Annotated in this window: 68 protein-coding genes, 2 tRNA genes, 3 rRNA genes and 1 pseudogene (2 of these 74 only partly in view); 67 read left to right on the top strand and 7 right to left on the bottom strand. The window is 41.6% G+C overall.

Annotation, left to right across the window (positions count from 1 at the left end; translation table 11 throughout):
• Nucleotides 1-517: pseudogene (gene gerD, locus NSQ09_RS06410) on the bottom strand (spore germination lipoprotein GerD) (it extends 42 nt beyond the left edge of the window).
• A 109-nt stretch (nt 518-626) separates the two neighbouring features.
• Between gerD and kbaA the strand changes: the two are divergent.
• Complete coding sequence (kbaA, locus tag NSQ09_RS06415) at nt 627-1,223, top strand: KinB-signaling pathway activation protein (protein WP_004399693.1); 597 nt, start codon at nt 627-629, stop codon at nt 1,221-1,223.
• On the opposite strand, the gene pdaB is transcribed toward kbaA, so the two are convergent.
• Nucleotides 1,224-1,988, bottom strand: coding sequence for a polysaccharide deacetylase family sporulation protein PdaB (pdaB, locus tag NSQ09_RS06420; RefSeq protein ID WP_144453679.1), 765 nt, complete (start codon nt 1,986-1,988; stop codon nt 1,224-1,226).
• 351 nt (nt 1,989-2,339) lie between these two features.
• On the opposite strand from pdaB, the gene NSQ09_RS06425 reads away from it, so the two are divergent.
• The 5 genes from NSQ09_RS06425 to NSQ09_RS06445 all read left to right on the top strand — a co-directional run bounded on the left by NSQ09_RS06425 (nt 2,340) and on the right by NSQ09_RS06445 (nt 7,353).
• Nucleotides 2,340-3,889: ribosomal RNA gene (locus NSQ09_RS06425) — 16S ribosomal RNA — on the top strand.
• 170 nt (nt 3,890-4,059) lie between these two features.
• A 23S ribosomal RNA gene (locus NSQ09_RS06430) occupies nt 4,060-6,987 on the top strand.
• Between the two features lie 55 nt (nt 6,988-7,042).
• Nucleotides 7,043-7,158: ribosomal RNA gene (rrf, locus tag NSQ09_RS06435) — 5S ribosomal RNA — on the top strand.
• Together the 16S, 23S and 5S rRNA genes with 2 tRNA genes alongside form the textbook arrangement of a ribosomal RNA operon.
• Nucleotides 7,159-7,203: 45 nt before the next feature.
• A tRNA-Asn gene (locus NSQ09_RS06440) sits at nt 7,204-7,278 on the top strand.
• A 2-nt stretch (nt 7,279-7,280) separates the two neighbouring features.
• Nucleotides 7,281-7,353 (top strand) — tRNA-Thr (locus tag NSQ09_RS06445).
• A gap of 106 nt (nt 7,354-7,459) precedes the next feature.
• Here the strand turns inward: NSQ09_RS06445 and NSQ09_RS06450 are convergent.
• The 4 genes from NSQ09_RS06450 to NSQ09_RS06465 form a co-directional block, all read right to left on the bottom strand.
• Nucleotides 7,460-8,644 carry a tyrosine-type recombinase/integrase gene (locus NSQ09_RS06450; protein WP_014112362.1) on the bottom strand — a complete coding sequence of 395 codons (1,185 nt, stop codon included), beginning with the start codon at nt 8,642-8,644 and terminating at the stop codon, nt 7,460-7,462.
• Nucleotides 8,631-9,164 carry an ImmA/IrrE family metallo-endopeptidase gene (locus NSQ09_RS06455; protein ID WP_341030652.1) on the bottom strand — a complete coding sequence of 178 codons (534 nt, stop codon included), beginning with the start codon at nt 9,162-9,164 and terminating at the stop codon, nt 8,631-8,633. Before NSQ09_RS06455 ends, NSQ09_RS06450 begins: the two co-directional genes overlap by 14 nt.
• Before the next feature lie 80 nt (nt 9,165-9,244).
• Entirely contained in the window at nt 9,245-9,850 is a 606-nt protein-coding gene (locus NSQ09_RS06460) for a hypothetical protein (RefSeq protein WP_341030653.1), read from the bottom strand.
• Nucleotides 9,851-10,080: 230 nt separating this feature from the next.
• Nucleotides 10,081-10,410 carry a helix-turn-helix domain-containing protein gene (locus NSQ09_RS06465; protein WP_017696738.1) on the bottom strand — a complete coding sequence of 110 codons (330 nt, stop codon included), beginning with the start codon at nt 10,408-10,410 and terminating at the stop codon, nt 10,081-10,083.
• Between the two features lie 160 nt (nt 10,411-10,570).
• On the opposite strand from NSQ09_RS06465, the gene NSQ09_RS06470 reads away from it, so the two are divergent.
• From NSQ09_RS06470 to ltrA, 46 genes are all read left to right on the top strand, one after another.
• Nucleotides 10,571-10,804, top strand: a complete 234-nt coding sequence (locus NSQ09_RS06470) for a helix-turn-helix domain-containing protein (protein WP_341030654.1) — start codon at nt 10,571-10,573, stop codon at nt 10,802-10,804.
• Nucleotides 10,805-10,816: 12 nt separating this feature from the next.
• Nucleotides 10,817-11,008 (top strand): helix-turn-helix domain-containing protein, encoded by a 192-nt coding sequence (locus tag NSQ09_RS06475; RefSeq protein WP_341030655.1) that lies wholly within the window; start codon nt 10,817-10,819, stop codon nt 11,006-11,008.
• Nucleotides 11,009-11,072: 64 nt separating this feature from the next.
• Nucleotides 11,073-11,606 carry a helix-turn-helix transcriptional regulator gene (locus NSQ09_RS06480; RefSeq protein WP_341030657.1) on the top strand — a complete coding sequence of 178 codons (534 nt, stop codon included), beginning with the start codon at nt 11,073-11,075 and terminating at the stop codon, nt 11,604-11,606.
• Complete coding sequence (locus tag NSQ09_RS06485; RefSeq protein WP_019712778.1) at nt 11,596-11,856, top strand: hypothetical protein; 261 nt, start codon at nt 11,596-11,598, stop codon at nt 11,854-11,856. Before NSQ09_RS06480 ends, NSQ09_RS06485 begins: the two co-directional genes overlap by 11 nt.
• Nucleotides 11,857-12,021: a hypothetical protein gene (locus NSQ09_RS06490; protein ID WP_014112369.1), complete on the top strand. Its 165-nt coding sequence runs from the start codon at nt 11,857-11,859 to the stop codon at nt 12,019-12,021.
• Nucleotides 12,022-12,440: 419 nt separating this feature from the next.
• Nucleotides 12,441-12,626 carry a hypothetical protein gene (locus NSQ09_RS06495; protein ID WP_017696744.1) on the top strand — a complete coding sequence of 62 codons (186 nt, stop codon included), beginning with the start codon at nt 12,441-12,443 and terminating at the stop codon, nt 12,624-12,626.
• Nucleotides 12,623-14,596, top strand: coding sequence for an AAA family ATPase (locus tag NSQ09_RS06500; RefSeq protein WP_341030660.1), 1,974 nt, complete (start codon nt 12,623-12,625; stop codon nt 14,594-14,596). Before NSQ09_RS06495 ends, NSQ09_RS06500 begins: the two co-directional genes overlap by 4 nt.
• Nucleotides 14,596-14,820 carry a hypothetical protein gene (locus tag NSQ09_RS06505; RefSeq protein WP_341030661.1) on the top strand — a complete coding sequence of 75 codons (225 nt, stop codon included), beginning with the start codon at nt 14,596-14,598 and terminating at the stop codon, nt 14,818-14,820. Before NSQ09_RS06500 ends, NSQ09_RS06505 begins: the two co-directional genes overlap by 1 nt.
• On the top strand, nt 14,813-15,751 hold the full coding sequence (locus NSQ09_RS06510; RefSeq protein WP_326331007.1) for a recombinase RecT: 939 nt from the start codon (nt 14,813-14,815) through the stop codon (nt 15,749-15,751). The genes NSQ09_RS06505 and NSQ09_RS06510 overlap by 8 nt, the downstream gene beginning before the upstream one ends.
• Entirely contained in the window at nt 15,748-16,449 is a 702-nt protein-coding gene (locus NSQ09_RS06515) for an MBL fold metallo-hydrolase (protein WP_341030662.1), read from the top strand. Before NSQ09_RS06510 ends, NSQ09_RS06515 begins: the two co-directional genes overlap by 4 nt.
• 204 nt (nt 16,450-16,653) lie before the next feature.
• Nucleotides 16,654-17,412 (top strand): hypothetical protein, encoded by a 759-nt coding sequence (locus NSQ09_RS06520; protein WP_341030664.1) that lies wholly within the window; start codon nt 16,654-16,656, stop codon nt 17,410-17,412.
• 13 nt (nt 17,413-17,425) lie between these two features.
• Nucleotides 17,426-17,707, top strand: a complete 282-nt coding sequence (locus NSQ09_RS06525) for a replicative helicase loader/inhibitor (protein ID WP_341030665.1) — start codon at nt 17,426-17,428, stop codon at nt 17,705-17,707.
• A complete protein-coding gene (gene dnaB / locus NSQ09_RS06530) occupies nt 17,682-18,980 on the top strand; it encodes a replicative DNA helicase (RefSeq protein WP_341030666.1) in 1,299 nt (432 codons plus the stop codon). Before NSQ09_RS06525 ends, dnaB begins: the two co-directional genes overlap by 26 nt.
• Nucleotides 18,981-18,998: 18 nt before the next feature.
• Nucleotides 18,999-19,193, top strand: a complete 195-nt coding sequence (locus NSQ09_RS06535; protein WP_010330158.1) for a Fur-regulated basic protein FbpA — start codon at nt 18,999-19,001, stop codon at nt 19,191-19,193.
• Nucleotides 19,194-19,293: 100 nt separating this feature from the next.
• Nucleotides 19,294-19,749 carry a RusA family crossover junction endodeoxyribonuclease gene (locus tag NSQ09_RS06540; protein ID WP_341030667.1) on the top strand — a complete coding sequence of 152 codons (456 nt, stop codon included), beginning with the start codon at nt 19,294-19,296 and terminating at the stop codon, nt 19,747-19,749.
• Nucleotides 19,722-20,411: a hypothetical protein gene (locus NSQ09_RS06545; RefSeq protein ID WP_341030668.1), complete on the top strand. Its 690-nt coding sequence runs from the start codon at nt 19,722-19,724 to the stop codon at nt 20,409-20,411. The genes NSQ09_RS06540 and NSQ09_RS06545 overlap by 28 nt, the downstream gene beginning before the upstream one ends.
• A gap of 126 nt (nt 20,412-20,537) precedes the next feature.
• The gene (locus tag NSQ09_RS06550) at nt 20,538-20,765 is read left to right on the top strand and encodes a hypothetical protein (protein WP_341030670.1); all 228 of its coding nucleotides are present in this window, start codon (nt 20,538-20,540) and stop codon (nt 20,763-20,765) included.
• Between the two features lie 24 nt (nt 20,766-20,789).
• Nucleotides 20,790-20,993 carry an XtrA/YqaO family protein gene (locus tag NSQ09_RS06555; protein ID WP_014112378.1) on the top strand — a complete coding sequence of 68 codons (204 nt, stop codon included), beginning with the start codon at nt 20,790-20,792 and terminating at the stop codon, nt 20,991-20,993.
• A gap of 44 nt (nt 20,994-21,037) precedes the next feature.
• The gene (locus NSQ09_RS06560; protein WP_341030672.1) at nt 21,038-21,325 is read left to right on the top strand and encodes a hypothetical protein; all 288 of its coding nucleotides are present in this window, start codon (nt 21,038-21,040) and stop codon (nt 21,323-21,325) included.
• Nucleotides 21,319-21,561 carry a hypothetical protein gene (locus NSQ09_RS06565; RefSeq protein WP_341030674.1) on the top strand — a complete coding sequence of 81 codons (243 nt, stop codon included), beginning with the start codon at nt 21,319-21,321 and terminating at the stop codon, nt 21,559-21,561. The genes NSQ09_RS06560 and NSQ09_RS06565 overlap by 7 nt, the downstream gene beginning before the upstream one ends.
• A gap of 82 nt (nt 21,562-21,643) precedes the next feature.
• A complete protein-coding gene (locus tag NSQ09_RS06570; protein WP_272515800.1) occupies nt 21,644-22,423 on the top strand; it encodes a putative phage abortive infection protein in 780 nt (259 codons plus the stop codon).
• Nucleotides 22,424-22,496: 73 nt separating this feature from the next.
• A complete protein-coding gene (locus NSQ09_RS06575; protein ID WP_272515799.1) occupies nt 22,497-22,883 on the top strand; it encodes an ArpU family phage packaging/lysis transcriptional regulator in 387 nt (128 codons plus the stop codon).
• A 54-nt stretch (nt 22,884-22,937) separates the two neighbouring features.
• Complete coding sequence (locus NSQ09_RS06580; protein ID WP_341030677.1) at nt 22,938-23,675, top strand: hypothetical protein; 738 nt, start codon at nt 22,938-22,940, stop codon at nt 23,673-23,675.
• Nucleotides 23,676-24,152: 477 nt separating this feature from the next.
• Nucleotides 24,153-24,320 (top strand): hypothetical protein, encoded by a 168-nt coding sequence (locus NSQ09_RS06585; RefSeq protein ID WP_341030679.1) that lies wholly within the window; start codon nt 24,153-24,155, stop codon nt 24,318-24,320.
• 139 nt (nt 24,321-24,459) lie between these two features.
• Nucleotides 24,460-25,281 carry a hypothetical protein gene (locus NSQ09_RS06590; RefSeq protein ID WP_272515796.1) on the top strand — a complete coding sequence of 274 codons (822 nt, stop codon included), beginning with the start codon at nt 24,460-24,462 and terminating at the stop codon, nt 25,279-25,281.
• A 49-nt stretch (nt 25,282-25,330) separates the two neighbouring features.
• Nucleotides 25,331-25,852: a ParB N-terminal domain-containing protein gene (locus NSQ09_RS06595; RefSeq protein ID WP_272515795.1), complete on the top strand. Its 522-nt coding sequence runs from the start codon at nt 25,331-25,333 to the stop codon at nt 25,850-25,852.
• Between the two features lie 10 nt (nt 25,853-25,862).
• A complete protein-coding gene (locus NSQ09_RS06600) occupies nt 25,863-26,882 on the top strand; it encodes a DNA cytosine methyltransferase (protein WP_326247381.1) in 1,020 nt (339 codons plus the stop codon).
• Nucleotides 26,883-26,937: 55 nt separating this feature from the next.
• Nucleotides 26,938-27,705 (top strand): DUF4145 domain-containing protein, encoded by a 768-nt coding sequence (locus NSQ09_RS06605; protein WP_272515793.1) that lies wholly within the window; start codon nt 26,938-26,940, stop codon nt 27,703-27,705.
• 149 nt (nt 27,706-27,854) lie between these two features.
• On the top strand, nt 27,855-28,103 hold the full coding sequence (locus NSQ09_RS06610) for a hypothetical protein (RefSeq protein WP_019713103.1): 249 nt from the start codon (nt 27,855-27,857) through the stop codon (nt 28,101-28,103).
• Between the two features lie 128 nt (nt 28,104-28,231).
• Nucleotides 28,232-28,762: a YfbU family protein gene (locus NSQ09_RS06615; protein ID WP_341030684.1), complete on the top strand. Its 531-nt coding sequence runs from the start codon at nt 28,232-28,234 to the stop codon at nt 28,760-28,762.
• A gap of 84 nt (nt 28,763-28,846) precedes the next feature.
• On the top strand, nt 28,847-29,737 hold the full coding sequence (gene terS, locus NSQ09_RS06620; protein ID WP_341030685.1) for a phage terminase small subunit: 891 nt from the start codon (nt 28,847-28,849) through the stop codon (nt 29,735-29,737).
• Complete coding sequence (locus NSQ09_RS06625; RefSeq protein WP_179189317.1) at nt 29,734-31,053, top strand: PBSX family phage terminase large subunit; 1,320 nt, start codon at nt 29,734-29,736, stop codon at nt 31,051-31,053. The genes terS and NSQ09_RS06625 overlap by 4 nt, the downstream gene beginning before the upstream one ends.
• On the top strand, nt 31,046-32,578 hold the full coding sequence (locus NSQ09_RS06630) for a phage portal protein (protein WP_086352725.1): 1,533 nt from the start codon (nt 31,046-31,048) through the stop codon (nt 32,576-32,578). The genes NSQ09_RS06625 and NSQ09_RS06630 overlap by 8 nt, the downstream gene beginning before the upstream one ends.
• Complete coding sequence (locus NSQ09_RS06635; RefSeq protein ID WP_341030687.1) at nt 32,575-33,492, top strand: phage head morphogenesis protein; 918 nt, start codon at nt 32,575-32,577, stop codon at nt 33,490-33,492. The genes NSQ09_RS06630 and NSQ09_RS06635 overlap by 4 nt, the downstream gene beginning before the upstream one ends.
• Nucleotides 33,493-33,532: 40 nt before the next feature.
• A complete protein-coding gene (locus NSQ09_RS06640; RefSeq protein ID WP_289859349.1) occupies nt 33,533-34,159 on the top strand; it encodes a hypothetical protein in 627 nt (208 codons plus the stop codon).
• A 4-nt stretch (nt 34,160-34,163) separates the two neighbouring features.
• Nucleotides 34,164-35,135, top strand: coding sequence for an XkdF-like putative serine protease domain-containing protein (locus NSQ09_RS06645; RefSeq protein ID WP_341030689.1), 972 nt, complete (start codon nt 34,164-34,166; stop codon nt 35,133-35,135).
• Nucleotides 35,136-35,166: 31 nt separating this feature from the next.
• The gene (locus NSQ09_RS06650) at nt 35,167-36,102 is read left to right on the top strand and encodes a phage major capsid protein (protein ID WP_272515787.1); all 936 of its coding nucleotides are present in this window, start codon (nt 35,167-35,169) and stop codon (nt 36,100-36,102) included.
• Nucleotides 36,103-36,112: 10 nt separating this feature from the next.
• Nucleotides 36,113-36,430: a YqbF domain-containing protein gene (locus tag NSQ09_RS06655; protein ID WP_341030694.1), complete on the top strand. Its 318-nt coding sequence runs from the start codon at nt 36,113-36,115 to the stop codon at nt 36,428-36,430.
• Between the two features lie 5 nt (nt 36,431-36,435).
• Nucleotides 36,436-36,828, top strand: coding sequence for a protein YqbG (yqbG, locus tag NSQ09_RS06660; RefSeq protein ID WP_341030696.1), 393 nt, complete (start codon nt 36,436-36,438; stop codon nt 36,826-36,828).
• Complete coding sequence (locus NSQ09_RS06665) at nt 36,825-37,187, top strand: YqbH/XkdH family protein (RefSeq protein WP_341030697.1); 363 nt, start codon at nt 36,825-36,827, stop codon at nt 37,185-37,187. The genes yqbG and NSQ09_RS06665 overlap by 4 nt, the downstream gene beginning before the upstream one ends.
• On the top strand, nt 37,184-37,684 hold the full coding sequence (locus NSQ09_RS06670) for an HK97 gp10 family phage protein (protein ID WP_341030698.1): 501 nt from the start codon (nt 37,184-37,186) through the stop codon (nt 37,682-37,684). Before NSQ09_RS06665 ends, NSQ09_RS06670 begins: the two co-directional genes overlap by 4 nt.
• A gap of 12 nt (nt 37,685-37,696) precedes the next feature.
• The gene (locus NSQ09_RS06675; RefSeq protein WP_341030700.1) at nt 37,697-38,134 is read left to right on the top strand and encodes a phage tail terminator family protein; all 438 of its coding nucleotides are present in this window, start codon (nt 37,697-37,699) and stop codon (nt 38,132-38,134) included.
• Entirely contained in the window at nt 38,131-38,322 is a 192-nt protein-coding gene (locus NSQ09_RS06680; RefSeq protein WP_341030701.1) for a hypothetical protein, read from the top strand. The genes NSQ09_RS06675 and NSQ09_RS06680 overlap by 4 nt, the downstream gene beginning before the upstream one ends.
• Nucleotides 38,323-39,723 (top strand): phage tail sheath family protein, encoded by a 1,401-nt coding sequence (locus tag NSQ09_RS06685; RefSeq protein ID WP_186453314.1) that lies wholly within the window; start codon nt 38,323-38,325, stop codon nt 39,721-39,723. It begins immediately after the preceding gene.
• A 1-nt stretch (nt 39,724) separates the two neighbouring features.
• Nucleotides 39,725-40,168 carry a phage tail tube protein gene (locus NSQ09_RS06690; RefSeq protein WP_014112406.1) on the top strand — a complete coding sequence of 148 codons (444 nt, stop codon included), beginning with the start codon at nt 39,725-39,727 and terminating at the stop codon, nt 40,166-40,168.
• An 851-nt stretch (nt 40,169-41,019) separates the two neighbouring features.
• Entirely contained in the window at nt 41,020-42,723 is a 1,704-nt protein-coding gene (ltrA, locus tag NSQ09_RS06695) for a group II intron reverse transcriptase/maturase (RefSeq protein ID WP_065118570.1), read from the top strand.
• A gap of 76 nt (nt 42,724-42,799) precedes the next feature.
• Here ltrA and NSQ09_RS06700 read toward each other — a convergent pair whose 3' ends face one another.
• Nucleotides 42,800-42,886, bottom strand: a complete 87-nt coding sequence (locus NSQ09_RS06700; protein ID WP_341032495.1) for a putative holin-like toxin — start codon at nt 42,884-42,886, stop codon at nt 42,800-42,802.
• A gap of 159 nt (nt 42,887-43,045) precedes the next feature.
• Here NSQ09_RS06700 and NSQ09_RS06705 point away from each other — a divergent pair, with 159 nt between their 5' ends.
• The 15 genes from NSQ09_RS06705 to xepA form a co-directional block, all read left to right on the top strand.
• Nucleotides 43,046-43,495, top strand: a complete 450-nt coding sequence (locus tag NSQ09_RS06705; protein WP_341030705.1) for a phage tail assembly chaperone — start codon at nt 43,046-43,048, stop codon at nt 43,493-43,495.
• 41 nt (nt 43,496-43,536) lie between these two features.
• The gene (locus NSQ09_RS06710) at nt 43,537-43,674 is read left to right on the top strand and encodes a hypothetical protein (RefSeq protein WP_014112408.1); all 138 of its coding nucleotides are present in this window, start codon (nt 43,537-43,539) and stop codon (nt 43,672-43,674) included.
• Nucleotides 43,675-43,676: 2 nt separating this feature from the next.
• Complete coding sequence (locus NSQ09_RS06715) at nt 43,677-49,022, top strand: phage tail tape measure protein (RefSeq protein WP_341030706.1); 5,346 nt, start codon at nt 43,677-43,679, stop codon at nt 49,020-49,022.
• The gene (locus NSQ09_RS06720) at nt 49,015-49,674 is read left to right on the top strand and encodes a LysM peptidoglycan-binding domain-containing protein (RefSeq protein WP_003229936.1); all 660 of its coding nucleotides are present in this window, start codon (nt 49,015-49,017) and stop codon (nt 49,672-49,674) included. The genes NSQ09_RS06715 and NSQ09_RS06720 overlap by 8 nt, the downstream gene beginning before the upstream one ends.
• 307 nt (nt 49,675-49,981) lie before the next feature.
• On the top strand, nt 49,982-50,359 hold the full coding sequence (gene emrC, locus NSQ09_RS06725) for a multidrug efflux transporter outer membrane subunit EmrC (RefSeq protein ID WP_131227020.1): 378 nt from the start codon (nt 49,982-49,984) through the stop codon (nt 50,357-50,359).
• A gap of 96 nt (nt 50,360-50,455) precedes the next feature.
• Nucleotides 50,456-51,436 (top strand): XkdQ/YqbQ family protein, encoded by a 981-nt coding sequence (locus NSQ09_RS06730; protein ID WP_131227021.1) that lies wholly within the window; start codon nt 50,456-50,458, stop codon nt 51,434-51,436.
• Nucleotides 51,433-51,699: a DUF2577 family protein gene (locus NSQ09_RS06735; protein ID WP_131227022.1), complete on the top strand. Its 267-nt coding sequence runs from the start codon at nt 51,433-51,435 to the stop codon at nt 51,697-51,699. Before NSQ09_RS06730 ends, NSQ09_RS06735 begins: the two co-directional genes overlap by 4 nt.
• Nucleotides 51,700-51,711: 12 nt before the next feature.
• The gene (locus NSQ09_RS06740; protein ID WP_131227023.1) at nt 51,712-52,137 is read left to right on the top strand and encodes a DUF2634 domain-containing protein; all 426 of its coding nucleotides are present in this window, start codon (nt 51,712-51,714) and stop codon (nt 52,135-52,137) included.
• Entirely contained in the window at nt 52,130-53,176 is a 1,047-nt protein-coding gene (locus NSQ09_RS06745; RefSeq protein ID WP_341030709.1) for a baseplate J/gp47 family protein, read from the top strand. The genes NSQ09_RS06740 and NSQ09_RS06745 overlap by 8 nt, the downstream gene beginning before the upstream one ends.
• Nucleotides 53,160-53,738 carry a YmfQ family protein gene (locus tag NSQ09_RS06750; RefSeq protein ID WP_131227024.1) on the top strand — a complete coding sequence of 193 codons (579 nt, stop codon included), beginning with the start codon at nt 53,160-53,162 and terminating at the stop codon, nt 53,736-53,738. Before NSQ09_RS06745 ends, NSQ09_RS06750 begins: the two co-directional genes overlap by 17 nt.
• On the top strand, nt 53,735-54,007 hold the full coding sequence (locus tag NSQ09_RS06755) for a hypothetical protein (RefSeq protein ID WP_131227025.1): 273 nt from the start codon (nt 53,735-53,737) through the stop codon (nt 54,005-54,007). The genes NSQ09_RS06750 and NSQ09_RS06755 overlap by 4 nt, the downstream gene beginning before the upstream one ends.
• Nucleotides 54,008-54,010: 3 nt before the next feature.
• Nucleotides 54,011-55,762, top strand: coding sequence for a terminase (locus NSQ09_RS06760; RefSeq protein ID WP_341030711.1), 1,752 nt, complete (start codon nt 54,011-54,013; stop codon nt 55,760-55,762).
• Nucleotides 55,763-55,773: 11 nt separating this feature from the next.
• The gene (locus tag NSQ09_RS06765; protein WP_131227027.1) at nt 55,774-56,103 is read left to right on the top strand and encodes an XkdW family protein; all 330 of its coding nucleotides are present in this window, start codon (nt 55,774-55,776) and stop codon (nt 56,101-56,103) included.
• On the top strand, nt 56,100-56,264 hold the full coding sequence (locus tag NSQ09_RS06770) for an XkdX family protein (protein WP_131227028.1): 165 nt from the start codon (nt 56,100-56,102) through the stop codon (nt 56,262-56,264). Before NSQ09_RS06765 ends, NSQ09_RS06770 begins: the two co-directional genes overlap by 4 nt.
• A 91-nt stretch (nt 56,265-56,355) precedes the next feature.
• Nucleotides 56,356-56,434 carry the beginning of a phage-like element PBSX protein XepA gene (gene xepA / locus NSQ09_RS06775; RefSeq protein ID WP_131227029.1) on the top strand. The gene runs 815 nt beyond the window's last position, so the window shows 79 of its 894 coding nt (coding positions 1-79); its start codon is at nt 56,356-56,358; its stop codon lies beyond the right edge, outside the window.

Genomic DNA, 56,434 nt, shown 5'->3' on the forward strand with positions numbered 1-56,434 from the left:
CTCATCTTCGAACTGCTTTTTGTAAAGCGGACTAGAAAGTGTTTCGTTAATAACCTCTTCTAAATAACTGCGGAATTCTTGGCTTTTTGCCAGCTGGCTGTACTTTTTATCCATGCCGGGATCCTGCATCACGCTCATCAGCATCTTCTGGTAATCTGGATCCTTCATCAGCTTTTTAATCACTTTTTCATGCTCTGTCTGAAGAGTTTTGGCAAAGCCCTCAGCAAAATCAGTGTCTTCAAAGATGTTTTTCCAAAATTCTTCACCTTTTTTTGATGTGAGTGTTTTTTTCTATTGTTCCTTTAATTGCATCTTGGTCAATCACCAGCGCTTCATTCATGGCATCATCATTTAATAATTCCTTAATAGCTTTCTTTCCATCATCAGTTTTTAATATATCAACAACCATTTTTTTGGTCTGATCATAGTCCATATCCGCTGCTTGGTCTTTTGGAGCGCAAGCTGTTACAGATAATAACAAAAAACAGCTCATCAATAGCGTTTTGGCTTTTGACATGCTTAAGCTCCTTTCACATACTTGTCTTACCTTTAATATGATTCATCTGTTTGGAATTATACATAACAAAATATCGCTGTTCGCGATTTTTGAGGGGATGAATAAAGAAATGAAAAGCCGTGGTTTAGTTCGTTTTTTCTTTTCTATTTTAGCTGTCGGAGCGCTTATCACGAGTATTGTGGGTTTTGCTTTAAAATGGGGAGAATATAGAGGGCTGTTTCTTACATTTGAAGCGGGGCAGATTTTCTCTGTTTTATTTTGGTTTATCGGTGTAGGCATGATTTTCAGTGTGATCAGCCAAATGGGTTTTTTCGTGTTTTTAACAGTTCATCGGTTTGCGCTTGAGATATTAAGGTCCTCCTCTTTGTGGAATTTGCTGCAGTTGTTTTTCATCCTGTTTGTTGCTTTTGATTTAATGTACGTGCGTTTTTTATTTTTTGGAGAGAGCGGAGAATCGCTGGCTGGCTATGCGTGGTTACCGGTGTTTTTATTGATCTTTGGAGTGATTACAGCTTATATAAAGCAAAAGCAGTCCTCTAAGAAAACATTTGTGTCATCGTTGTTTTTGATGGTTGTGATTACCGCATTAGAATGGTTCCCTGCATTAAGAGTAAATGATGAGGACTGGCTTTATTTAATGCTTTTTCCGTTAATGGCATGTAATGCCTTCCAATTGCTGATGCTGCCGAAGTTTGCAGCAAAGTAATTACTTTACCTCTGCGGATTTGGCATCAGAATTTGCGATGAGGTCACTCACGGTTACATTTTTTAATCCTTTTTCTTTCAGCTGATGGATGATATCAGGTAATGCTTCTTCTGTTTGTTTTGCCGAATCGGAGGCATGTAAAAGAATAATGTCTCCACCGGAAACTTGCTTGGTCACATTGTCGATGATTTTTTCAACTCCGGGATTTGTCCAGTCTTGAGAGTTCACACTGTAATGAACGACTGTATAATTGTATTGCTTTGCGACCTTTAGAACATTCTTATTGAATTGGCCGGTAGGGGGTCTTAATAGCTGTATGTCTTTGACCCCTAACTTTTCAAAGGCTGTTTGCGCACGGTTCATGTCCTTTTTTATTTCGCTGCTCTCTAAATTGGCATAGTTTTTATAAGCGTAGCCCATGCTCCCAATTTGATGTCCATCCTTTACGATACGGGCCACTGTGTCGGGATGGCGTTCTGCCCAAGAAGCGGAAAGAAAAAACGTTGCATTTTTAATCCCGTTTGCTTTCAGAGTATTAAGTATCGGTTCTGCTCTCTCATCACCCCAGCTGATATCGAAAGTAAGTGCAATATCTTTAGAGTCTGTTTCTCCTTTATAAATGGCTTTAGGTCCGGTGTCAGTTGAAAACACGGGAAGCGGGACAGCTCTTTGGATATAAAAAAAGCTGGCAGCTGCAAATGCGGCTATAAGTATAATAATTAATTGTTTCACCCGTTTAATGTGCCACACATAGAAGTGATTCACTGATGATGCCTCCTTATCTTGTCCATCATTCTTGTTTTACATCTTATGAGCATGGACAATTGAATATAACCGATAAAATGTCTCTTCACATACAGCCTAAATTGGGTGTTGACCTTTTGATAATATCCGTGATATATTATTATTCGTCGCTGATAAACAGCTGACATCAACTAAAAGCTTCATTAAGTACTTTGAAAAAAGTTGTTGACTTAAAAGAAGCTAAATGTTATATTAATAAAGCTGCTTCGTTAAGCGGCGGTAATGATCTTTGAAAACTAAACAAGACAAAACGTACCTGTTAATTCAGTTTTTAAAAATCGCACAGCGATGTGCGTAGTCAGTCAAACTACTTTATCGGAGAGTTTGATCCTGGCTCAGGACGAACGCTGGCGGCGTGCCTAATACATGCAAGTCGAGCGGACAGATGGGAGCTTGCTCCCTGATGTTAGCGGCGGACGGGTGAGTAACACGTGGGTAACCTGCCTGTAAGACTGGGATAACTCCGGGAAACCGGGGCTAATACCGGATGGTTGTTTGAACCGCATGGTTCAAACATAAAAGGTGGCTTCGGCTACCACTTACAGATGGACCCGCGGCGCATTAGCTAGTTGGTGAGGTAATGGCTCACCAAGGCAACGATGCGTAGCCGACCTGAGAGGGTGATCGGCCACACTGGGACTGAGACACGGCCCAGACTCCTACGGGAGGCAGCAGTAGGGAATCTTCCGCAATGGACGAAAGTCTGACGGAGCAACGCCGCGTGAGTGATGAAGGTTTTCGGATCGTAAAGCTCTGTTGTTAGGGAAGAACAAGTACCGTTCGAATAGGGCGGTACCTTGACGGTACCTAACCAGAAAGCCACGGCTAACTACGTGCCAGCAGCCGCGGTAATACGTAGGTGGCAAGCGTTGTCCGGAATTATTGGGCGTAAAGGGCTCGCAGGCGGTTTCTTAAGTCTGATGTGAAAGCCCCCGGCTCAACCGGGGAGGGTCATTGGAAACTGGGGAACTTGAGTGCAGAAGAGGAGAGTGGAATTCCACGTGTAGCGGTGAAATGCGTAGAGATGTGGAGGAACACCAGTGGCGAAGGCGACTCTCTGGTCTGTAACTGACGCTGAGGAGCGAAAGCGTGGGGAGCGAACAGGATTAGATACCCTGGTAGTCCACGCCGTAAACGATGAGTGCTAAGTGTTAGGGGGTTTCCGCCCCTTAGTGCTGCAGCTAACGCATTAAGCACTCCGCCTGGGGAGTACGGTCGCAAGACTGAAACTCAAAGGAATTGACGGGGGCCCGCACAAGCGGTGGAGCATGTGGTTTAATTCGAAGCAACGCGAAGAACCTTACCAGGTCTTGACATCCTCTGACAATCCTAGAGATAGGACGTCCCCTTCGGGGGCAGAGTGACAGGTGGTGCATGGTTGTCGTCAGCTCGTGTCGTGAGATGTTGGGTTAAGTCCCGCAACGAGCGCAACCCTTGATCTTAGTTGCCAGCATTCAGTTGGGCACTCTAAGGTGACTGCCGGTGACAAACCGGAGGAAGGTGGGGATGACGTCAAATCATCATGCCCCTTATGACCTGGGCTACACACGTGCTACAATGGACAGAACAAAGGGCAGCGAAACCGCGAGGTTAAGCCAATCCCACAAATCTGTTCTCAGTTCGGATCGCAGTCTGCAACTCGACTGCGTGAAGCTGGAATCGCTAGTAATCGCGGATCAGCATGCCGCGGTGAATACGTTCCCGGGCCTTGTACACACCGCCCGTCACACCACGAGAGTTTGTAACACCCGAAGTCGGTGAGGTAACCTTTTAGGAGCCAGCCGCCGAAGGTGGGACAGATGATTGGGGTGAAGTCGTAACAAGGTAGCCGTATCGGAAGGTGCGGCTGGATCACCTCCTTTCTAAGGATATTATACGGAATATAAGACCTTGGGTCTTATAAACAGAACGTTCCCTGTCTTGTTTAGTTTTGAAGGATCATTCCTTCGAAACGTGTTCTTTGAAAACTAGATAACAGTAGACATCACATTCAATTAGTAACACAAGATATCACATAGTGATTCTTTTTAACGGTTAAGTTAGAAAGGGCGCACGGTGGATGCCTTGGCACTAGGAGCCGATGAAGGACGGGACGAACACCGATATGCTTCGGGGAGCTGTAAGCAAGCTTTGATCCGGAGATTTCCGAATGGGGAAACCCACCACTCGTAATGGAGTGGTATCCATATCTGAATTCATAGGATATGAGAAGGCAGACCCGGGGAACTGAAACATCTAAGTACCCGGAGGAAGAGAAAGCAAATGCGATTCCCTGAGTAGCGGCGAGCGAAACGGGATTAGCCCAAACCAAGAGGCTTGCCTCTTGGGGTTGTAGGACACTCTGTACGGAGTTACAAAGGAACGAGGTAGATGAAGAGGTCTGGAAAGGCCCGCCATAGGAGGTAACAGCCCTGTAGTCAAAACTTCGTTCTCTCCTGAGTGGATCCTGAGTACGGCGGAACACGTGAAATTCCGTCGGAATCCGGGAGGACCATCTCCCAAGGCTAAATACTCCCTAGTGACCGATAGTGAACCAGTACCGTGAGGGAAAGGTGAAAAGCACCCCGGAAGGGGAGTGAAAGAGATCCTGAAACCGTGTGCCTACAAGTAGTCAGAGCCCGTTAACGGGTGATGGCGTGCCTTTTGTAGAATGAACCGGCGAGTTACGATCCCGTGCAAGGTTAAGCAGAAGATGCGGAGCCGCAGCGAAAGCGAGTCTGAATAGGGCGCATGAGTACGTGGTCGTAGACCCGAAACCAGGTGATCTACCCATGTCCAGGGTGAAGTTCAGGTAACACTGAATGGAGGCCCGAACCCACGCACGTTGAAAAGTGCGGGGATGAGGTGTGGGTAGGGGTGAAATGCCAATCGAACCTGGAGATAGCTGGTTCTCTCCGAAATAGCTTTAGGGCTAGCCTCAAGGTAAGAGTCTTGGAGGTAGAGCACTGATTGGACTAGGGGCCCCTACCGGGTTACCGAATTCAGTCAAACTCCGAATGCCAATGACTTATCCTTGGGAGTCAGACTGCGAGTGATAAGATCCGTAGTCGAAAGGGAAACAGCCCAGACCGCCAGCTAAGGTCCCAAAGTATACGTTAAGTGGAAAAGGATGTGGAGTTGCTTAGACAACCAGGATGTTGGCTTAGAAGCAGCCACCATTTAAAGAGTGCGTAATAGCTCACTGGTCGAGTGACTCTGCGCCGAAAATGTACCGGGGCTAAACGTATCACCGAAGCTGCGGACTGTTCTTCGAACAGTGGTAGGAGAGCGTTCTAAGGGCTGTGAAGCCAGACCGGAAGGACTGGTGGAGCGCTTAGAAGTGAGAATGCCGGTATGAGTAGCGAAAGAGGGGTGAGAATCCCCTCCACCGAATGCCTAAGGTTTCCTGAGGAAGGCTCGTCCGCTCAGGGTTAGTCGGGACCTAAGCCGAGGCCGAAAGGCGTAGGCGATGGACAACAGGTTGATATTCCTGTACCACCTCCTCACCATTTGAGCAATGGGGGGACGCAGGAGGATAGGGTAAGCGCGGTATTGGATATCCGCGTCCAAGCAGTTAGGCTGGGAAATAGGCAAATCCGTTTCCCATAAGGCTGAGCTGTGATGGCGAGCGAAATATAGTAGCGAAGTTCCTGATTCCACACTGCCAAGAAAAGCCTCTAGCGAGGTGAGAGGTGCCCGTACCGCAAACCGACACAGGTAGGCGAGGAGAGAATCCTAAGGTGATCGAGAGAACTCTCGTTAAGGAACTCGGCAAAATGACCCCGTAACTTCGGGAGAAGGGGTGCTCTGTTAGGGTGCAAGCCCGAGAGAGCCGCAGTGAATAGGCCCAGGCGACTGTTTAGCAAAAACACAGGTCTCTGCGAAGCCGTAAGGCGAAGTATAGGGGCTGACGCCTGCCCGGTGCTGGAAGGTTAAGAGGAGCGCTTAGCGTAAGCGAAGGTGCGAATTGAAGCCCCAGTAAACGGCGGCCGTAACTATAACGGTCCTAAGGTAGCGAAATTCCTTGTCGGGTAAGTTCCGACCCGCACGAAAGGCGCAACGATCTGGGCACTGTCTCAACGAGAGACTCGGTGAAATTATAGTACCTGTGAAGATGCAGGTTACCCGCGACAGGACGGAAAGACCCCGTGGAGCTTTACTGCAGCCTGATATTGAATGTTGGTACAGCTTGTACAGGATAGGTAGGAGCCTTGGAAACCGGAGCGCCAGCTTCGGTGGAGGCATCGGTGGGATACTACCCTGGCTGTATTGACCTTCTAACCCGCCGCCCTTATCGGGCGGGGAGACAGTGTCAGGTGGGCAGTTTGACTGGGGCGGTCGCCTCCTAAAAGGTAACGGAGGCGCCCAAAGGTTCCCTCAGAATGGTTGGAAATCATTCGCAGAGTGTAAAGGCACAAGGGAGCTTGACTGCGAGACCTACAAGTCGAGCAGGGACGAAAGTCGGGCTTAGTGATCCGGTGGTTCCGCATGGAAGGGCCATCGCTCAACGGATAAAAGCTACCCCGGGGATAACAGGCTTATCTCCCCCAAGAGTCCACATCGACGGGGAGGTTTGGCACCTCGATGTCGGCTCATCGCATCCTGGGGCTGTAGTCGGTCCCAAGGGTTGGGCTGTTCGCCCATTAAAGCGGTACGCGAGCTGGGTTCAGAACGTCGTGAGACAGTTCGGTCCCTATCCGTCGCGGGCGCAGGAAATTTGAGAGGAGCTGTCCTTAGTACGAGAGGACCGGGATGGACGCACCGCTGGTGTACCAGTTGTTCTGCCAAGGGCATCGCTGGGTAGCTATGTGCGGACGGGATAAGTGCTGAAAGCATCTAAGCATGAAGCCCCCCTCAAGATGAGATTTCCCATTCCGCAAGGAAGTAAGATCCCTGAAAGATGATCAGGTTGATAGGTCTGAGGTGGAAGTGTGGCGACACATGGAGCTGACAGATACTAATCGATCGAGGACTTAACCATATTTTTGAATGATGTCACACCTGTTATCTAGTTTTGAGAGAACACTCTCAATTTGTTTGGTGGCGATAGCGAAGAGGTCACACCCGTTCCCATACCGAACACGGAAGTTAAGCTCTTCAGCGCCGATGGTAGTCGGGGGTTTCCCCCTGTGAGAGTAGGACGCCGCCAAGCAGATTTGTTAATTCTACCATGTTTGTTTATGAAGCTTTATATTATTCCGCAGTAGCTCAGTGGTAGAGCTATCGGCTGTTAACCGATCGGTCGTAGGTTCGAATCCTACCTGCGGAGCCATTGCTTCCATAGCTCAGCAGGTAGAGCACTTCCATGGTAAGGAAGAGGTCAGCGGTTCGAGCCCGCTTGGAAGCTTATCTAAAATACGTTGATCTTATGCAGTTTCCGCGAAATATGGAACTGTTATTTTTTTTGTCTAAAATATGTGGGTGTCATACGGGTGGCAAATTAGAGAATTTCTCTAAAATGTCCCCGTTTTTAATATATTATTGATTGCATCAGCAACTAAAATATCTGATTCACGGTTAGCGTGAGTGTAAATATTCAATGTGGTTTGGACGTTAGCATGGCCAAGCCTCTGAGAAATAGCTTTAATGTTTAATCCAGGTACCTTCCCAATTTGATTTATCAACATTGTTGCGTGTGAGTGCCTCATATCATGAAGACGTCCTGGCTTGATGTTGTGCCTCTTAGTGAATCTCTGCCACCAGGTATTAGGTGAGGTTGGATACTGCGGTTGTCCCATATCCCCACCAAATAATAAAAGCTTATCTGTTCCTCTCCACAGTTCACCCAACAGTAATTTATTCTTCTTGATCTCCCGTAACAAAATAGCTGCTTCTTGCATTATATCCGGCGGCATCGTAACTTTACGGAAAGAGTTACTTTTAGGATCTTTAAACCGATAACCTTTCTTCTTTGTATATTGTAAAGACTCATCAATTCTGACTTCATTAGTATCAAAAAATAAATCTGTTTCATCGATTGCTAATAGTTCTCCTCTACGAAATCCACCTGTAAAAGCAAATTTAATCATAACTCTGTTCCTCAATGGAGCGTGTTCATCTAATAGCATAAAGATTTCCTTTATTTCTTCTTCAGTATAAATTTCATATTCATTGTATTTTTGTTTTGGCCGCTTTACATTCTCTGCAGGGTTTTCTTTTATAATCTTCCACTCAGCTGCTCTTCCTAAGATATCTCTAATGATTCGATATCTTGCATGAATGCTTGACGTTGAGACATCATTTTCTCGTTGGTATTCTTCTAAGAAATTTAATATGTGAATCGGCTGTATCTCGTCTAAGTACATGTCTCCAAAATAGGGCTGTATTTCTTTCCCCATAATATATTCATAAGTTTCACGAGTTTTATCATCGAGATGATCCAGGGCATACTTTTTCTCCCAGTCCTCTATGAACATATTGAATGTTCGTTTGTGTGGTGTGATATAAGCGCCGGCTTCAACTTCTGTTTTGAATTTATACCATTCACTCTCCAGGTAATTGCGCAGCTTTTTAGTGGTTTTTAATAAAGCTGGATCCTCTATTCTAATTGTTTTGACCTTTCTTTTACGCTTGCTCTTTGTACCGATATCAACAACTAATCGAAATGACTTTTCGCCTCTTTTTTCAATTGTTGGCATATAAAATTTTCTCCCTTTCTTTATTCTTTTGAATCATGAATGATTGGTACTTAAAGCTGAATAACTTACGGAAGTACATATCCAATCTTTTTTCCGCAAAAGGATGAGTAACCTGAAAAAGATCAGATATGAGGTTTATTGATTCCCGCTTGGTTGCCGGTAATTTGATGTTTTTCAGCATAAAGCTTGGTACAGCAAAGTGATACATAAATGCATTTGCTTGATTCTCCTGTAATTCTCTGAAAAGTGGGGGTAATTTATATTGAACACCCACATGATTTATGTGATGACACAGCTCGTGGGAAAAGTCTTCCCATTGCTTCTTTTTGGATATTCGTGAATCAAGAATAATGCAAGCCATGCCCAACAACTTTACTGCGGCTGAAGATCGATTCTTATAATGAACTATTATTTTTAACCTATCAGCGATTAGTTCTAAGTCCCATGCACCGGGAGCAGTAATACCGATGCCAGTGTAAATTGTCCGTATTCTTTCCTCAAGAAGTGATAAATGATACAAGGTAAAGCCTCCTACTAACGAAATGCAAACTTATGTTCGGTTTTGTTTTCTAAAGAAAAGCCCCAAAATAGGGCTTGGTTTTAATGCTCTAAGTTAATTTTTAAATCAAGATCGTCACCTAAAGCATTTGCGTCCTCATCACTCGGAGCAGAGGTTCTCAGCCGAATGGAATCTAAATCTTTTATATCCTCTTCGTTATCAAAAATATAAAAGATGGATCCACTATCATTTACTTTTCCCACATACTCTCCAAGAAAATCGTCACTTTCGTCAGAAGATGGCTCATTAATTTGTACCCCAGTGCTTGTTGCTAATTTTGCATTATCTGGGCCGAAATAAACTACTTTATCTGATGTATTTTTTGTTTCAAGTTGAACCTCAATAAAAGGTGTTTTTTCGTTGGCAACAGCGGCAATTACTTGTTTCACAGTTAATTGCATCGGGCCAGTCTTTGCAGTGGTTTCTTTATTGCTGATGGCCATTACTTTGGCCGTACCGCCATCAATTTCATAAACATTCCCAACCTTTTCAGGACCGTTAACAGAGATGTCTTGGCTTTCTGATGCGTTGGTATCAGTTGCACTGTTTGTACCTTCAGAAGATGTAGAAGACTCTTCACTATTTTTGCAGGCTGCGAGCAATATCAGCGAAGTGATTAATAGTAAAGTCCCCAATTTTTTAAACAATTTTAGTTCCCCTTTTTACTCCAGTTAAGTTTTCTTTATCTTTCATTTAACTCAATGAATGTTAAACAGTTTGTTTTACAGTGTGCACCTATCATAAACCCTTGATATATCTATGTTTTTAGGGGGTGCAAAAAGTTTTATTTAACACTTAGACTTCTTTTTGTTAAACAAATGTTTAACAAATGTTTTACCAGAAGAAGAATTAAAGAATTAAGAATAAAGAATAGCTGCTACTGTTCATCGAACCCTTTTTTCAAAAGATAATCCAAAAGTTCTTTTGCTTGTTCTTTAGTGATTTTTCCATCACGACCAGCAATTAAGGTTTCGGGATCATTTAAAAGTTCATCTATTTGAGAGTCGTTTGAATTTCCCTTTAACAGATAGTCTGTCGTGACATCCAAGACTTCAGCTAACTTGATTATTTCTGAATCAGTAATAGGTCGAGTTCCTTTTTCTATACGGTTCATAACAGCATAATTTAGGTCTACACGGCGGGCTAGTTCCCTTTGGGACCAACCTTTTCTTTCTCTTAATAAAACTATCCGATCACCTATATTCATTGTTTTCACCACTTTCTAAGTAAGACAAATGATAACATGTTTCCGTTATGGAAATAAAAAAAGTTTCTAAATTGTAAACAAAACTCATTGACATTTCTGTTTTAGAACTGTATTATGTGGTTACAAAGTTTCTGAAACAGAAACGAAAGGAGTGAAAGATATGCAGAAACTTGATTTAGTTTTTATCAAGAATAGAAGAATCGAATTGAAAATTTCTCAACGAGATATGGCAATAAAGCTAGGATTTAAAACTGGTTCAAGTTATTTAAAGTACGAGCAAGGTGTTTATGCATTTAAAGCAGAGCAATTGCCAACCTTAGCGCAACATTTAAAATGCAAAATCACAGATTTTTTTGTTGAAAACGTTTCTGATTTAGAAACAAACAGTGCTTAGGAGGATTTCATTATGAGCAACAAACCATTAAACCCTCAGGAAGCTGCTAGTGTACTGAGGGTTCATAAAGAAACCATCTATACCATGGTTAGAAATAAGGAAATTCCACATTTCAGAATTGGAAAGAAAATATTTTTCCGACCAGAAACCCTAAATGCTTGGATAAGCCAATTAGAACAGAACAGTGTTGATGATTCTGCTTAATATCTTTTAACTAAAGTTTACCAATCCGTAGTTAAAAATTTGGTAGAAAAAGGAGAGGTTTAAAGTGAAATTTGGTAGAGCACCGAAAGCACTAAAAAGCGCTCGTAAAGAGGCGGAACTTACCCAACAGCAGTTATCTATGGACGATGAATTATTTCTTTCACGTGAATCTGTATCTCACCAGGAATGCGGCCGCCACAAAGTTCAACCGGAGGTGGCCCAGTACTTTGCTGAGAAACATAATGACCCGCGGCCTGCCCTTGAAGCTGCTTCTGATTATACAGGGTGGGGACCTTTAATCTTGGATGGGGAAAGTGCTGATTTGCACAGGGTGAACCTTCTTGTTCAATCCAAGATACAAATGACAGAAGCCTTGGACGCCTTACAAAATTCAGTCGAACATATTTCAGTCAATCCCAAAACATTGTCAGATACAAAAATGATTGAGAAATCGATTCAGGAATGTTTAGACGTCATAACAGCTTTAACTCAACTAATCGTTGTTCTCTGTAAGGAATATTCAATTTCATGGGTTAAGATGTGGGGCAAGCATAAAATGAAGCTTTTAACGAGGGGGTTAATCAAAGGTGCTTCTTGAGGACATGGTTTTAAAAATACACTCTGATTCAGCAAGGCGGGAACAAATTTTTATTGAGGAATACTCAAAGCGTTTAATCAAAGCTGTTGCCAACGGAGATATGAAAAAGGCAAATGAAACGGTTAATGAACTTCGCAAATCTGTAAAACAACTAGATCACTACATAAAATCCAAGCAAGACTTCGATCGCATTGTTGAAGTGATTCCGTCAAAAGATTTTTTTGAAAAAAAGTTAGAGGGGATGATTTGAATGAAATTTGTATTATCTGCAAGCCGTTTAATGAAAGCTTCTGAGGTTGTGAATCATTGTCGGGAAGTAAAGAGGAATCCAGCACAGATCCTTCTGGTGAATGCAGAGGCTAAGAAGGCTATTGAAAATATAAAAAAGCAGCAAGCTCCTACACTCACTGCTTAAGGAAAATATAAAACGTTATGAAAGTATTATATCGCTCTTTATTGAGCACGGCAAGCTTGTTCTTGTCGTCAGGCCAGGGGGAGATCTTTTTTATCCATCCTAAACCCCCTTTATTTTACCACCATCCTCTCTCTGGTCTGACGATGCGTACAAGCATCAGAAAGGAGGATTTTCGGTGTTTAACCTGGTTATTCCGCCAAGGAAGTGCCCTAATTGCGGAAAGGTCGAAGAACGATCTTACAAAATTTATTGCAGCAATTGTGAACACAAAATTCCAGATAGTGTTCAGGAACTACTTCAAAAAGCCAAATAAAAAAAGCTCGCTTTGCAGAGCGAGCCGTAGAAGGTGTTACAAACTTTGGTATTCATAGTTTACTGTATCACCTTCCAAAAATCAAATCTTTGGAGGTCTTTGACAAATGAATGAAGTTTTTTACACTGAGCCGTTTAGTGATCATCGTCGCGATCAAATTAATCTTACCACTGTAGGTGGATCAATTTCTTATGATCTTAAGGGGAATCCATGTTTTCACTTCCCGACAGCTGAGGCGCGAAATGAGTATCTTTCTCGCAAGTTTAAAGAGAAAGGACGTGAAGCCAAATGAAAAAGGAAATTAAACTGCTCAAATTAGAACTTCGAAATTTTAAGGGGATTAGACATTTTACTCTTGATACTCAAGGCGGGAACGTCAAGGTCTTCGGTGATAATGCAACAGGAAAAACAACTTTGTTTGATGCTTTTATTTGGCTCTTATTCGATAAGGACAGCCAAAACAAAAAAGATTTTCAGATTAAAACTCTCACAAAAGAAAACAAGCCTATTAGCGGGCTGAATCATGAAGTCAGCGGCTTGTTTTTGATCGATGGAGCTGAATTGTCTCTGAAAAAGGTGTACTCCGAGAAGTGGACAAGAAAGCGGAGTAGTGCTGAAGCCGTATTCTCTGGACATACCACTGACTATTTTATTAACGAAGTACCATCAAAGAAAAAAGAGTTTAATGATCGAGTCAGCTCAATTATTGCAGAAGACAAATTTAAACTCATTACTTCTCCATCATTCTTCAATGAGCAATTGAAATGGCAAGACAGACGGAAGATTCTACTTGAGATTAGCGGCGATGTAACAGACGAGGAAGTATTCAGTAAAAACCCTTCTGTGGCTGCCTTGGAAAGCGTCTTAAATAAACGTTCACTTGAAGAGCATAGGAAGGTGATCGCGGGAAAACAGCGCGAGATAAATAAACAGCTTGATGCAATACCAGTAAGAATCGATGAAGTCCAGCGCACAGTCGAAGATACATCGGGTCTAAATGAACAAGAATTACATGACGAGATAAATTTTCTTCAAAAAGAAGTTGAGTCATTGGAGGAGAAACTTCGTTCAGCTCGTAATGGTGAAGCTATTTCTGAGAAGAGGAAAGTAATTCTCCAGCTACAGAATGATCTTCAGGAAATCAAAAATGATCATCAGGAAAAAGAATACAAAAAGATCAATGAGATTAAAGAGCAGCTATACCCTGTGAAAAGCAAGATTGATGAAATTTCAATGGAGATTAAGTCGAATCAGCGGCAGTTATCACTTGAAAAAAACAATTTGGATCGATTAAATACGGAAATCGAGTCGCTGCGCCAGAGTTGGTGCGACAAGAATGAGGAGACGTTTGATCAACATCAAACTGAATGCCCTACATGCGGCCAAGAATTACCGAAAGAAAAAATTGATCAAGCCATTGAAAAATTCAATTTTCATAAAAGCCAAGCTTTAGCTGAAATCAATGAAAAAGGCAAGTCGGTTAAGAGTCAAAAAGAAAAGTCTGAGGATGCTATTCAGGAATTAGAAGCTGCAATATCTAATTTGCAGGATGCCTATAAGAGTGAAGAAGAGACTTTATTATCACTTGAAAAAGAATTAGAGGGCGTGCAAAGCAATAAATCAGATATTTCAGCGGATCCAATTTATCAAAATAAACAAGCTGAAATTGAGGCCGTACGGAATGAAATTCAGCATTTAGAATCTTCCATAGATCAAGCCGTTCAATTGATTAAGGCTGATATCAACAGTAGAAAACAAGAGATTTTGCTGCTTCAAAAAGATCAAGCGAAAATTGATCACGCAAGGCATGTTAATGATCGGGTAAGGCAGCTTGAGCAGGAACAAAAAGAGTTAGCAGAACAATATGAACAGCTACAACATCAACTCTTTTTGACTGAAGAATTTGTTCGCACTAAGGTGCATCTCCTCGAAGAGAAGATAAACAGTAAGTTTAAATATGCTCGTTTCAAGCTCTTCAAGGACCAGATCAACGGAGGACTTGAAGAGACGTGTGAAACCCTTTATGAAGGTGTGCCGTATTCGTCCGGCTTAAACAATGCTGCACGTATTAACGTTGGGTTAGACATCATTAATACCCTTAATGATTACTACGGAATCACTGCTCCTATTTTCGTTGATAACTCTGAAGCGGTGACGAAATTGATCAACACAAATTCACAGATCCTCAGTCTGATTGTTTCCGAGAAAGATAAACAGCTTCGTGTTGAGTTTCAAGACGAACTCGTTCAGGAGGCAATCTAATGGGAGCCTATTACATTATCGAACATGTTGAGACCAAAACTACTAAATCGTTAATTGTTGCTGACAGCGCACAGGATGCTTACAGATGTCTTGAACGTGGCTATTATGACGAGTTTGACAGTGAAATCAAAGTTGAAACTCATGTAAGTGTCAAAGAAGCATGTACTCCAAGGGAAAAGCAACTATTATTGACTGCACCACAAGAGGGGGATATTGATGAGTAATACACAGGTGGCAACAACAAAGAAAAATACGGTAGTTGAACAAGTAACAGCAAAAGTACAAGCGTTCCAACAAAATGGGGAAATTCATTTCCCCCCTTCCTACTCGCCTGAGAACGCTCTTAAATCAGCTTATCTTATGCTGCAAAATACAAAAACAAGCAAACAAGATGGTAATAGACCAGTTCTTGAAGCGTGCACGAAAGAGAGTATTGCCAATTCTTTGCTTGATATGGTTGTTCAAGGCTTAAATCCAATGAAAAAACAAGGGTATTTTATAGCCTACGGCAATGTTTTGACCTTTCAACGCTCCTATATGGGAACAATGGCGGTGACAAAAAGAGTTGCTGGGGCTAAGGAAATAAACGCTCAGGTTATCTATGAAGGTGATGACGTTGAATATGAAATGGATAAAGCGAAAATAGTTAACTTCAAACATAAAACTAAGTTCGGAAATATCAATAAAGACAAGATTGTTGGTGCCTATTGTGTGATTGAGTTTGTAGATAAATCTAAGAAAGAACATATAGAGCTTATGACAATTGAGGAAATCAGAAAGGCATGGAGCAAAGCACAATTCTGGAGTAAAGATGCCACTGTAGAAAAAAAAGGTTCAACACATGATGAATATAAGCAGGAAATGGCTAAAAAAACAGTTATCAATCGGGCGTGTAAACGCTATTTGAACAGTTCAGATGATGACAGCTTACTAATGAATACTATTAACCAATCTGATGAATCAGCATATGAAGCTGCAACTCAGGCAGAAATACAAGAGAATGCAAATTCCGAGGTTCTGGATGTTGAATATGAAGAAGTACAGGAAGATTCAACTGATCTAACAAGTGAGGAGTCGGATCCTGAGCAACATCAGTCTAATGATGAAACCTCACAAGGTAAGCAGTCAGCTTTTGAAGTAGGGCCAGACTTTTGATTGAAATTACAGCCCTTTCATCGAGTAGTAAGGGGAATTGCTATCGGGTCACCGATGGTAAGACCCCACTTCTTTTGGAATGCGGCATCAACTTTAAACAAATGCAGAAGGGGTTTCAGTATAAAATTTCTCAATTCGCTGGCTGCCTTGTTTCTCATGAGCATGGGGATCACTGCAAAGCAATTAAGGATGTTCTGAAAGCCGGCATTGATTGTTACATGTCTCCTGGGACGGCCGGAGCAATTGGCATTTCTCATCACAGAATAAAGCCTGTGCGCGCTAAACAGCCGTTTAAAGTTGGTTCTTGGTCTATTATGCCCTTTGACGTGCAGCACGATGTGGCGGAGCCGTATGGCTTCCTGTTGGCTAATGAGGACGGTGACAAGCTTCTGTTTGCCACTGATACCTATTACATCAAATATAAGTTTCCAGGACTCACTCACATTATGGTGGAATGCAATTACTCGAATGAAATACTGAACGAAAATATCGAAAGCGGCCGTACACCGCCATTTATGAAAAGACGACTCTTACAGTCGCACTTCAGTTTAGAAAACGTAAAAGAGTTTTTGAAGGCAAATGACTTGAGCAGGGTTCAGGAAATTTGGCTGCTGCATCTTTCTGAATCAAACAGCGACGAGAAGCTTTTTAAAGAAGACATCATGAAATTGACTGGAAAGGTTGTTTATATACCATGACTGACAATGACTTAATTGCGGTTCCTTATCCTTATTGTTATGTGTCATTGGCCAAGACAGTGGCTCCAGATATGCGTAAGGATACTCTATTAATGTACGTTTCAACCTATTTTCGTAAATATGAACCCAATCTTACTCTTGTGACAATCAAAGGGTTAAAAGCTATCTGCAGAAAGAAATAGCGATGGAAAGGAGGCGAGGCCCTTGGCTGGATGGGTGAGACTATATAAGTCAATGGTCGATCATGAGATCTTTACAGATAATGTCGGCTTTAGGTTGTTCACTTTCTTAATTGCCAAAGCTGCGTTTCAGGACGGTATGAAGATTAATGATTATGAGTTGAAGAAAGGCCAGTATATCCGCTCATATTCAAAACTATGTGATGACTTAGCGATTAAAAAGGGCAGAGGTTTAACCAAATTCACAAGAGCAGCAGTAAAGGCTGCAGCTGAAAGGCTTCAGGCAAAAGGAATGATTACTGCAGAGGAAACTGAATACGGAATGCTTTGGACAGTATTAAATTATTCAAAATTCCAAGGTGCTGCTGAAGAACCTGCATATGAAAATAAGGCTAAAGAAAAGCCAAAAGCAACTCAGCCGAAGGACGAGGGCTCGACTTCTTTCCAAAAAATTGAAGAAAAATTCACTTCGAGAAAAGGCTCTCTATTTTTATCTGCTGTAGATACAGCGGCAATCAAAAGAGTCATAGAGGCAGAGATACCTATCGACGATGTTTTGACTTGGATAGATGAAATTTTTGATCAATATAAACCTAAATATCCAGGTGACAAGATAAATTCTTTTTCTTACTGTGAACCAATTATTCGTGATAGATGGGTTGCTAAACAAAGCGAAAAACAGCCTTCTAATGTCTCGGAATTTAGGCCGCGAGGATCGATACAAGAAAAAAGCTTTGCTGCTCTCGAGGATTATGCTAGAGAGAACGGCATTAAGGTGAATTAGGAAGGTGATTACTTTGGAAAAAGCAGAAGCAATGAAATTATTGTTGCGGCTTTCCGCAGCATATCCGCGTTTTGATTTAAGCGGCGATGTTGGGAAAGAGCGAATTGAATTGTGGATGGACCATCTTCAAAAAATGCCGTTCGAAGCCGCAAAAATAAAGATAAATGAGCATATTGCAAATAAACCATTCCCTCCAACAATTTCGGAGATTAGCGTCAAACAACCAGAGAAAAATGAATTTTTAGAGCAACAGAAAGAGTGGGAACGAAATGCAAAACATGCTAAAAAACCTTGAAGCAGAAGAGAGCCTGTTGGGCTGTATCCTTGTTGAAGGCGAGCTGATTAAGGAAACCACTTTGGAACCAAAGCATTTTGCAGATGAGCGGCATAAACGGATTTTTAAGGCTATGCGTGATGTTGATTCCTCCGGACAGCCTGTTGAAATGGTGACCGTGGTTACAGAGTTAGGGGATACAGTCGAAGCGATCGGCGGCACCTCTTATCTTGTAGATCTAGCAAGTGCGGTTCCTTCTGTTATTAATTTTGAAACCTATCAAACATTAATCTATGAAGCTTTTAAACTTCGAGATATGCAAAAGACCGCGCTTGATTTTGCAAACAATCCAAGCGATGAGGGTATTTTGCAAGTCTATCAGAAGACCGTGGAGCTGCAGGAGATTGGAATTAAAAAACATCGAACCAAGATGGATGTTTTAACTGAAATATACAACGACATGTATCAAGAGAAAGGCGAAATAACAGGAGTGGAAACTGGGCTAGCTGATCTAGACGCTATGACCGGAGGCTGGCAGGATAGCGATTTAATTATCGTAGCTGCCCGGCCTTCCATGGGAAAAACAGCTTTCGCTCTAAATTTGGCGCAGAATGCGGCACTAAAAGGTGGGGTTGTGGATGTTTTTTCTTTGGAGATGTCCGACCGTCAACTCGTTAACCGGATGCTCAGCAATTTAGGTTCAATCGAAGGTACAAAATGGAGAAACCCGCACAAGTATTTCAGTGAAAAAGATTATGAAAACGCGAATCGGGCCATCGGTGAATATGAAAAATTAGACATCTATATTCACGACAAACCGTCACAGTCAGTGGCTGATATTCGTTCTGCCATTCGGAAGACCACAAAGGACCATCCGGATCAAAAGCATTTGGTTGTGATTGATTATCTTCAATTAATCCGACCTATTGGAAAATTTGAAACGAAAAACTTAGAGGTCGCAAGCATAACAGGCGAATTGAAGAACATAGCCCGGACCTTCAATGTTCCAATCATTCTACTTTCTCAACTTTCTCGTGGTGTTGAGCAACGGCAAGATAAGCGGCCGATGATGTCTGATCTTCGAGATTCAGGCAGCATTGAGCAAGATGCCGATATCGTTAGTTTTCTCTATAGGGATGACTATTACGATAAGCAAAGCGACCTAAAAAACATAGTGGAGATCATATTTGCAAAACAAAGAAACGGCTCAGTTGGCACTGTCATGGCTGCCTTTATTAAAGAGTACGGCCGATTCTTAAACCTTGATAGACAAATGGAAGCGAAGCTCGCTTAAAAGAAAGGAGTACATATTATGCCTTCAGATATAACACAGACTGCCACAGACGAGCGGCGGGAATTTTTAACGAATGAGCTTATCAAGTATGGCCAGTATGAATCGGAGGACGGGCAACAGCTGTATGAACTGTCTTTGCCGGAACTGGAGCGGCTACATATTAACGTTAAATGTAAGTTTGGCCGTGAAATGTCCTTCGAGGAGGGAGATTGATGCTCGGCACGCTCCGCGCCTTAACATTCATAATCATGAACGCGGATTTAATAATGAATGAAATAGAGCAGCTGGAAGCAGCTGACGGGAGGTAACAGTATTGATCAGTTTTACAATTTACGGCGAACCGGTAGCGCAAGGGAGACCGAGAGCTACTACGCTTAATGGTATGACCAGACTGTATGATCCAAAGAAATCAAGAGACTTTAAGCAATATGTTAAGCTGGCTGCTTCAGATTATCGTCCAGCTAAATTGCTAGAAGGACCACTTGAATTATCTGTAAAGGTTTATAAATCCACTTTGAAAAGTTTCAGTAAGAAAAAAACTGCAGAAGCAGAACAAGGGCTGTTGAGGCCCAGCAAAAAGCCAGATGTTGATAACTATATAAAGGGCATCAAGGACGGCTTAAATAAGGTTATTTGGCATGATGACAGTCAAATAGTAGACCTTCATGTCAGCAAGTTTTATAGCCAAAAACCAAGAATTGAAATACAGGTAAAACCACTATCACAAGAGGAGGAACAGTTATGTCTTTCGTTGATTTCAAAGGGTTAGTAAAAAAGGTGAATCATAAACCAAAAGGTATCACTGAAGTTGTTGTGGAGGTTCCAACCAAAGAACTTGGAAACAACATTCAAAATTTAGCTGAAATGATTGATAGAGAAGTAGAAACACAACTTGAATCTAAAGTAATTCAATACACAGTAGAAATTAATACTAAAACAGATCGACCGATTACAAATTACACAGTGGATCAAAACGGCATCGTAAATGTCTCTGATCCAGAACCGGAACAACTTGAGGCAGATCTTGGGCTTCCTAAAGAAAAGCCTAGAATCGAAGAAAAATCAATGGAAATTGAGCGAGAAATCGTTGATTCTTTCATCACTGGAGGTATGGCTCCCACTCTTGATGGATTCCCTGAAAATATTGCTGAAATTGCGAAACGCTGGATTGAAGGTGAATCATATAGCAAACTGGCGAATGAGCTTGAAATGTCATCTGGTGTCATTGTGGACCTCATTAACGAGTACAGAAAAGGGGTTGCTCCGCTTGCTGTAGCCTGGTGGGATTGGAAGCAAGATCAAGAGGCTGAAGCGGAGCCGATGGAGAAAGATGCACCACTTGTTCCTCTCGATGAAAGTAAAGAAGCTGATGCATCATCCAAGGATGAAAAAGAAGACAACCAGGATGAGGGCGAACACGGAGCGGCTTAATGGTTAAAAGGCAACGGCGTTGGTATTTGCTGTTTCGCATGGAGGATGGACGAGCAGTCCACCTCTATGAGCCTTTGAGAAAATACGAGCTGTTCCAGCGTATTAAAAATGGATGGAGGGTTATTGGTGGCCTCAAGGAGAGAGTATCTTATAAAACGTCTTACGGAAGATTTCATAATGGTTCCAGGACACGGACCGGATCTTTCTAAGATGTCAGATGAAGAACTTGAAAAGCGATTGAAATTTTTAGAATCTGCTTTCAAGATGGCTTGGGAAGAAGAAGAGGGCGAGGAGGAAGAGAATATATATAAAACCGCAGCACAAGGCCCCGGTTTAGTTAATCTCGACAATTAATTATAACACGGGGAGTGCTGCAAAATGAACCGACCTATTGAACTCGAAAATTTACACCAACTTTCCGTTGGAGACTTGATTGAACGAAACAAAATAAAGCTAGTTATTCTTGATGGTAAGGATGGCTGCGCATATTTAGCAGATACACCTGAGTACGGCATTACAAACGTGCATACCAGAGACAATGAATATACAAGAATCCATTTTGACTATGGATTTAAGAAGTAAAGCGGAGGGGACACTCTCTGCTGTTATTGGGGGGAGGAGCCAATATGAAAGAAAAGATTCAGAAAATCGAAAATGAATGCCGGCAGCAAATGGGGCTATCTTTGGCCTCAACGGAGTGGCTGATTGAAACGGCTAAGCAACAGCTGGCCGTCATTGAGGAAAACAAACGGCAGGAGGAAATAGCAGTTAATCAGTTCAAGCAGGCCCAGCAAGATATCCGACGCTTGAGCTGGGAAAGTAGCAGATATAAAAGGGATTTACAGCAAGTTATCAAGAATCTGCAATTCACAATAACAGCTGTTAAAAATGAATTAGAAGGTGAGAATTGTTGATACGAATTTATGAGAAAAGTGATTCGCAGTTTAATAATATGGCTGCTGCCTGGTCTAAAATGACTCACCTTGATAAAAACTTGTTTGAAGTGAGCGCCATCATTCTGGCATCGGATCATCAAGAGAAAGAGGCGGAAAAAGTAGCTGCAGCGTTGAAAGGATCAACAACATCGAGAACGGAAAAATTCACTTCTGTTATGCCTTGTATCATGGTTTGTTTGTTATCTGAAGTGTAAAAGGAAATATCTATTATTTTTATCAAAAACCCCATAAAAAGGATATAATCAAAATTAAAAGAGAAAAAATGGGGGATTTCAATTGATTGAGAATGAGAAGAAGTATAAATGGTATGGTAACGAAAATTTTTGGATGTGGGCAGGGATAACAGCATGTGGATTGGCGCTCATAATTCCATTTGCAATTTTATTTTTTACAAATAACTTTTCTCTAAAAGGAATCGATGGTTTAGGGACGTTTGGAGACTTCTTTGGAGGTACCACAGTAGGATTGTTTAATTTATCTAGTATCCTTTTAGTCTTAACTGCTGTGATAATGCAAAGGAAAGAATTAGAACAAACTCGTAATGAGTTTGTCCAGACAAACAAAACCCTAATAAAGCAACAATTTGATAATACGTTCTTTAATATGATAAACCTTCATAATGAAATTGTTAGAACTTTAAATGAACACAACGTCTCAGGAAAAGAACTTCTTGGTAGTATTGAAAATGATATCAGTTATTGGATTGAGAATGAAGATTTAGACTCACTTGAGGATGAGCATGTAGAAGAAATGTTATTATCATTTTATGAGAGTGCTTATAGGCGATATGAAAATATATTAGGGCACTATCTTCGTAACTTGTATAGAATAGTTAAGTTTATTCATGAATCTAATTTGTCTGATGAGGAAAAAAAGAATTATATTGGTATTTTAAGAGCACAGCTTACTATAGATGAAATATTAATTATCTTTTACAATTCTTTAAGTTTAAGAGGAGAGAATTTTAAAAAGTTTATTGTGAAATATGACTTTTTTGATGATCATTTAAATGCAAAACCTATATATAACAGATGTAAAATGCTTTTAAAAAAATAACATAGTACGGACACTAGTTTAAGCAATAGCTATAAATTATGTGTCCGTTTCTATTTGAAAAAGGAGGTACTATATGACTGCAGCAGAGCAATTATCATTTTTGCCTCAAGTTAATGAAAAAGAGGTGCGAAACACAGTCATCAAAGAACTGAAAACGTATAGATCACTAAAAATTCAAGCGGAAAATAGGAGAGAGCAAAAGGAAAAGGGAGTTATTGGGTTATTCCCGCAGCTGCGGAAAAGCACCGAATATAATGAGCTGAAGGTCAAGCAGATGGATAGGGCGCTAAAGCACTGCCTTGATCAAGATGAATACAGCATCATAGAAAAGAAATATTTGTCTCCAGAAAAAATAAAGGATCTTGAAATCATGATTGAACTGGGTCTTAAAAGAGATAAGTTCTATCAGGTGAAAAGACAAGCTATATACAATATCGCAACAGCGCTCGGAATAATCTGAGCGCTGTTTTTTTATGTTTAATTGTAGTATAAATATGGAAAAGGGGTGTGCGCTATGTTGATAAAATTTTTAAGGCCAGAACACGTATCAGCTTTTTTAGATGGTTCTCTTTTCTTTATGAATACTGGTTATTTTATAGATTTAGAAAAGAACGATGCAAAAAATAAAGGAATTGGAGACCAATACGAAGGGGCCCACTTTAAGATACTAGATAATAAGAAAGATGTGTTGAGTATTGAAATTGATGGTAAGTACCACGAAATTCCCTATAATAGAGGGTTTGCGACTCGAAATAATACATCAGTACACCAATTACTTTTAAGTTGCTTTACATTTATCAAATTTAATTCTGAAAATTTTTATCTGGATGGTTGTAAGGATGAAGAATATGTCTATAAAATCAAACCAACAGTAATAGAAGGATTGGAAAAAGAATTTGAAGGTCGTATACCAGTTTTAATTAATATTGAACTTTTCTTTAAACGATTTGAATCAATAGTAGAAAAAAATCATTTTAGAAGAGGATTGGTTCAATATTTTGATGAATACGCGAATTATCCATTATCGAAGGACCAACTCGAAAAAGATCCTATCTTGGCGCTCTTTTACAAAAGAAAATACTATGAACAACAAAAAGAATATAGAATCATTTTGGCGAATCCATTAGGGCTAGAAAGCAAAACAATTGAGCTAGGTGATTTAAGAGATTGTATTGTGCAATTTGAAAGTATTCAAGATCTAGAAAGAAGGATGATAGTCACAACAAAGCCTACCGAGGAGCATTCTGTTTAATGAGTGCTCTTTTTTGTTTGGCGATAAAACGCCGATAAAATACCGACAAAAAGCCGATAAAATGGGTACTTTTTTAAATCGTGTTTTGTCATACGATAGAGACAAGAAAACGAACGTGAATAACAGTCCAAAAAGGAGATACCTACGGACGCTGATCTTTTGTACATGGGAATTTGTACAGCTGATTAGTGGCCGTTTTTTTTTGGCCAAACCAGGAGACGCACCTTTCCTTTATCAAGTGTGCACTCGGATGTATCGAATGACTATGAAGGTCGTTAGCTTCACAGGAGGAGCGACTGGAGTCTATGCAGTATTGCGCACGATAGTCACGGGGAACGCAAGCGGTGAGATCCCGCTTGGAAGGAAAGTCTTAAACCGGCTCTCATTTTCTTTGCTTACCTCCTGGGGGAAATCGGCGGGCCAAAATAAATAAAAGCGAATAGCGTAAGGCGGTGCTTATGCGGCAAGGAGTAAAAGATGAAGATGAGAGACGTTTTACCTGCTGACACGAAACAGCAGCTTAAAAGAGTGTTAAGTCCCTCAACAAAGGCAGATGAACCTTTGACGAGAAGGGATTGGGAAGAAATCATGGGAACGAGACGAGATACCTTTAGACGTGTAGGCAGCCGGATCCGGAGAAATTAGGTTTTGAAAAAAGGGTTAATAATGGCCGCTATTTGTAAATGGGTAACAAATTTTTGGGCAAAATTCCTTTTTTTTAATATACTTAAGTAGCAGGGCTGATATGTTGATATTAGTCTTGCAAAAAAAGGGGGAATAGAAGATGAGTGAATTTACTGGTAAAGAAGTAAAAAGGGCTATAAGAGACTTTGAATCAGCAGTAGAAGATGTAATGAATGCAGGTTATAACACTTATAAGTCAAGGATTAAGCGACTTGTAAATTTATCGCAAACTAACAGAGTTGTGAATTCAATTGTTGGTCCCATCTTTAATTTAGATGTGAATTTATCGGAAATTCATTATCATAGAAACGGTAGTGGTTGGGTTGATATTAAACTACCGACAACCATAGATGAACAAATCGCTTATGTTATCAAAGTATTTCAATTAGTTTCTGAAGAAAGCCTATCACTCGATAACTTAACCTTTAAAATTTATAAACAGCAAAGAATTGCAGATAACATAAATATGTATTTATCTGAAGTTTGCTATCCATGTTTAAGAGAACTTATTTATAAACTCCGTGACTTAATTGAGGATGAGGTTGAAGGCAAAGAAGAGGTACCAAAGGCAGCACTTCAAATTATTAATTATGGGAATTTATCAGCTCAGAATGGAAGTTCTATTGCCGTAGGTAAAGATATTCAACAAAATATAAATTACAAAAATTTGAGAGAAGAAATTATGGAGAAGGTTAAGGAAGCTCAATTAGTACATGAAGATTCTCTTGAGGAAGTAGAAAGACTATCAGGTGAAGTGGAAGAAGAGCTAAATCAACCTGAACCCTCTCAATCCAAATTGAAAAGTCTAGCTAAAAAAGCATATGAGATTGGAGAGAGTGGCCTGCTTAAAGTATTCACAACTGTTGTTAACGACCCGCGTTGGGGACAGGCTGCGGCAGAAGCTCTACTAAATATACAATAATAGCTTAAGCATCCTTAGATGGGATGCTTTTTTGTTTGGAGGTTAGAACATGATAATAAAATCTATTCCGGTTAAAAAAATAAACCCTGCTCCTTACAACCCTCGGATTGACCTTCAGCCAGGCGATCCCGATTATGAAAGAATAAAAGCATCCATTGAACGGTTCGGTAATGTCGAGCCGCTTGTTTGGAACGAAAGAACAGGGAACCTTGTAGGTGGCCATCAGAGGTTCAAAATACATATGGAGAATAACCCTGCAGAGCTTACTGTTTCGGTGGTGAATCTCGATGATAACGAGGAAAAAGCCTTAAATATTGCACTAAACAAAACAGGCGGCGATTGGGATGAATATAAGCTCGAACAAGTTTTAAGAGAGCTTGAAGAAAATAATTTTGATCTGACCTTCACCGGCTTTTCAGAAGGCGAACTAGAAAGTATTTTAGAAGATCTGACAGAGCATGCGGGGAAAGGCGGGAAGGTTACCGATAATCATGAAATCGATCTTGATGATTACGAAGAGGATCAATTTGAACATACCTGCCCTAAATGTGGATTCTCTTTTAATGAGTAGGTGAGCAATAATGAACAGTTATAGATGGTATCTGTCTGATCTGAAAAATGTTGAGCAGAACGGATTGAAGGTTTTTAGTACGTTTTCATGTGGTGGCGGTTCCTCCATGGGTTACAAGCTTGCTGGATATAACCTTCTCGGAAACTGTGAAATTGATCCGCAAATGATGAAAATCTATAGAAAGAATCACAATCCTAAATACTCGTTTTTAATGGATATCAGGAAATTCAACAAATTGGACGATCTGCCGGAGGAATTATTCGATTTGGATATTTTCGATGGATCTCCTCCCTGTAGCGTGTTTTCAATGGCTGGTGATCGTGAGGATGCTTGGGGAAAGGAAAAAGCTTTCAGAGAGGGACAGGCCAAGCAGTCGCTTGATGATTTGTTCTTTGATTACCTGGATGCAGTTGAAAGACTGAAACCAAAAACTTTTGTAGCCGAGAACGTAAAAGGCATGATCATTGGCAAAGCGAAAGGATATGTGAAGCTTGTTATAGAAAGAGCGAAAGAAATCGGGTACGATGTTCAGGTGTTTTTGTTGAATGCTGCCACAATGGGAGTCCCGCAAAGAAGAGAGCGGGTCTTTTTTATTGGCCGAAGAAAAGATCTGAACTTACCTCAGTTAAAGCTCTCGTTTAATGAGCGGCCTATCCCTTATAAAGAGTTTAGGAGCGGGAGAGGTTCCCGATTGAAAGAGACATCAAAATTGTATAGGAGATGGGTGAAGAGAAGGCCATCAGATAGCAACATAGGTGACATAACGAAAAGGACAGAAGGGAAAGAATCTAATTTCAATACCATTTTAGTGAAAAACAGTCTGGTGCCGCCTACTCTTGCAAGTGGTTCTGTCTTTGTCCGATATGACGAGCCTTATTATATCTCTGAACGAGATATTATTTTGATGCAGTCGTTCCCCTTAGATTATGATTTCATGGACGCTTCAGTGCAGTATGTCTGTGGCATGAGCGTGCCACCCTTGATGATGAAGGGGATAGCGGAGCAGATTTATAAACAATGGTTTTTATAATTGTTAATAATACATTTAGAAAAATGTTATTATTTTTCTAAAAAGGGTGGAATCTATGAACGTAGTGCCTGAGAAATTATTCTGCAGAATATGTAATAGAAGAACAAATCATCATATAGTTACTAATGAACACGGTCATGAATTTAAGTATGTGATAAGTCATTTAGATTATGATGAAGTAGATATAGAATTTTTTGAGGAATATTCTATAGTTCAATGCAGAGGTTGTGATACTATCGCCTTTTTAAAAAAGTATGGCGATGAGGATATGTTTCACCTAATTGGTCCAAATTATCATTCTGATAGAGAATACTTTGAGGAGTATACTGTATATCCAGAAGAGCCGAAGAAGGATACTCTTGAACAGTTATTGCAATTTAATGAAAAATTCGAGTTCGATCATTTACCTAATTTAATAAGTGGAATTAGAAATGAAACGATAAATGCTTATAAACACCGAATGAATTTATTATGTAATACAGGTATTAGAATGATAATCGAATCAATATGTAAAGTGAATGGGATTGATAAAAAACCAAAGGTGAGAAGAGGAGAAACAGTATTAGATAAAGATAACAACCCAGTAATGGTGAATTTAAGTTTGTTTGAAAAGATAGAGGAACTTCAAAAGAGAAACTTAATCGATGAAAAACAGAAAAATATACTGAATCAAATTAGAGATATTGGAAATGAGACAGTTCATGAAATTGTAAGACCTAAAACAAGGGAACTCCTACAATATTTAAATATTATAGATTTTATTCTTTATAACATCTATGAATTACCAAATTTGAACTTCGCCAAAAAAACAAGTCCTAAATAGGACTTTTTTTATTGGAAAAAGAGGGTGCTGATAACACCCTCCCTCTCTAAACAGAGATAGACTCCCTGTCAAAGAGCGTGATCAAGACGCGGCCGCGTTGTGGGAAAACATCACGCTCTCATCTCATATTGTAATGGAGGACAGGGAGGATGGCAATAGAAAATAGAAACATATGTTCCCTTTCTGACGATGAAAAAGAAAATCTCCTGCTCCTGCATAGTGCCGAGTTGTTAGAGAACATCAGTCAATCAAAAGAGAAATACCGAAAAATTATTCAAGCAGGTATTGCCCAGTGGGTCAAAGACTTCCAAAGTGGCCATATCAAGGTGAATACTGTGGACGATTTAAAAAAGCTCATAGAACTTGATATAGAGCTTCAGAAAGATGAGGAAATTTAAAATTTTCATAGTCTGGTTATCATTTCTAGTATTTGTATATATAATCTAGATAGATGAGGCAAAGGTCGGAATACTTATGTTTAGCACCTAGTTCTCATAACAAAACTAGACTAAAGGGGAAATGTAATATGACACTAAAGTTCACAAAAGAGCAACGAGCAATATTGATCAACCAAATGGAAATTCTAAAAAGAGTAGATCCACAGAATTCTGATGAATATGAAAAAAATATTGATATTCTCTATAATGGATTCTCATATTTTTATAGTGAAGTTTGTGGAGAGATTGAAGATGAGTTTCCTGAAATTATTACACGCCAAGTTTTCGATATTCTGAATATGTATAGAACTCTATATTTTAGTTACGAGAACTTAACGGAGGAAGAAAAAGACGAAATTTCAGAAAGAGATGTTCTTTTCCAAGGTTTTGATGGTAATGAAGAACCTTATCATTATAGCTTTGTAAACTATGTTGTAAAAAGAGCTGGTCTGTATTCGGAAATGAGAGACCTGTTGGAAGAAGGGAAAATTGAATTAAACTCCCATAGAAATAGAATAAGTTATTATAATGAGTTACTATCGCGTTGGTCACAAGTAAGCAAAGAGACTAATGAAATTTATTTAACTCTACAACAAATAAAGACTGTTCTAGGTAAATAATCTAAAGGGCCCTACAAGGCCCTTTTTGATTTCTTAAAAACAAACTCAAACTTAATTATGAGGTCCGGAGGTGGGTGAGATGTAATGCCGAGACCACGAGATCCTAAACGAGATGAAGCGTTCCGTCTTTGGAAAGAAAGCGGCGGAACCCGCTTGCTAAAAGAAATAGCTGAGGAGCTCGGTTGCTCCCCTTCACTTATTCGTAAGTGGAAAAACCAAGATCATTGGGAAGAAAAATTGAATGGTAACGTTACTAAACAAAATGATAAACCCAATGGTAACGTTACTAAACGCCCTGGTGCTCCAAAAGGAAGTAAAAACGCCAAAGGAAATAAGGGAGGAAAGGCGCCGCCTGGCAATCAAAACGCCAAAGGGAATAGAGGCGGTGCAGCTCCTAAAGGAAATAAAAACTCTGTGCGAACTGGTGAGTATGAATCAATCTTATTTGATTTCATGGATGATACAGAAAAAGAACTGTTTGGCCAGATCGAAACAGACCCGCTCTATCAAATTGATCTAACAATAAGGGAGCTCAGCCTTCGGGAGCGGCGGATGATGCAGAGAATAAGCAAAATAGAAAACGGCTTGAATGAAACGCAACGCCGCGTCCTTCAGCAATTGCGAAAGGTAAAAGACATCGTGCCGACCAAGGACCAGAAAACCGGTTTAGTGAAGCACAAGGCACTTATGAATGAGCGCCTTGTCGTTACTGAAATTGAAGAGGTATCTGAGCCGAGTGTAGATAAGATTCTTCGTTTGGAAGAAGCGATGACACGCGTCACGGATAAGCGGTTAAAAGCAATCCGCCAGAAATACGAAATGATTCGATCCATGGATGAGCACGAGCTGAAGCTGCGTGGTATTTATCTTACAAATGAGACCAAACAGGCAGAACTTGAAAGGCTCACAGCCCGTTCAGTCGATAATTCTGTTCACATTACTATTGAGCATAAGCGTGAGGAAGAGGGCAAATGATTAACAAGGAAGTAAATCCACACTTTGAAGATTTTCTTTTTGATTGGAATCAAAAGTTTCAGTTTTTAGTCGGCGGTTATGGATCCTCGAAGAGTTATCATGTGGCGCTCAAGATTGTTCTTAAATTGCTTGAAGAGAAGCGGACCGTTCTTGTCGTGAGGGAAGTATACGACACACACAGGGACTCAACTTTTTCCCTCTTTGATGAAATTATCAATGACCTTGAGATCGATCATATTGTTAGATGCGTTTCTTCACCTATGCAGATCCGCTTTCCAAACGGAGGCCGGATCATATTTAAAGGGTTGGATAAGCCGGCCAAACTGAAATCAATCAATAACGTTTCTCTTATATGGATTGAGGAATGTTCTGAGGTGAAGTATGAGGGGTTCAAGGAGTTGCTTGGACGTCTGCGTCACCCGACATTGCCGCTTCATATGATTCTTTCAACAAACCCGGTCGGAGAAGATAACTGGACATATAAGCATTTCTTCAAAGATGACCGCCAAAAACGGTTTGTGCTCGATGATAAAGAGCTATACGAAAAGCGGACTGTCGTAATTAACAACACCTATTATCACCACTCAACAGCGGACGATAATCTATTTCTTCCGGAAAGCTATGTGGAGCAGCTTGATGAAATGAAAGAATACGATCCAGACCTTTACCGAATTGCGCGGAAAGGTCATTTTGGTGTGAATGGGGTTCGTGTGCTGCCTCAATTTGAAGAGAGGCCACATGAAGAGGTTATGACAGCAATCGCTAATATTAACCGTCCGCTTAAACGGGTAGGCATGGACTTTGGTTTTGAGGAGTCATACAACGCCGTTGTCCGGCTCGCTGTGGACCACGAAAAGAAATACCTGTATATCTATTGGGAGTATTACAAAAATGGAATGACGGACGACCAGACGGCTGAAGAACTAAGTGAATTTGCTGAGACCAAGGAGTTAATTAAGGCGGACTCAGCGGAACCCAAAACAATCCGATATTTTCAGCAGCAAGGATTCAACATGGTGGGCGCCCACAAATATAAAGGATCCCGCCTTCAATATACAAAGAAGATCAAGCGGTTCAAGAAAATCATATGTTCTGCTCGATGTGAGAATACGATTTATGAGCTGAAGCCGCTCACCTACGCTAAAGATAAGTTGGGCCATATCATAGAAGATGAGTTCACCATAGACCCGCATACACTTTCAGCGATATGGTACGCGCTTGATGATTACGAGGTAACCGATCTGAAAGAAGAATCAAAAGGAAGACCTAAACGGTCAAGACCACGAAGCAGAGAAAGGGGGGAAGTGAATGAGTAAATCTACAGTTAAAGCGCGAGTATTTAAAGCTGCTCCGCCTAATGAAACAACAAAGCAGATTTATGAAGATGAATTTGCGGAAATGTACGGAGAGAATATCATACCCCCGCCGTATAACCTGAAAGAGCTTAAACACATCGCAGAGTATTCGACGATCTTACAGCAGTGTGTGGATGCCTACAAGACCAATATAGTAGGCTTCGGCTTCGAGATGAAATACTCAAAGGATATCAATTCTGATGAAGTGGATTCTGCAGAAAAAACGGCAGCGGATAAAGAATGGCAGCAGCTTGAAGAATTCATCAAGTATATTCATTTTGATGAATCAGCTGAAACATTACTCGGCTTTAGCATAGAAGACCGGGAAAAGACCGGCAACGGATATATAGAAGTGATCCGAGACGGAGCCGGGAAACCGGCTGGCATTGAACATATGGCATCTGAGTATGTCCGAGTTTGCTCATTATCAGAACCTATAGAGGTCCCATACAATTATTTTGAGTCAGGTAAATTAAAGAAGATGCTGCGTCAAAAACGCTTCCGAAAATATGTGCAGATCATCAATGGAAAAAGGGTGTTTTTCAAAGAATACGGAGACCCTCGAATCTTGAATTCCGAAACAGGAGAATATGATGAAAAGACTCCTTTTGAAAAGCAGGCCAATGAGGTTGTGCATTTTAAAATAGGGAGCGGAGCATACGGGAAGCCGCGGTGGATTGGCCACATCGTCAATTTATACGGCGCGCGTAAGGCTGAAGAGTTGAATTTCATGTACTTCAAACAGGGCCGGCATGTTCCCGCTGCTATAACCATTGAAAATGGAATGCTGTCTGAAGACTCATATAAGCAACTGCAGGACTATATGAACGGTCTTGAAGGTGTGGAAAACGCTCATAAGTTCCTTTTGCTTGAAGCGGAAGGGATAGCCAAGGGGAAAAACATTCAAGGTGATGAGGAAATCACGCCAGTTAAAGTGGAAATCAAGTCACTGGCTGAAATCCTTCAGCAAGACGCATTATTTCTTGAATACGATCAAAAGAGCAGGGACAAGCTCCGCTCCGCCTTCCGGTTGCCGCCGCTCTATACTGGCGAAGCCCAGGACTATAACAAGGCGACAGCTGACACGGCCAGAAAGATCACTGAGGAACAAGTATTTCAGCCGGAAAGAAAATTAATCACAGGTAAGCTGAATGCTTTATTCTTAAATGATCTTGAAATTCATAAGGTTGAGCTGCAGTTAAGAGGACCGGATTTCCGGGATCCTATCGAGATAGCAAAGGTTCTGACTCCTTTTATTAATGCTGGAGCAGTCTCACCGAATGATCTGCGTGATCTTGCTGGACGTATTCTTGGTAAGACACTTGAAGAATGGCCAGAGGAAGAGTACAGCAGGCCGATAGGTAAAAATACCGCGGCGCCCGCTTCTGATCCGTTGGCTGCGCTCTTTAAGTCTAAAAGCGGCACTCCTAATGTAATCGGCATACTAAAAGACATGCGGGATGTTCTGGAGGATCTAAAGCGATGAACAAAACGGATAAGCTGCTGGAGAGTTTAAATGCCTTTATTCAAAAAGCCGAGGAAGATGACAAAGAGAAGCTCGTGAAGGTCGTACCTAATTTCCCCGGCCTTTCTAAGATACCCGGATTCGTCGAAGAATATGAGAAAGGCATCGCCAGATTGCTCAGACGCCAGCGTAAAAAGTTTTTAGAAGGTCTGAATGGTTTTATAGGCAAAGATTCAAAAGAGACGCTGGAAGCCCTTCTGGTGTTTTTTACGCAGAACCTATTTGCTGAGGATGAGTTCGAGGAAGAATTTCAAGAGCTTACCGAGGGATTTCTGCAGCAGACCGTCGAGGAGCTCGCTGAAGTGATAATGGATTCATTGGATCCGGATGTCCCATTTGAAGCTTTATCAACCAGGGCGGCGGATTGGATCAAAGGTTGGTCGGAAAAGCTGGCCAAGATCATGAAGCTGAATACTCATGAGGCAGTGGAAAACGTACTGACAGAAGCCATTGAGGACGGTTCGTCCATACAGGACATAGAATTGACTCTCAAAGATATGGCTCAGTTTGATAGGGACCGGGCACGTACCACGGCAATAACTGAAGTGCTTGCCGCTTCCTCTGCCGCTCAGCATGAATCATATGCACAATCGCCGGCAGTAAAGAAAAAGAAATGGCGGCACAGTGGCGGGAAGAAGAACAACCCGCGTGAAAATCACATCGATCTTGATGGCACAGTAATTGGAGTAGATGAAGAATTTCAGATACCAGGTAGCAGCGAGACCTGCATGTTTCCGAGGGATCCTAAACTGTCAGCAGGAGAGCGAGTTCATTGTCATTGTGTTTTGTCTCCTGTGGTAGATGACGAGATTTTAGGATTGTCAGCTGAGGAAAAAGAAGAGATTCGCAGAGAAGCCTTAGCAAACATGGAATAAAATAGTATAATCTCCATATGAAAATAGATTGGAGAATAATATGGATATCGTTAAAACAATACTAACGTCTTGGCCTTTAGCCACAGTAATAATCGTGTTTGCTATCAGGGGAAGTTTGAAAAAAATAATCGAGAATAGACTCTTCAGTTTAAAAGTGGGGAATGTTGAAATCGCCTTTGATAAGCTTATAAAGGAAGCTGACGAGGGACTCAATCACTACGATAAAAATCTACAAGAAAAAATACAATCTAAGAGCGATAAAACTGATGAGGAGCACGGAGATGAACAAACCGAGGCTGATCAAAATGATGATGAAAAAATGCCGCTATTGACACTTAATGAACTGAAAGAAATTAAAAAAAATACAAAAACCCCTAAAGAGGCAATACTTTATTCGTGGTTTTTGGTTTCATCTGAATTGAGGGACTTTGCAAATTCAATTGGTGAACAAAATCTTGAAGATGACGTCGATATTATTATGACATTATGGGTTAAGAGAGCTATAACGGATGATTTGGCTAAAGCACTTAATACTTTGAATGAAATATATAATGAATTTAAAGTAGTGAAACTGAAAAAATACCAAGCAAATGAGTTTCTTAAAAAATGTCTTATAGCAAAAAAACAATTACAAATTGCGAAAGAATTTTGGCTTGGAAGGGGGTGAAGACATGCCAAGAGAATTGGTGAATGCAAAAATCACGCATGTTTCTTATGTAGACAAGGCTGCTAATCAAAAGCAATTCTTTTTTATGAAGTCAGAAAAACAGCCGGACTTTCAAAAAGAAGTCAAAGTCATTGCGAAAGAAGCGGACGAGCAAAAACTTGTGTACGGTATCGTATATGAGCCTGATACAGTGGACGCTCACGGGGATTTCATGACTGCTGCTGAAATCGAAAAGGCCGCTCATGGCTTCCTGAAAGATGCCCGTGAAATTGATAAGCAGCATGACTTTCAGGGTGGCGTTGGCGCAGTGGTAGAGTCCTATGTCGCACCTGCAGACTTTGAAATGAATGGGGAACTCATCAAAAAAGGATCCTGGGTCCTTGTGACAAAAGCCTCCGAGGAAATATGGGAGGAAATCAAGAAAGGCGAGATCACTGGTTATTCAATGGCCGGCATCGCGGATATTGCAAAACAAAAAGAAAAGCCTGTTTCTCAAGAAAAACACGACGAGAAAGGGCTTTTTAATTTGCTCAAAAACTTTTTTGTTGGAAAACAACATCAATCATATGAAGAGCCAGTTGAAAAGGCGGGCAGAAAGTTTTCCGCTTCAAACTTACAAGAAATTAAAAGCGCTCATACTGCTCTCGGCAATTTGCTGAGTCAGGTGGAGACGGAAGGAGAGGAAGAAATGAACGCAGAGGATGTAGCAAAATCCATCGAAGAAGCATTAGAGCCAATTAAGAAGCAGCTCGCAGAATTAGAAAAAGATGAGGATCCTAAAAAGAAGAAAGACGAGGAAAAAGCAACTGAGGAAGAAGAGGCTAAGAAGTTGAAAAAAGCCATCACAGACGCTGTTCAACCGCTCGCTGATCGTATTGAAGCGATTGAAAAAAGCCGCGGGATTTCTAAACAAGATGAAACAACTTCCGAAACTGAGACACAAGTAAATAAATCAATCTGGTCAGGGCTCCTTTAAACCCTGACTTTTTTCATAAGGAGGAAATGAAGTGACAAACCAAGAGGCAATTAGAAAAGCAGAAATGACGCTGTCCAGTTTAAATACAGGCGGCTTAATGAACCCTACCCAGGCTAGTGCATTTATTCGCATGGTTCAAGATGCGCCAACTATTTTAAAGGATGCGCGTGTCATTCCTATGGATCATGATACTCAAAAAATCGAAAAAATCGGCTTTGGTCAGCGTATTTTAAGAGCTGCTCAAGAAGGTAAGGGATTGACCACAGATCAAAAAGCAGTACCTACTACAAGCACAGTTGGTTTAAGCACAAAAGAAGTAATTGCTGAAGTTAACCTCACATACGATACACTCGAAAACAACATTGAAAAAGAAGGCCTGCAAAATACAATCATGCAAATTTTAGCAGAACGAGCTGCTGTTGATATTGAGGAGTTAATCGTCAATGGTGATAAAACTTCATCTGATCCGTATCTGGCGCAGCTGGATGGTCTCCGCAAACAAGCAGTCTCTCATATCGTGGACGTAAACGGTGAGGAACTAACAAGAGCAACCTTTAAGAAGGGTGTAAAAGCTGTGCCTTCTAAATATTTGCGGATTCCGCAGGATTTCCGTTTCTATACTTCACCTGGTCTTGAGGTCGAGTGGAAAGATCGTGTGGCTGATCGTCAAACAAATCTAGGGGATGCAGCTGTTCAAGGTGGCCTTTCCTCTGCTTTTGGTATTCCGGTTAAAGGAATTTCTAATATGCAGCCTTACACGATTGGTGAAGCTGATGCGACAACTGACGTTTCAGACATTATCCTTACCCATCCGAAAAATATCATTCTTGGATTCTCTCGTAATATTAGAATCGAAGTTGATAAGGACATCCGCCGCCGTATGTTTGTTATCGTCCTGACAGCTAAGCTGGACAGCACATTCGAAGAGGAAGATGCTGTGGCTAAAATTGTGAAAGTGAAAGAGTAGGTGAGGAGCTATGTATACAGCTAAACTCATTAAAGGCAAGAACTATCACGTAATGGACAAAGTTTTTAAAATCGGAGAAGAACAGCCGGTTTCAAGAAAATTGTATCTTTACTTGAAGCAAAACGAAGCCTTCGAAGTAAATGAGGTGCAAGGCGAGAATAATGGCGGTGAAGAACCGATAAAATATACAGAAGCTCAATTGAAAGGTATGCAAAAATCGGAACATGAAACCATTATTTCTAATCTTGGTGGCAATCCGTCTGACTTCAAAAACGCAGACGAAAGAATTGCCTTCATCCTTAATCATCAAGAACAAAGCGGGGAGTGAGCGGCGTGTTAATCACACCTGCTGACCTAAAGGATTACACTGTTTTTGATTCTGTAAGGGATCGGCCTGATCCTCTTCTTACTCAGGACATCATAGAAGCTATAGCTGAAATAACCTATCAAGTTGGCCATGATTTTTCTGGCCCAGAATATGATCCGCTCCCTGAAACGGTTCGGCTGGCTTTATTAAAAATGGCGCAGTATTTCGCGTTAATTAATTCTGATGAGTCAATCACCAAAGGATATACAACCGAGAAGATCGGTGACTATTCATATTCTCTTGGGAACGGCAGCTCTATTCAAAAACCAGACGTCTACACACTCATTAAAGATTATGTTGTACCATCTGAGCCAAGTTTGGAAGGTACAGAAGTAAAAATGCGAATGAGGTCCATATGAGCTATCGATCTTTATTAACTCATCGATGCGACGTTTATCATCTGCAGGAGAAAGCAGAAAACAAAAAACAATCCTTTGGGGTGCCGGTTGAAGATGTTCAGCCGGCTTTTTCATATCCTGAAGTTCCAGATATAGCGGGACAGCCGTGTTACTTCACAGAAAAGAACCAATCCATTGTGCAACTGGAACCGAACACAACCATATATCAATCATTTCTGGTCCATTTCCCAGCTTCTGCAGATATTCGCTTGAACGACAGGGTTATTTGGGAAGGTACAGCTTATAAATTACAAAAGCCGCGCAAGATCAAGAATCATCATTGGGAAGTGACGGCAGTCCGGGAGTTGGAATACTTATGAAAATTAGGGGTCTCGATCAGTTCATACAATCATTAGACCGGGCTTCTCGAGGGGGACTGAAGAGGAAATATGAGCAGTGGCTTGAAGCAATGGGTTTTGAGTTCTTAGATACCATCCAAGATGAGATCATCAGGACAAAGACCGTGGACACCCGCCGCTTACTCAATTCCTTTCAGAAAGGTGACCAGGACAATATTTTTTCAATGTCATCAGGCAGCTTAAAACTGGATGTCGGAACAAATCTGGAGTACGCCTCATATGTGAATGATGGTCACTTTACAATTGATCCGTCTAAAAATCAGGATCGCCGGTGGGTCCCCGGACGCTGGAAGGGTGAACGGTTCGAATATGATCCTGCTGCCAAAACCGGAATGCTGCTGAAATTCCAATGGGTTGATGGATCAGGCTTTTGGGATAATGCTATGGCCATCTTTGAACTAATGTTTGAGAGAAGCCTTGAGCGGAAGCTGCAGCAGTGGATCGATGAAGAATTTTAAGGCGGTGCTGCCATGAATCAAGAAGTGGGCTCAATTATGGGCTACCTATACAAACTGTATCCTGTACAAGTGTATGAAAAAGAAATACCGCAGGACTTTGTTGTCCCATCTCTTTACATTCCACCGGCTTCCACAGTCGATGGGGTGGACACAGTATCTACGTTTCAAAAATCCTATGTTTTAAACGTGAAACTCTTTCACGAAAACGCGCAGGAGGCTCATAACGAAGCGGAAAGGATTGCGGATACACTTAGAAGTAAGAGGGGATTAATTCCGCTCATACGGGAATCTGGTGAAGATACGGGGGATTTTATTCGCTTATCACGTATAGAAACCCGTATCTCAGATGATTATGCGAGCGTTGTTCTAAATTGGACGAGTCGCTATTGGTATGAACGAGAACAGCATCCTTCTCTTGAAAACTTTGATTTTACAAGCGGGGTGAAATGATGGCCACTAAAAAAGAGAAAGTGGAAAACGCTTTTTATATTAAGGAATTGCGAGAGCACAGTCGAGAGCTCTTTGGGGTAAAGCCCGAGGTGTTTGACGGTGCTCTTTTTCATGTAGAAAAAAACAGCATCACTAAATCAGAAGCGAAGAAGCTGATCACTCAGTTTCTTCAGAAGGAGGTCAAATAGATGAACGGCGGAACATTTACAGTCGGCAAGGAAAAAGAGCGGGCCGGTATTTATTTTAACTTTAAAACGACCGCAGAGGATCGTGTATCAGTTGGTGAACGCGGGACAGTTGCGCTGCCGATAGCATCCAGCTGGGGAGAGGTTAAGAAATTCATTTCTATCTCTTCCATCGAGGATTTGAATAAAAAAGTGGGGCTTAACATCGATGATCCATCACTTTTGCTTTTACGTGAGGCAATGAAGAAGGCAAGTACAGTCTTGCTTTACCGTTTGACGGAGGGGCTACGCGCACAAGCAGACATTAGTGAAGGCGTGAAAGCAACCGCTCTTTATGGCGGAACTAAAGGAAATGACATCATTATCAGAATTACAGAAAACGTTATTGATTCTTCAAAAGTTGATGTCACAACCTACCTTGATCAGTCAGAAGTGGATAAACAAACGGTATCCAAAGCTGAGGAACTGAAAGCAAATAAGTTTGTCGAGTTTACAGGCAAAGGGGATTTAACAGTTTCTATTCCACTAACAGGCACAGCTCCGGAGGACGTCAGCGGGGATCTTCCGGCATCTTCCGGAATCCGCTTGTCAGGTGGAACAGACAAGACACCGACAAATGCTGATTACACTGCTTTCTTGGAAGCGGCTGAAACTGAATACTTTGACACAATCGCGCTGCCTGTTGAGGATAACGAGCAATTGAAAGCAACGTTTGTCGCATTCATCAAACGGCTGAGAGACAATCAAGGCTTAAAGGTTCAAGGCGTACTCTCTAATTACAAAGGTGATCACGAAGGCATTATCAATGTCACAGGTGGGGTTCTGCTTGAAGATGGAACAGAGATCACTCCGGAAAAAGCCACTGCTTGGGTAGCCGGCGCCAGTGCGGGTGCTACGTTCAATCAGTCGCTTACGTTTGTAGAGTATGCAGGAGCGGTGGACGTCCTTACACGATTGGATAATGACCAGGTAATTCAGCGGCTGGCGAATGGGGAATTCCTGTTTACTTATGATTCTCGAGACAAATCTGTTTCAGTTGAAAAGGATATTAACTCACTCACAAGCCTAACAGCAGAGAAAAATAAGATGTTTCAAAAGAACAAAATTGTCCGTGTGCTGGATGCAATCAATAATGACCTGACATCACAATTGAAAGCATTGATTAAGTCCCGTAAAGCGAGCGGAAGCGACGTCCCTGCTACAAATGACGGCCTTCAGTTCGTGAAAACGTTGATTACTCAATACTTGAGTGTTCTTCAAGATAATGGGGGCATTACAAATTTTGATTCAGAGAATGACATCACAATTGCCCTGAATAGCGATCGTGACGGTTTTCTGATTGATCTTGCTGTGCAGCCAGTTGATGCAGCTGAGAAATTCTACTTTAACGTGGAGGTGAAGTAAGGTGGCTTTTAAAGCGCAGAATACGATATCTGGTAAAGAGGGACGCCTTTTCTTGGACGGTGAGGAACTGGCGTTTATCAAAACATTTGAAGCGAATGTGGAGAAAAATAAATCTGAAGTCAACGTTATGGGGCGCCGCATGACCGGTCATAAAACAACAGGCGCAAACGGAACAGGCACAGCAACATTTTATAAAGTCACATCCCGCTTTGTGCAGCTGATGCTTAATTATGTGAAAAAAGGCGAAGATCCGTATTTCACTCTGCAAGCGGTGCTGGATGATGCGTCTTCCGGTCGCGGAACTGAGCGTGTCACGCTGTATGATGTGAATTTTGACTCTGCGAAAATTGCAGGGCTTGACGTTGATTCTGAGGCATTAGAGGAAGAGGTACCGTTTACCTTTGAGGACTTTGACCTTCCTGAAAAGCTGAAGGATACGTTCTAATTAACCGCTTATTTATAATAAGAGTTAATTCTCTGTTTGGATTGCAAACGGTATATACTCGGTATATACTGGGTATATACTTTACTACATTAGTCATCTATGTGATGACTAATGTAAAAAAACAGATGTTTTAACATTAGATTTTTGCATAAAATAAAAATACCGGAGTGTTGGCGCACTCCGGCTTGTACAAATGCTGGCTCCTCAGTGGAGCGCTGGCTATGAAGGTACGCTATGGACCAACCCTTACAAGTTTGCAGGCTCAAAGGGTGGTCTATTTCTTGTGCGACAAGAAGTCGCTTGGTAATAGTGCAAACGCTATCCCAGTCGTAAGGGATATTCCCACTCGAAACAGCCTTTTGAGTAATCGAAAGGTTGGTTGCATGAGAGAAAGCCTAAGACGTAGGTGAACGCACACTGAAGTCGGGCGAGGGAAAGATAGGCATGGTAAACGAAAGTGAATTTCTATAATCTTCGTCAGACCTAGCAAATGAAATGCGTTGATACATTTGTCGAATAGTCAGGAAATGTGTATTAAAAAAGACACAGTGATACGACCCACAGAACTATCGGAGTAAAGGAAATACCTAACCTTATCGTATCTATTACAAGTGGAACTTGGTAAGCCCCACTCGCTCTCCAATACAGGAGTAGGACAACTGCAAAGAAGTCACAATGCGGAGGGGGTAAAGGATTGCGGAGTAAGCAAAAGCCATCAGGGCGAAAGCCTAGGGGAAAACATAACTCGATGGATAGTACCTATGGTATGACGTGAAAGCGTGCAGAATTCCGCATGGTCTTCAACACGAGAAAAAACGGAAAGTAGAACTCTAAAAAAGAGAGGTTAAGATATGAACACTTATCAAAAACATAAGTCAGCGTCTTCCTCTCTACATATTACCAATTGGGAATCAATCAATTGGAAAAACATCAATAAATATGTCAAGAGACTACGCCAACGGATTTTTCGTGCCGAACAGTTAGGTCAAAAACGGAAAGTTAAACGACTTCAACGACTAATGATAAGAAGTAAAGCCAATTTGCTACTATCAATTAAAAGAATCACACAAATAAACAAAGGGAAACGCACCGCAGGTGTAGATGGATACAAAGTTCTGTCACCTAAAGAAAGAATAAAGCTATACAATACAATGTGTAGACAGACAATACGACATCACAAAGTCAAACCTGCTAGACGTACGTATATTCCAAAAAAGAATGGCAAGTTAAGACCTCTTGGAATACCGACGATAAAAGATCGAATCTACCAAAATATCATTAAAAATGCCTTGGAGCCTCAATGGGAATCGCGATTCGAAGCCACTTCTTACGGGTTTAGGCCTAAAAGAAGCACCATAGACGCAATCGAGAATCTGTTTACCAAATTGAATTCGAGGAGCAACAAAACTTGGATTTTTGAAGGAGACTTCAAAGGTTGTTTCGATAATTTAAATCACCAGTATATCTTAGAGTGCATTCAAGACTTCCCAAACAAAAATGTGATTTATAAATGGCTTAAAGCTGGGTATGTCAATAATGACACATTCCACGAAACTGAGACAGGTACACCACAAGGTGGAATCGTCTCACCTCTCCTAGCTAATATAGCCTTACATGGGATGGAAAAGGAGATCGGGATAGAATACAAAGGTATTCATATTAAACGAGGATCTAATGCGCTAGTTAGGTATGCCGATGACTTCGTCATCCTTTGCAAAACAAGAGATGAAGCTGAAAACATGTATACATTACTAGCCCCTTATCTCAAGAAAAGAGGGCTTGAATTAGCCGAGGATAAAACGAAAGTCACCCACATAACTGAAGGGTTCGACTTTCTGGGCTTCAATCTCAGACAATATAAAGTAAGGAATAGAGGCAGGGACGAAAAAAGACTTCTAATCAAACCGTCCAATGCCAGTATTAAAAAGACCAAGCAGACTATAAATGACATTTTTAAAACTTACTTAGGTAGACCTGTAAGAGAGCTTATTTATAAACTTAATCCCGTCATTAGAGGAGCTGCAAATTACTGGTCAAGCCAAGTCGCTAGTCAAACCTTTAGCATAATGGATCATCATGTATTCAATAAGACGGTTAAATTCCTTAAACGAATGCACAGTGGAAAGTCGTGGGGATGGATTAGGAAGCAATATTTCAGACCTGATCACACTGGCGTAAGTAAAGATAAATGGATATTAACCGACCCAAATGATACTACGAAACAAGTTAAGAAATTCAGATGGGTACCAATCAAACGACACCTGATGGTGAAATTCAAAAACAGTCCAGATGATCCTACGCTAAAAGAATACTGGAAAAAACGGGATGAGAAAGAGTTCTTGCGATTCAACACTTTAAGTAAGCAAAAGTTGGCAAAAAAGACAAAATTCAAATGTGAACTATGTAAACAATCATTAGTTGGCGAAGAATCACTTGAGGTAGACCACATCATACCTAAGTATCTTGGTGGAAAGGATGAGTACAAGAATCTAAGGCTTATACATACATCCTGCCACATACAAAGACATCAAAAGGAAATGAACTGTCTTGGATAATGGAAGGCTTGAGCCGTATGTCTTGAAAGAGACAAGTACGGTTCTTAGGGGAGAAGGGGCTTGTGAAAGCCCTGACTTACCCGACTTTGTCTAAATACGTCAACAGTGCGAGGATAAACATCCCAAATCCAAGCATTAAAGTAAGTGCTTGAAATGTTGACATAGGCGTCACCCCCTTTCGTGGGGGATTTAGCCAGCAGACCACCTTTGAGTTAGCCGGACAAATGTACAGGAATAATTATACACTAGACAACCGTATAGCGGTTGTCTTTTTTTGTTGGCAAGAGTCAACTAAATCTAATATCCAAAGGAGCTAATAAACATGAGCGAAAAACAAAACGAAAAAACATATGATCTTTCATTCTTTATGCCAGGACAAACAATCGAAGCCGAAGAAATCAAAGTGCCGATCTCTAAACGTTTTGTTGATAAAAAAGGAAATATCGTACCATTTATTTTCAAAGCGATCACGACAGAACGAATTGACGAGTTGGAGAAAGAAAACACCACTTACAAGAATGTAAAAGGCCGCGGCCGTGTGAAGGATTTGGACAGCCAACGTTTCTATGCTCGTATTGCCGTTGAAACGACTGTTTACCCGAACTTTAAATCTAAGGAACTGCGCGAAGCTTACAAAACAGAGGATCCGGTGGAAGTTGCAAAACGTGTTCTTTCTGTCGGCGGTGAATATGCAAACTGGCTGAACAAAGCAATTGAGATCAATGGCTTTGAGGATGATCCCGAAGACCTTGAAGAAGCAGCAAAAAACTAATAAAGGACGGGGATAAAGAGACTGTGTATCTTTATTACGCTATGCACGAGCTCAAATATTCCCCGTCAGAATTACAAGAACTATATGAGGCGCCGAGAGAGTTCAAGGCGCTTTTATATGGTTTGATCAGTTACAAGCTTGAGCTGTTAGAAAAGGAAGCGAAGAAGGGAGGTAATTAACTATGGCTAAACTAACAGCTACGTTTGATTTACAGGATAAGATCACCCGCAAGCTTCGAAAGATACAAGGGAATGCAGAAAGACTTCAGAGGGCCGCTAATGGCCCTCTTATTTTTGATGCTGAAGATCGAACAGAGCGGGTTATGAGACGTATTGACCGATCAGCAAGCCGCTTGACCGGACGGGCTCGATCTCTTGAAGTTGGTCTGGATGATCGGGTTTCGAATGGTTTACATTCTATACGCCAACAAACGGAGGATCTTACGGAAGGCAGCCATGAGGTGACGGTTTCCGTTAATGATCAGGCTACACCACGTTTTCGCTTGATTCGTGGAGGCCTTTCAGATTTGAACCGCTCGCATGCTGAACCTACTGTTTCAGTTCGTGATCGTGCTTCAAGCCAATTAGATGAGATTCGGCGCCATGTGTCCGATGTAGACAGCGAACATGCTGAGCCTACGGTTTCTATTAAAGACAAAGCTTCAGGGGTTCTGGATGCAATTGAAGCAAAATTAGACGGTCTGAAAAACGCTGCTGTCACCCTGGCAGTTGGTGGCGGACTGTCAGCTGGTGCGATTATGGGTAGCGGGAAAAGTGCTATGTCCCAAGACGCCTATGTTTCAGCGACTTCGAAAGTCAGCAAAAAAGACGCTGCTAGAATGACAGACCAGATCTATTATGACAACAAAGCGGGAGGGTCCCGGGAAGAAGTCAGCTTATCTCTGAGAACCTTGTCACAACAGACAGGAGCTTCTAAAAAAGCCCTAGCGGAATTGACAGAGTCATCTAGCAAGATCGCGCAGCTTATGAATGCTGATCAGGCGGAAGTGGACCGGGCCTTCAGCTCAATGTACAACAACTTGAAAATGTCCGGGAAGGACAGCGGGGATTTAATCGCGTATGTGTATCGGAACGCCGGTGACCAGGCTGACGATTTGCTGGACACGATGAATGAATACAGTTCCACTTTTAAAGACATGAAACTCACAGGCGGCCAGATCGCTAACGCCATGATTAAAGGGACAAAGGGTGGGGCCAGAAACTTCGACAACCTCGCTGACAGTATGCGTGAATTTAACATTCGCCGTACTGAAATGTCTGATAGTCAAGTAGACGCGTTCAAATCGCTATTCGGTGCCAAAGAAACAGAGAAGATGTTCAAAGGGTTTAAAGACGGTTCAATTAGTGGTCAAGAAAGCTTATTTAAGGTTGCTGATGCCTTATCAAAAGTCAAAGACAAGACTAAGCGGGCATCTATCGCCACGGAGCTAATAGGAACGCAATATGAAGACCTGAAGCAGCCGATTTTAGATATGGCTGAAGGCATTGGCACAAGTGCAAAAACAACAGGCGAACTGGAACGCAGCTTTTCTCAGCTTCGGGATAATAACCCGATGACACCGATTAATGACGCCATGCGGGATTTTGAAAGCATATCTAAGGATATGGGAACCTCACTGCTTACCGGTTTAGGCCCAGCCTTTGATAAGATCGACTCGTTCCTAAACAGCAAGGAAGGTCAAGAAAAACTCAAAGAGATCAAAAAGGATATTACTGATCTTGGCGAGGCAATAGGTGACAAGCTGAATGTGGCCATTGAGTGGACGGTGAATCATTGGGACGATTTAAAAACAGCCTTTAAAGTTGTGGTTCCTCCTTTAATTGGATTGATTGCATATTTGAAAATCCTACGGCCGCTCTTGAAAGGAATTGGAACTGTCGGAAGCGACGCAGCGGGAGTAATTCGGAGGTTAATTCCCAACCGTGTTCCCGGCGGTGATCCTAATACACGAAGCGGAAGACGGAATGGAAAGGCTACTCGTAATACAGGGAGAAGATGCGGACGTTCTGGAACCGCTTCGAGTCCAACGAGTCTACCTCGGAGCGGCGGCTTAACTTGTTGCTCTTGTAATGGTATCGGCGGAAGTGACCGCAGCCGTAAAGGGAGAGGGAAAAATGCTTCTGGCCGACGCGGGAATCCAACGAGTGTGAATCCTTCTAACAGATCTATTACTGTGTCATCCGAACAGCTAGAAAGAAGGCGTTCAGGAAGAACGGCAGCTGATCCTGTTAGAAGCGCAGGTTCGAGAGCTATAGTAAACACCACCAGATCAGAACTTCGTGCAGCAGGCCGAGCGACAGGCGGAGCCTCGAAGTTCGGGAAAGTTTTAAGTCCTCTAAAGAGTGTCGGTAAATTTGCGAAAGGTATCCCTCTTTTGGGAACTGCATTAGCGGCAACTGATTTACTCGGGATGAACAAAGAAAATGCAGGTGAGAAAGTTGGTTCTTTCGCCGGGAATCTTGGTGGAGCTGCTGCAGGTGGAGCCGCGGGAGCAGCCATTGGTTCTGTTGTCCCTGTTGTCGGAACTGCTGTTGGTGGAGTTGTCGGTAGTATCGCAGGCGGTATAGGGGGTTCTGATTTAGGATCCTCTATTGGCAAGTGGTTTGATGATGGCGGCGCTTCAAAAGCATGGGATGGAATTGTAGACGGTGCAGGAAATGCCGTCGATTGGATTGAGGATACTTGGTCTGATTTCTCAGATTGGTTTATGGATAACGTCTGGACCCCTGTTAGTGATTGGGCCGGAGACAAGATTGATAAGATCACCGATAAATTTGAGGATGCTAAGAAATGGCTGACTGATACCTGGAATGACGTGTCATCCTGGTTTGTGGATAACGTGTGGACACCTATTTATAACACTGCTGTTCCGATCATAAATTTAGTAGTTGGTGCCTTTTTATTTGCCTGGGATGGTATCAAAGCTCTCTGGAAGATTGTATCGACTTGGTTCATGGATAATGTTTGGAATCCATTAGTTGACGGTGTCACTGATGCTGCTGATTGGATTTGGACAAAAATAAATGATGCTTGGACTTGGATCTCAGATACATGGTCCACTGTCTCCACTTGGTTCATGGATAATGTCTGGAATCCAATTAGTAATGCAGTTGCAACTGTTGCTGGCTGGATCCAAGCACATATTGATTATGCGCGAATCTGGATCCAATTAAAATGGCTTCAGGTGGCAACTTGGTTTTATGACAACGTCTGGAACCCAATCAGTAACGCTGTTAGTAACGTAGCAAATTGGATTTGGACGAAGATCAACGAAGCATGGACTTTTATTTCAGAATTATGGTCTACAGTTTCAACTTGGTTCATGGATAATGTTTGGACGCCAGTGAGTGATGCTGTCACTAATGCAGCAAACTGGATCTGGACAAAGCTTAACGAAGCGTGGACATGGATTTCTGACAAGTGGAGTGCAGTTTCGGCTTGGTTCAGTGAAAATGTTTGGAATCCGATTGTCTCAAAAGTAGAAGATGCCAAAAAATCCATTTCGGAAAAATTTGAGTCAGCAAAAACTGCAGTGACAGACGCATGGAAAGGTGTTAAAACTTGGTTTACTAAAAATGTGGGTGATCCATTAGGTGAAATTGCTGACGGAATTAAGGAGAAGTTTGAAGATACATTCTGGTGGGTCATTAAGCTAAAAGGATTAGCTGATGCTGGAGGGGAGATCATAGGCAATATCATAGGGAGAGGTGAAGAAGCAACAGGTCTTCATCAAAAAAGATCTGGTAAATCCTCATCCGGTAAAAATTCTAGCGGTGGCGGAGGAATTGGTCTTGCTCAGTCTCAGCCATCAGCGCCAACAAGTATTTTTCCTAAACAAAAAAGCGTTCTTGAAGCTGAAAGGAATGCGACGGGCGGTTTTATTACGAAACCAACCATTTCGTGGATTGGTGAAGCGGGTAAAGAGTTTGTTATCCCTGTTGATAACAACAAGGGACGCGGTAAAATGCTTCTTTCTCAGGCTGCTTCTAAACTAGGGATGAGCGTTGTTGATGACATGGCTTCTGCTTCATCAGCAGGTGGAGAAGCTGCTGTTTCTCCATTAGCTGGCGGATCAACTGTTTCCGCTACAGTATCTCCTACCATTGACACATCGAGCCTTAATGAACAGGCTGCTTCTTTCGGTCAACAGTTCACGCAGGGCTTTGATCAAGGTATTGGCGATAACGTCGTTTCAATGGATGCTTGGAAACAGAAAAACGTTGGCCAGCCTATGAAAAATTTGATCTCCTACTCTCCGAATTACGGAAAACAAGTGGTCAATGGTTATGCTAACGGCCAGAACAGTACGGCAACCGGTACAGATGGCTTCCTGCAGACGAAAGTCAAAACACCATTCCAGAACACTGTGAATAAATCCTCTTCATGGGGAACTGGTACGATCAAAGGGTTTGCTTCCGGTCAAAATAGTTCACAAACTGGCACTGATCAGTATGTAAATACACATGTGAATAAGCCGTTTTTGAAGTCTAAAGAATCATCAAACGGCTGGGGAACCGGAATGATCGGGAATTTTGTTTCAGGTATGAATTCAAAGGGCAGTGAGGTCCATGAGGCAGCCAAGGAACTAGCAAAAAAAGTCGCGAAAGCTTTCCGTGAAGAGTTAGATATCCATTCACCTTCTCGTGTCATGATGAGCTTGGGGCGTTTTGCCTCTGTCGGTGTTGTAAAAGGACTGGATTCTGTCGATGTGAAAAAATACGCTGAAAAACAAGCAGGTTCACTGGCAGCTGCTTATTCCGGAATGGGCGCAGTAGGCGGAAATGTTAAACAGTGGCTTATGGCTGCAATGATGGCCACAAAAACACCATTAAGCTGGCTTCCAGGATTGATGACAATTGCAAAGTTTGAATCAGGAGGCAACCCTAACGCCATTAACCTGTGGGATAGTAACGCAAAGGCAGGCAATCCATCTCAAGGGCTCATGCAGACAGTACCGACTACTTTTAACGCACATAAAGCACCAGGCATGGGTAACATTAGAAACCCGATTCACAACGCTGCTGCCGCGATTGGCTACATCAAAAGCAGATACGGCTCTATTGATAATGTACCTGGTATTAAAAGCTTGAGACGCGGTGGACCGTATGTTGGTTACGCTAACGGCGGCCTGATCACAAGAGAACAAATTGCACGTGTGGGTGAAGGAAATAAACGTGAATGGATCATTCCGGAGGAGCGGGGCATACGTGGCCGCTATCTGTTGGCTCAAGCAGCTAAAGCTCTCGGAATGGAAGTCACGGATCCTGTACAAAAAGGCCAAACTGAATTATCATCTGGCCAGGTAACTGCTGCCACGACAGGCAGTCAACAAACAACTGTTACCGCTGCAGGAGGTAAAGAGGTCGTTATTCAGTTTAACGGCGATCAGCACTTTCACAATGACCAAGACATGAATAGTCTTGTAGCCAAGATTAAACAGGCTCTTGTCGAAGAGCTTGAACAAGATATTAACATTGGAACGAAGGGAGTCGTCGCGTTTGACTAGATCTGTTTATGAATTCTGGATTTCACAAGGGAAGGACAAGCTGCGGCTTCCTGTCCTTCCTGAACAAATTGATATATCTAACACAATTCAAAATGAGTCTGTAAAAGTGGCTAGTTTTGGGGAGATCACTTTTATAGATAAACCGGGAGCGAAAGAGATTTCGTTCTCTTCTTTTTTTCCAAAGAAACACAGTCCGCTTGCTGAGTATAAGGGATTTCCTTCTCCTGAAAATGCTATCGCTAAGATTGAGAAATGGGCAAAAGCGAAAAAGCCGGTTCAATTTTTGATTACTGGCACGAAAATAAACTTCACCTGCAGCATTGAGGGCTTTTCTTATAGTGAAGGTCAAAAAGACATAGGTGATCGTGATTATGAAATCAAACTGAAGGAATACAAAACCGCTGCGCCGCGGAAGATCAAACAAAAGAAAAAGACGAAGAAAAAACGGCCGTCTAAATCAGCTCCTAAAACATACACGGTTAAAAAAGGGGATACCTTGTGGGACCTTGCCGGCAAATTTTATGGGGACAGCACAAAATGGCGCAAGATTTGGAACGTCAATAAAAAGGCTATGATCAAACGAAGCAAACGGAATATCAGGCAGCCAGGACACTGGATCTTTCCTGGTCAAAAATTAAAGATACCGCAGTGACATGGGTATGGCTCCTCGTACTAGCTATACCTAATAGATACGAGAACAGGTTTGTTTTTTCGTTTTATTTTTTCAAATGCTAGGCAACCAATTCAGGGCTATAAGTATCTCGGAGGCATAGGTTAATCTATTGGTATTACTGGATCGGCAGTCCCTTGCGCACAATTTTTTTCCTAAAAAAAGACTTATAATCAATTTCTCTTTCTTGTAAAGTTTTAACGAATATAAAAATAATTAACCTATAGAGGTTGCGCTTAAAACACAGGTTTTTAATTATTTGATTTTTTTACAGGAGGGAGAAATAACAATGGCATATTTATATTTAGTGCTTGCAATTTCGGGAGAACTTATTGGTTCTTCTATGCTCAAGGCAGCCGAAGGTTTTTCAAAACTTTACCCTACTATTGGTACAATTATTGCTTATATAGGCTCCTTTTTCTTCCTATCACTTGCAATGAAGACCATTCCATTGAATACCGCCTATGCACTTTGGTCTGGAATAGGGATTATTGCTACCACAATAATTTCAATTTTGATTTGGAAAGAAAAAATTAATGTCGCCAGTGTCACAGGGATTGCTTTAATTCTTGTAGGAGTTGTAATTTTAAATCTTTTTGGACCTGGTCATGGTGAAGCAGATAATGTTGAAAATGCAAGCATAACAACAAACAATGAAAACAATTGAGGCAGTGAAGTTTTATAGGTTTGATAGGGAGGTATAAAACCTCTCTTTTTATTTATATAGAAATGAAGTCTTATGCCATAAAAAGCAGGTGATGACATGATAGAACTTTTCGTCATTAAAGAAACGGAATGGCTTGAGCTGGTAACTGAAAGTGTTTCACTTGAGGGACAACGATATCAGGCGCCGCGATCGATCACGGCCAAGATCATTACGAAACAGGGAACCCATTCATATTACAGCGTATCTGAAGGGGATACAGTTTTATTTAAGTGGAAGGGCAAAGAACTGTTCCGGGGCATTGTGTTTTCTCGCAATCCGGAAGAACACGGGCTGACCTTTACGGCTTATGATATGCTGCAATATCTGGTCAAAAACAAGGATGTTTATGTTTTCTCTAATAAGCGTGCAGACGAGATCATAAAACGTCTGGCAAGAGACTTTCAGATTCCCACAACGTCTATTGCAAACACAGGTCATACAATTAAATCACTTGTGTTCAAAGACGATACGAGCCTTTATGACATGATTCTGAAAGCCTTGAAACAAACGAAAAGCCAAACCGGAAGGAATTATCAATTATATTCTGCGAAGGGAAAGCTTGGCCTTCGCACTTGGCCTGATCCGTCAGAAGTATGGGTGCTGGAGACGGGTGTGAACATCACCGGCTATCAATACAGCACTTCAATTAATGACACGGCCACAAAAGTAAAGCTCCGCCGGCAGAAAGACAATAAAACATACACAGCCTCCGCAAGTGACAGCTCAGGCATCAGTAAATATGGTGTGCTTCAGTATGTCGAAACGGTTTCTGATAACATTAACCAGGCACAGCTTCAGGAGCGTGCGAAAGTCAAACAAGCACAGAAAAAAGGTGTTAAAAAAGAACTCAAGAGTATTCAGGCGATTGGGATTCCGGATCTTCAGAGCGGCTTGCCTGTCTATATCTCAATTCCGGAAGTCGGGGTTAAGAAAACATACTGGATCGATACAGACAAACATGAATTTAAAGGATCCACACACACGATGACCATTGATGTTGTGGAGAAAAACTCTATTCCTGATGGTGTTTCCTCATGAGACTAAGTGAAGCGATCAAGCACTTGGCCGTCGGTGCCGTTGATTCAGAGTCGCCGGTGGATATCCTGCCGGCTGAAGTGGTTTCCGTTTCTCCTGTTGATATTAAACTCAATGAAAATGAAAAGCTAATTATTCCGTCTGATTTGATTATTATTCCTAAGCGGCTGTGCGCTGGAGGAGATGAAGAACTAAAGATGGGTGAGAATGTGATGGTTGTCTCCTTAAAAGGCGGACAATCATTTTTTATTCTCGACAAAATATAGGGGGTGCCTGAGTTGGCCCTTTCGCCAGAAATTGAATTTGATGATATTGAAGATGACAGCGAAGTAATAGAAACCTCGCAAACCTACAAAATAGATTTTGAAAATGGCCGTATCACAAATGAAATGATAACAGGCCTTGAAGCGATCAAGCAGTTTGTATATTTATCCCTTCATACTGAGCGATACGCCTATTCTGTTTTCAGTCATGACATTGGAAATGAGCTTCAAGACGTCCTGGCAGATAATGAAACAACAGACGCATATAAGAAAATGGAGATTCCGCGGCTGATAGAGGAAGCGCTGATCTATGACGATCGTGTTTCCTCTGTGTCAGATTTTGAGATTGAAAAACATGGCGATTCGTTCCATGTTTCCTTTACAGTCGAAACTGACGAGGGAACATTGGAGATCGAGGAGGTGCTTGGTGAGGATGTTTGAAGATCAAACCTTTGAAGAAATTATGGACCGGATGCTGAACAGTATTTCCGCGGATATTGATACAAGGGAAGGCAGCGTGATTTATAATGCATTAGCTCCTGCAGCTGCAGAATTGGCCAAGTCTTATATTTGGCTTGATACGGTGCTGGAACTTGTCTTCTCGGACACAGCACAAGGGGAATTCTTAGATCGTCGAGCTACAGAAGCCGGCATCGAGCGAACGGCTGCCACAAAAGCAGTCAGGGCGGCGGAGTTTACTGAAGGTGTAACCATTCCGGTGGGTTCCCGCTTTTTTGTTGAAAACCTCTACTTTCAATACACAGCAGACGGGACTTTGGAATGCGAAACAGCCGGGGATGCGGGGAACGCGAATATTTCTGGCCAAAATCTCTTGTCATTAGACACTATACCGGGACTCCAAAAAGCGATTGTGAAAGAGATCCTGATTCCTGGACGGGAAGAAGAGGGTGACGACAGTTTAAGAGAACGCTACTTTACTCGCGTGCGCCGGGAAGCTGTCAGCGCTAATAAAGCACACTACAAACAGTGGGCAGAAGAAGTTGACGGAGTGGGGAAGGCAAAGATCTTTCCGCTTTGGAACGGGGATGGCACGGTCAAGATTATTATTACAAATGCCAATCTCGAACCCGCTTCCGATATTTTGATATCTAAGGTCAAAAATTATATCGATCCAGAACCCGGACAAGGTGAGGGACAAGCGCCAATAGGTGCCTTTGTCACGGTGGAGAGTGCGGTCTGGAAAGAGATCGAGATTTCTGCCGAGGTACTTCCCGAGGTTAATAGCTCTATCGATCAGGTAAAACAGGAAATCGAATCAGGCGTATTAAACCTCTTTAAAAAGATGGCTTTTGAAGATAACGTCATCCGCTTATCGCAGATTAATAACATCGTCTACAATTCGCCTTCAGTAAGTGATTACGCAGATATTAAAATCAACGGCGTGGCAGAAAATTTGGTTCTGAGTGACATAGAAATCCCTAAATTGGGGCAGGTGAACATCATTGAGCAAACTCGATGAAATGACTGCTTACCTACCACCGTTCCTTACCAAGTTAAAGGAAATGACCGAGCTTCTTAAAGCGGAAGCTCCGGAATTTGAGAAGCAAAATAACAGCATCTTTGATCTGACAGATCAGCTGTTTGTCACTACCGCAACCTGGGGGCTTGAACGGTGGGAAAAGATATTGAACGTGCCTCGAGAGCCCGGTGATACGTATGAAATCCGAAGGCTGCGACTAATCTCTAAAATGTCCAATATACCGCCGGCAACATATAAAGCCATTGAACAGGCATTGAACCGGTTCTTAAAGAATCCGTCCGCTCAGGTCCGGCTGCTTCCCGGAGAGTACCGTTTTAACGTGGATATTGATATAGATGATATGCAGCACATGAGCGAGCTCATAGAAACTTTAGAGAATATGAAGCCGGCCCACTTAGCATATACTCTGCGAGCTGCTTTGAATGAGCCGCTCCAGATAAAAGATACTGTCATTCTGAATAACAGACGATATCGAAAAGTAAGCGAGCTAAAGGTGGGCTATTCTGTCACGCTTAATAATAACGAGGTGGTTTTAACATGATTTCACAAGTTTATAGAGAGCGTACAGCTGCAGATCTTAAAAGTAGAATATCGAAAGTGCTGCTGAATGGAAATGAAACAAAGATTGTAGAAATAACCATTCAGGGTGCTGTTGTCATGGTACTTACTCATCGAGAAGAAGATATCAAACACATTGAAAGTGTTCAGGTCCTTGATGAACAGAACAACGTGATTACGGAAAGAACTACAGATTTAGATGTAAGTAACAATAGAACGCTGGACTTTAGATTTACTTTTGAGGTGGTGTAACAAATGGCATATGAAGCAAAAATAGACTGGTTGCCGGATGATCCGATCAATGAGGATGATGTGAACCGTTGGGAGAAAGGCATCCAAGACTCGCATAAAGATTTAGCAGCACATAAAAATGACATGAACAACCCTCACAAGGTGACAAAGGAACAGTTGGACCTTGGGAATGTTGATAACGTGCAGCAGGCCGCGAAGAAAGATTTTGATCTACACAATCAAGATCAGGAACGGCATATTACGAATGAAGAGCGAGCTAAATGGAATGGGGCGCAGCTTTCGAAAATGACGAAAGACGATGGATCCATTCTTATTAACGTTGGCAAAGGTTATGATTTCCATAGCGTCGCCATCGGGCAGAAAAAGACTTTTACTTTTTACATTTCGAATGATGCCATTAATTCCCCACCTCAAGCGGTACGTGGTGTCTATTTGTATTCGTCATCAATGAATGGAGAAGCAATGGCCATGGCTTCAGATGGCGGGTTTTGGAGAAAGTCCTTAGTTAACGGATCCTGGTCTGATTGGATAAAGTACGAAACCGAAGAAGGATCAATTAGAAGATTGGCTGTTCACACTGATAATAAAGATATCCATGTTACTAAAAGTGATAAAGACAAATGGAATGGTGCTCAGCTTTTTAAAATTACAAATGATGTCGGAGGTGTCTTGGTATCAATAGCTGATACAGACGACTTTCTGGAGAGAATTGTGAAAGCGGGCAAGACCTTCGGAACTTTTTACTCAACAGGGAAGCCGACAAATGCTCCTTCCACCTTATCAACTAGAGGTTTTTTTCACTTCACATCCATTGATAGTAACGGTAACGGTACTTTTGGATATGTCGTGGCTATAGATTATAAGAATAATATGTATTCAAACTATGTTGACGGTAATTCAGGCTGGTCCGGCTGGAATAAGTATGAGACCGAGGTTAACGCCCAGAATAAAGCTGATAAGGCTCTTTCAGATGCAAAAGCCTTTGTTCAAGAAAATTTTTCTATTCAAAAACTGACCGTTCTTACAGGAACAAACGCAATTCAGGACGCGAGAACAAGCGGAGAATCATATCCACTCGGCCTTTCTCTTATGGATATAGGCCAAGGAAATACGACCGGGTACCCTTTACGATATGGGATTGTGAAAAATGAAAAGTATAATAACTCCCGCTTTACACAATATTTTTACGGTACAGGCAATGAATCAGGAACCTATATTGACAGTACAGGGATATGGGTTCGTCATTGGTGGAGCGGTTCTGGCTGGACTCCTTGGGAAAAAATATCTGGATTTGCACATGCCAATGTTGGTACAACTGGAAAACAGCTTCTTATCAAAGGTGAACAGCAGAAAGTTCGTTTTAATAGAAAGATAAAAGACAGTCATAATGCTTTTGATGTCACTAATAACCGGTTTATCTGTCCTAATAGCGGTATGTTTTTAGTCAATGCAGGTTTATATATCGAGAACGTTCAAAGATATGCTAACTATGAGATGGAGATTTATCTTAACGGAAAGATTTATAAAAATATAGCGCATTACAGAAACAGTCCAGCAAACCCTTCTGATTCTACCCAATTCAACGTAGGGGTTTATGGAGCCGCCACCGTTCCAGCTAATGCAGGCGATTATATAGAGATTTATCTGTATGTTGGATATGACGGAGATGTTCAGCGTTACATCACTGACAACTCAGGATGGTATAACTATTTTGATATCACAGAAATGGGCGGCAGAAATTATCCGAGATTATAGGAGGTACTTTTATGATTTTGTATGATGCGATTATGTACAAGTACCCTACTGCGGTACCGAGAAAGGATTTTGAACTGCGGAACGACGGGAACGGCTCATATATTGAGAAATGGAATCTCCGGGCGCCGTTACCGACCCAGCAGGAATTACAATCTTGGTGGGAAGAATCGAAAAGTAAACCACTATATGAGCCTCCTGATCAGGTCGAATTGCTTGCTCAAGAATTGTCGCAAGAAAAGCTGGCCCGCAAACAGCTTGAAGAATTAAACCAGACTTTAGGAAATGCGCTGTCTGAAATAAAGCTGCAGCTGCTTTCCTTAGAAGGAGGGAATGAAGAATGAATTATTGGGTACTGGCTTTATATTATAACTGGGCTACCCCTGAAATGGTGAAGCAGGCAATCCACTATAAAGATTGCTCGCACGAAGATTTACAGGAAGGAATAGAAAAAAATCTAATCACTGCAGAACAGTATAAAGACATCACAGGAGAAGCCATGTAGGGCTTTTTTATTTTGCCTGAAAGGGGGTGAGTACGATGTAACGCCCATGATAGACCGCTAAAGACTAACAAAAGCAAGGAGGAATTTTTAAATGACGCAGTATAGTTTTCAATTTCCAACAGATGCAGCCGGTAAGCCGGGGGCAGCCAAGCCATACAGAGAAGGGAACA

Source organism: Bacillus sp. FSL W8-1202 (genome assembly GCF_038006165.1).
Taxonomy (GTDB): domain Bacteria; phylum Bacillota; class Bacilli; order Bacillales; family Bacillaceae; genus Bacillus; species Bacillus subtilis.

Bases quoted from the DNA above. Each gene is read 5' to 3' on its own strand.
- NSQ09_RS06585 (WP_341030679.1), top strand. From the start codon at position 24,153: ATGAAGATGAGAGACGTTTTACCTGCTGACACGAAACAGCAGCTTAAA.
- NSQ09_RS06575 (WP_272515799.1), top strand. From the start codon at position 22,497: ATGACTGCAGCAGAGCAATTATCATTTTTGCCTCAAGTTAATGAAAAA.
- NSQ09_RS06630 (WP_086352725.1), top strand. From the start codon at position 31,046: ATGAGTAAATCTACAGTTAAAGCGCGAGTATTTAAAGCTGCTCCGCCT.
- NSQ09_RS06595 (WP_272515795.1), top strand. From the start codon at position 25,331: ATGATAATAAAATCTATTCCGGTTAAAAAAATAAACCCTGCTCCTTAC.
- NSQ09_RS06710 (WP_014112408.1), top strand. From the start codon at position 43,537: ATGCACGAGCTCAAATATTCCCCGTCAGAATTACAAGAACTATATGAG.
- NSQ09_RS06580 (WP_341030677.1), top strand. From the start codon at position 22,938: ATGTTGATAAAATTTTTAAGGCCAGAACACGTATCAGCTTTTTTAGAT.
- NSQ09_RS06670 (WP_341030698.1), top strand. From the start codon at position 37,184: ATGAAAATTAGGGGTCTCGATCAGTTCATACAATCATTAGACCGGGCT.
- NSQ09_RS06465 (WP_017696738.1), bottom strand. From the start codon at position 10,410: ATGAATATAGGTGATCGGATAGTTTTATTAAGAGAAAGAAAAGGTTGG.
- NSQ09_RS06655 (WP_341030694.1), top strand. From the start codon at position 36,113: ATGTATACAGCTAAACTCATTAAAGGCAAGAACTATCACGTAATGGAC.
- NSQ09_RS06625 (WP_179189317.1), top strand. From the start codon at position 29,734: ATGATTAACAAGGAAGTAAATCCACACTTTGAAGATTTTCTTTTTGAT.
- NSQ09_RS06755 (WP_131227025.1), top strand. From the start codon at position 53,735: ATGATTTCACAAGTTTATAGAGAGCGTACAGCTGCAGATCTTAAAAGT.
- NSQ09_RS06700 (WP_341032495.1), bottom strand. From the start codon at position 42,886: ATGTCAACATTTCAAGCACTTACTTTAATGCTTGGATTTGGGATGTTT.
- NSQ09_RS06730 (WP_131227021.1), top strand. From the start codon at position 50,456: ATGATAGAACTTTTCGTCATTAAAGAAACGGAATGGCTTGAGCTGGTA.
- NSQ09_RS06760 (WP_341030711.1), top strand. From the start codon at position 54,011: ATGGCATATGAAGCAAAAATAGACTGGTTGCCGGATGATCCGATCAAT.
- NSQ09_RS06745 (WP_341030709.1), top strand. From the start codon at position 52,130: ATGTTTGAAGATCAAACCTTTGAAGAAATTATGGACCGGATGCTGAAC.
- terS (WP_341030685.1), top strand. From the start codon at position 28,847: ATGCCGAGACCACGAGATCCTAAACGAGATGAAGCGTTCCGTCTTTGG.
- NSQ09_RS06535 (WP_010330158.1), top strand. From the start codon at position 18,999: ATGCCTTCAGATATAACACAGACTGCCACAGACGAGCGGCGGGAATTT.
- NSQ09_RS06715 (WP_341030706.1), top strand. From the start codon at position 43,677: ATGGCTAAACTAACAGCTACGTTTGATTTACAGGATAAGATCACCCGC.
- NSQ09_RS06635 (WP_341030687.1), top strand. From the start codon at position 32,575: ATGAACAAAACGGATAAGCTGCTGGAGAGTTTAAATGCCTTTATTCAA.
- NSQ09_RS06500 (WP_341030660.1), top strand. From the start codon at position 12,623: ATGAAAAAGGAAATTAAACTGCTCAAATTAGAACTTCGAAATTTTAAG.
- NSQ09_RS06685 (WP_186453314.1), top strand. From the start codon at position 38,323: ATGAACGGCGGAACATTTACAGTCGGCAAGGAAAAAGAGCGGGCCGGT.
- NSQ09_RS06645 (WP_341030689.1), top strand. From the start codon at position 34,164: ATGCCAAGAGAATTGGTGAATGCAAAAATCACGCATGTTTCTTATGTA.
- NSQ09_RS06600 (WP_326247381.1), top strand. From the start codon at position 25,863: ATGAACAGTTATAGATGGTATCTGTCTGATCTGAAAAATGTTGAGCAG.
- NSQ09_RS06510 (WP_326331007.1), top strand. From the start codon at position 14,813: ATGAGTAATACACAGGTGGCAACAACAAAGAAAAATACGGTAGTTGAA.
- NSQ09_RS06545 (WP_341030668.1), top strand. From the start codon at position 19,722: ATGTCTTTCGTTGATTTCAAAGGGTTAGTAAAAAAGGTGAATCATAAA.
- NSQ09_RS06665 (WP_341030697.1), top strand. From the start codon at position 36,825: ATGAGCTATCGATCTTTATTAACTCATCGATGCGACGTTTATCATCTG.
- NSQ09_RS06640 (WP_289859349.1), top strand. From the start codon at position 33,533: ATGGATATCGTTAAAACAATACTAACGTCTTGGCCTTTAGCCACAGTA.
- NSQ09_RS06590 (WP_272515796.1), top strand. From the start codon at position 24,460: ATGAGTGAATTTACTGGTAAAGAAGTAAAAAGGGCTATAAGAGACTTT.
- NSQ09_RS06680 (WP_341030701.1), top strand. From the start codon at position 38,131: ATGATGGCCACTAAAAAAGAGAAAGTGGAAAACGCTTTTTATATTAAG.
- NSQ09_RS06615 (WP_341030684.1), top strand. From the start codon at position 28,232: ATGACACTAAAGTTCACAAAAGAGCAACGAGCAATATTGATCAACCAA.
- NSQ09_RS06475 (WP_341030655.1), top strand. From the start codon at position 10,817: ATGAGCAACAAACCATTAAACCCTCAGGAAGCTGCTAGTGTACTGAGG.
- NSQ09_RS06490 (WP_014112369.1), top strand. From the start codon at position 11,857: ATGAAATTTGTATTATCTGCAAGCCGTTTAATGAAAGCTTCTGAGGTT.
- NSQ09_RS06605 (WP_272515793.1), top strand. From the start codon at position 26,938: ATGAACGTAGTGCCTGAGAAATTATTCTGCAGAATATGTAATAGAAGA.
- NSQ09_RS06560 (WP_341030672.1), top strand. From the start codon at position 21,038: ATGAAAGAAAAGATTCAGAAAATCGAAAATGAATGCCGGCAGCAAATG.
- emrC (WP_131227020.1), top strand. From the start codon at position 49,982: ATGGCATATTTATATTTAGTGCTTGCAATTTCGGGAGAACTTATTGGT.
- NSQ09_RS06610 (WP_019713103.1), top strand. From the start codon at position 27,855: ATGGCAATAGAAAATAGAAACATATGTTCCCTTTCTGACGATGAAAAA.
- dnaB (WP_341030666.1), top strand. From the start codon at position 17,682: ATGCAAAACATGCTAAAAAACCTTGAAGCAGAAGAGAGCCTGTTGGGC.
- kbaA (WP_004399693.1), top strand. From the start codon at position 627: ATGAAAAGCCGTGGTTTAGTTCGTTTTTTCTTTTCTATTTTAGCTGTC.
- NSQ09_RS06735 (WP_131227022.1), top strand. From the start codon at position 51,433: ATGAGACTAAGTGAAGCGATCAAGCACTTGGCCGTCGGTGCCGTTGAT.
- NSQ09_RS06555 (WP_014112378.1), top strand. From the start codon at position 20,790: ATGAACCGACCTATTGAACTCGAAAATTTACACCAACTTTCCGTTGGA.
- NSQ09_RS06770 (WP_131227028.1), top strand. From the start codon at position 56,100: ATGAATTATTGGGTACTGGCTTTATATTATAACTGGGCTACCCCTGAA.
- NSQ09_RS06470 (WP_341030654.1), top strand. From the start codon at position 10,571: ATGCAGAAACTTGATTTAGTTTTTATCAAGAATAGAAGAATCGAATTG.
- NSQ09_RS06765 (WP_131227027.1), top strand. From the start codon at position 55,774: ATGATTTTGTATGATGCGATTATGTACAAGTACCCTACTGCGGTACCG.
- NSQ09_RS06505 (WP_341030661.1), top strand. From the start codon at position 14,596: ATGGGAGCCTATTACATTATCGAACATGTTGAGACCAAAACTACTAAA.
- NSQ09_RS06705 (WP_341030705.1), top strand. From the start codon at position 43,046: ATGAGCGAAAAACAAAACGAAAAAACATATGATCTTTCATTCTTTATG.
- ltrA (WP_065118570.1), top strand. From the start codon at position 41,020: ATGAACACTTATCAAAAACATAAGTCAGCGTCTTCCTCTCTACATATT.
- NSQ09_RS06495 (WP_017696744.1), top strand. From the start codon at position 12,441: ATGAATGAAGTTTTTTACACTGAGCCGTTTAGTGATCATCGTCGCGAT.
- NSQ09_RS06675 (WP_341030700.1), top strand. From the start codon at position 37,697: ATGAATCAAGAAGTGGGCTCAATTATGGGCTACCTATACAAACTGTAT.
- NSQ09_RS06450 (WP_014112362.1), bottom strand. From the start codon at position 8,644: ATGCCAACAATTGAAAAAAGAGGCGAAAAGTCATTTCGATTAGTTGTT.